The sequence below is a fragment of the Xanthomonas sp. A1809 genome, from assembly GCF_017746015.1.
In the GTDB taxonomy this organism is placed as follows: Bacteria; Pseudomonadota; Gammaproteobacteria; order Xanthomonadales; family Xanthomonadaceae; genus Xanthomonas; species Xanthomonas euvesicatoria.
In genome coordinates this window covers 57672-114754 of sequence record NZ_JAGHWZ010000015.1, presented here as the reverse complement: position 1 = coordinate 114754, position 57083 = coordinate 57672, and the positions used below count along the sequence as shown (strand labels likewise).

The following is a 57083-nucleotide window of genomic DNA, read 5'->3' as shown; positions in this document are numbered from 1 at the left end:
CGGCTTCGAAAAACTCGCCGCGCCCTTGTTCCTGCGTCAAGGGCCCTACGCGAACCCCTACGAGTTGATGAGCTTCTACGACAACCACGACATGGCGCGCCTGGATGCCACCGATAACGGGTTTATCGATGCGCACAACTGGTTGTTCACCGCCCGCGGCATTCCGGTGATCTATTACGGCTCGGAAATCGGCTTCATGCGTGGGCGTGCCGAACATGCCGGCAATCGCAACTACTTCGGCGTCGAGCGCATTCGCACTGCACCGCAGAGCCCGATCTTCGGCCCGCTGCAACGCATCGCCCAGGTGCGTCGCAACACCCCGGCATTGCAGCGTGGCGTGCAGGTCGATGTGCGGTTACACGGCGATCAAGCCGCGTTCCTGCGCGTCTATCAGCATGCAGGTACAACCCAGACCGCATTGGTGCTGCTCAACAAGGCCGATACCGCAGCCACCATTCAAGTGACGCGCTTCCTGCAGCCTGGCGCGTGGCGCGATGCGGTCAGTGGCGAGCAGTTGCAGGTGCAGCGTGGTTTCGCAACAGCGGTGCCGGCGCACGGCGTGCGCGTGTTGCTGTCGGATGCGCCGATCACCGACCCGGCCCTGCGCAAGCAGCTCGACCTGCAAATGGCCGAGCAGGCTGCACGCGACGCACGCAACAGGTAGGCGCGCACCTGGGCGCGATCAGGCATTGCCGCTGACGCCTGTCGCGCCCGGTTGCGCTCTTGCGCCGCACGCAGCGGGTCGCGAGATCTCGCGACCCAACGGGCGCGCTATCCCGAATCCCGAATCAGCGCCTGACCGTCCCATCCGACGCCCGACCCGTCAGCGCATCGCCGGTCTCTGCGCCAGACGGCGCCCATCCCAGTGGCGGCTGCAGCCCGCTGCTGCGCGAGGAATCGCGTAGCGCCAGACGCACCGGAATCGTGCGGCTCTGCGCGGCCTCGCCACGAATCAGGGCCACCAGACTTTCCACCAGCAATGTGCCGGCCTGCTTGGTGTCCTGCTGCACGGTCGACAGCGCGGGCGCGACCGACGCCGCCAACGCGATATCGTCGAAGCCGCTGACCGCCACGTCCTGCGGCACCCGCAGGCCGCGCTCGCGCAGGGCGCGCATGGCACCGATCGCAATCAGATCGCTGGCTGCGCACACCGCATCGAACGCATTGCCGCTGTCCAGCAGTGCCAGGCATGCGGTGTAGCCGGACAACTCGGTGGTGATCGCATCGAACTGCAGTGCCGGGTCGGCTACCAGGCCGTGCTGCGCCAGCGCAGCGGCATGGCCGCGGTAGCGCTCTTCGAATTCGGGGTAGTGGTTGGACGCGTGTCCGACGAACGCGATGCGCCGGCAGCCCTGCGCCAGCAGATGGTCGGTAATGTCCAGCCCGCCCTGGTAATTGTCGCTGCCGATCGAAATGCCGGGCTGGCCGGGCAGGGCCGCGCCCCAGCGCACGAAGTGGGTGCCTTGCTCGACCAGCAGCTGCAGCCGCTGGCGCGATTCCTGATAGTCGCCATAGCCCAGCAGGATGATGCCGTCGGCCTTGTTGCTGTCTTCGTAATCGGCCTGCCAATCCTTGGACAACTGCTGGAACGACACCAGCAGGTCGTAGCCCTGCAGCGCGCAGGCGCGGGTGATCGAGCCCAGCATCGAGTGGAAGAACGGGTTGATCAGCGAGTCGTCGGCAGTGGGGTCTTCGAAGAACAGCAGTGCCAGCGTGCCGGCATTGCGCAGCCTTAGCGAGGAGGCGTTCTTGTCGACCTTGTAGTTCAGCTCGCGGGCGATGCGCAGGATGCGCTTGCGGGTTTCCTCGTTGACCATCGGGCTGCCGCGCAGTGCGCGCGACACGGTCGGCTGCGACACGCCGGCCAGGTAGGCGATATCCAGCGAGGTGGCTTTACCCTTGATGGTCATGGTCGGCAACGGCAGGACAGGTGGCCGGCATCATGCCATGCGCCCGCCAGCGCCGCGCCGCCGTACGCAGCGGACGGCTGATTGGTTTACCATTCACGCCCAAGACCCCCTGCGAGAAGGTGGCCCGCGCCCGGCGCCGGCCCAGCGTGCGACATGAGCACTACCACCGCCCACCGCTGATCCTTGCCTGCGCCAGCGCGCAGAGCGCCTGCATGGCGCTGTCTTGCCTCTCGTCCCGCATTCCCCTCCGAGCCTGACCAGCGATGGCCAGATCTCCCATGGCAGCCGACCGCTGCAGCCAGACCAGACCTCATTCTTGCCCATGATCAACATCACGCTTCCCGACGGCAGCCGCCGCGAATTCGAATCCCCCGTCTCGGTCATGCAGGTCGCCCAGTCGATCGGCGCCGGCTTGGCCAAGGCCACCATCGCCGGCCAGGTCGACGGCCAGCTGGTCGATGCCAGCGACGTCATCGACCACGATGCCAGCCTGCGCATCATCACCGCCAAGGACGCCGAAGGCGTGGAGATCATCCGCCACTCCTGCGCCCACCTGGTCGGGCATGCGGTCAAGCAGCTGTACCCGGAGGTCAAGATGGTGATCGGCCCGGTCATCGCCGAAGGCTTCTATTACGACATCTACAGCGAACGCCCGTTCACGCCGGACGACATGGCCGCGATCGAGCAGCGCATGCAGGAATTGATCGCGCAGGACTACGACGTGATCAAGAAGGTCACCCCGCGCGCCGAGGTGATCGAGGTCTTCGCCCAGCGCGGCGAAGAGTACAAGCTGCGCCTGATCGAGGACATGTCCGAGGACATCACCGCGATGGGCCTGTACTACCACCAGGAATACGTGGACATGTGCCGCGGCCCGCACGTGCCCAACACGCGCTTCCTCAAGGCCTTCAAGCTGACCCGCATCTCCGGCGCCTACTGGCGCGGCGATGCCAAGAACGAGCAACTACAGCGCATCTACGGCACCGCCTGGGCCGACAAGAAACAGCTGGATGCCTACATCCTGCGCATGGAAGAAGCCGACAAGCGCGACCATCGCCGCATCGGCAAGGCGCAGGACCTGTTCCACCTGCAGGAAGAAGCACCCGGCCTGGTGTTCTGGCACCCCAAGGGCTGGTCGCTGTGGCAGGTGGTCGAGCAGTACATGCGCAAGGTCTACCGCGACAGCGGCTACGGCGAAGTGCGCTGCCCGCAGATCCTGGACGTGTCGCTGTGGCAGAAATCCGGCCACTGGGACAACTACCAGGACGCGATGTTCTTCACCGAGTCGGAGAAGCGCACCTACGCGGTCAAGCCGATGAACTGCCCCGGCCACGTGCAGGTGTTCAACCAGGGCCTGCACAGCTACCGCGACCTGCCGATCCGCTACGGCGAGTTCGGCGCCTGCCACCGCAACGAGCCTTCCGGCGCGCTGCACGGCATCCTGCGCGTGCGCGGCTTCACCCAGGACGACGGGCACGTGTTCTGCCTGGAATCGCAGATCGAATCCGAAGTCACCGCCTTCCACCAGCAGGCGCTGGCGGTCTATACCGCGTTCGGCTTCGACGACATCCAGATCAAGATCGCGCTGCGCCCGGAAAAGCGCCTGGGCGACGATGCCACCTGGGACAAGGCCGAAGCTGCGCTGCGCAGTGCGCTGGGCGTGTGCGGGGTGGAGTGGCAGGAGTTGCCGGGCGAGGGCGCCTTCTACGGCCCCAAGATCGAGTACCACCTCAAGGACGCCATCGGCCGCACCTGGCAGCTGGGCACCATGCAGGTCGACTTCATGATGCCGGGCCGCCTCGGCGCCGAGTACGTGGACGAGAACAGCCAGAAGAAGCATCCGGTCATGCTGCACCGGGCCATCGTCGGCTCGATGGAGCGTTTCATCGGCATTTTGATCGAACACCACGCCGGCGCCTTCCCGTCCTGGCTGGCCCCGGTGCAGGTCGTTGTCGCCAACATCACCGATGCTCAGGCTGAATATGTCGACTCGGTGCGGAAAACCCTTGCAAATCAAGGCTTCCGTGTCAGCGCAGATTTGCGTAACGAGAAGATCGGTTATAAGATTCGCGAGCATACGCTGCAACGCGTGCCATATCTGCTCGTGGTCGGCGACCGCGAGAAGGAAAATGGCGCTGTCGCCGTGCGGACCCGTTCAGGCGAGGACCTTGGGACCATGACGGTCTCGGCCTTCATCGAACGTCTGCAGGCAGAGCAGGCAGCGTGAGCCAACCCCGGCCGGTCTGGATGATCCGGATGCGCCGGTTCGATTCCTCTGGGAGATTGCAATATCAGTACCCCTGACAACAAACAGAACCGCAAGAACCAAGAAATCCGTGTGCCGCGCGTTCGCGTGATCGGCAGTGACGGAGAGATGGTCGGCGTGTTGTCGCGCGACGAAGCGCTCGCCAAGGCCGAAGAAGAAGGCCTGGATCTGGTCGAAATCCAGCCGCAGGCCGATCCGCCGGTCTGCAAGATCATGGATTTCGGCAAGTTCAAGTTCGAGCAGCAGAAAAAGGCCAACGAGGCCAAGAAGAAGACCAAGCAGGTCGAGATCAAGGAACTCAAGTTCCGCCCGGTCACCGACGAGGGCGACTACCAGATCAAGCTGCGCAACATGCGCCGTTTCCTGGAAGAGGGCGACAAGGTCAAGGTCAATATCCGCTTCCGTGGCCGTGAAATGAGCCATCAGGAGCTGGGCCGCGAGATGGCGGCGCGGATCGAGGCCGATCTGGGCGACGACATCGTCATCGAGTCGCGTCCGCGCCTGGAAGGGCGCCAGATGGTCATGATGATCGCGCCCAAGAAGAAGGTCTGAGGATCCGATTCGGCACTGCAACGGGCCCGACAGGTCTGTTGCAGTGCAAGCTCCACGATTTGCAACAATTCCCGGCAACGGGTAGACTGCGCGGCCCGGTTTTATCGGGGCGCCGTGCAAGCGGCACCAGGACCTGTCCGGATCGTGTTCGATCAAGGACTTACAAGCAGGCAAGGGCAAGGATGGAAAGCGTGGTCGCAAGACTGCCGCCCGTGTCAGTGACAAAACACCATCAAGGACATTGCAATGCCCAAGATCAAGACCAACCGGGCGGCGGCCAAGCGTTTCCGCAAGACCGCCTCCGGCAAGTACAAGTGCGGCCACGCAAACCGTAGCCACATCCTCACGAAGAAAGCGACCAAGCGGAAGCGCAACCTGCGGCAGACGAACCACGTCCGTGCCGAGGACGCAGGCCGTCTCGATCGTATGCTTCCCTATCTCTGAGGACTGAACCATGGCACGAGTAAAGCGTGGTGTGCAGGCGCGCCGCCGCCACAAGAAAATTCTGACCCTGGCGAAGGGCTACTACAACGCTCGCCGCAAGGTCTTCCGCGTTGCCAAGCAGGCGGTCATCAAGGCGCAGCAGTACGCCTACATTGGCCGTAAGCAGAAGAAGCGTAATTTCCGTTCGCTGTGGATCACCCGCATCAATGCGGCTGCCCGCATCAACGGTTTGAGCTACAGCCGTTTCATGAATGGCCTGCTCAAGGCTGGCATCACCCTGGACCGTAAGGTACTGGCCGATATCGCCGTGCACGACGCCGCCGGTTTTGCCGCGCTGGCCGAGAAGGCAAAGGGCGCGCTGGCGGCGTAAATGCAGGTCCCTCTGCAAGAGCCCGCACATCCATGTGCGGACTTTTGACAGAAGCGAGTCATCGTCAGTAGTCACACCTCGGTGCGGATGCTTTCGATGCGTGAAACGCAGAGATGCAGGGGGAAGGGCGCGAGTCCTTCCCCTTTTGCGTTTTAGCGAAGTCGCCAAGTGGGCGATGACAGGTCAATGCAGTGACAATGCGTTCCGGTGTATCCGGAAACACCGTTCGGCTAGCAGTTGAGGCGCAAGTGCAATGAGTGAGATTCAATCCCTGACCGAGCGCGCGCTGGCCGATGTTGCCGCGGCGCAGACGCCGGACCAACTGGAAGCCTTGCGTGTCGCATTGCTGGGCAAGAGCGGCAGCATCACTGCCCAGCTCAAGCAGCTCGGGACGTTGCCGGCAGAGCAACGCAAGGCGGCTGGCGAGGCGATCAACCTGTCGCGCGACGCGCTGACTGCAGCGCTGGCCGAGCGCAAGCACACGCTGGAAACCGCCGCGCTGGATGCCCGTCTTGCCGGTGAACGCATCGACGTCACCTTGCCGGGGCGTCGAAGCGAGCGCGGCGGTCTGCACCCGGTGACACGCACGCTGGAGCGCATCGTCGAAATCTTCGCGCGGCTCGGCTACGAGCTGTCGGACGGCCCGGAGATCGAGGACGACTGGCACAACTTCGAAGCCCTGAACTTTCCGCCGCATCATCCGGCGCGCGCGATGCACGACACGTTCTATTTCGGCGACGGACGCCTGCTGCGCACACATACCTCAGGCGTGCAGGTGCGTTACATGGACGCGCACAAACCGCCGCTGCGCATGATCGCGGCCGGCAAGGTGTACCGCTCCGATTCGGATCAGACCCACTCGCCGATGTTCCATCAGGTCGAAGGCCTGTTGGTGGACGAGCATTCCAATTTCGCCGACCTCAAGGGCACCTTGTCCGAGTTCGTGCGTGCGTTCTTCGAGCGCGATTTCGAAATGCGCTTCCGTCCCAGCTATTTCCCGTTCGTGGAGCCTGGCGCGGAAGTGGATATCGCCTGGCAGCAGCCCGACGGCAGCACGCGCTGGCTGGAAGTGCTGGGCTGCGGCATGGTGCACCCGAATGTGCTGCGCAGCGTCGGCATCGATCCTGAGCGCTACACCGGCTTCGCCTTCGGCCTGGGCGTGGAGCGCTTCGCGATGCTGCGCTATGGCGTCAACGACCTGCGCGCGTTCTTCGAGAACGATGTGCGTTTTCTTCGGCAGTTTGCTTGACGGCGGGGAGTCGGGAATTGGGAATCGGGAATCGCAAGAGCCATTGGCTCCATCGGTCCGGTTCCGAAGGCCCGGCAACCCTGCTCTTGCGATTCCCCATTCCCAATTCTCGATTCCCGGCCTCTCATGAAATTCTCTGAAAATTGGCTGCGCAGCCACGTTCCGATCCAGGCCACGCGCGATGAACTGGCCGCGACGCTGACGGCGATCGGTCTGGAAGTCGAAGAAGTCACGCCGCTGGGCGAGTCGCTTGGTCAGGTGGTGGTGGCGCGTATCGTCGAAGCGGTGCGTCATCCCGAAGCCGATCGTCTGCAGGTTTGCAGCGTCGATGCCGGGCAGGGCGAGTTGCTGCAGATCGTGTGTGGCGCGCCGAATGCGCGTGCGGGTCTGGTGGCGCCGTTGGCGCTGGTCGGTGCGAAGATCGGCGAGCTGACGATCACTGCGGCCAAGCTGCGCGGTGTGGCGTCCAACGGCATGTTGTGTTCGGCCAAGGAACTTGGTCTGGACAGCGATGCGTCGGGTCTGTTCGAGTTGCCCGACGATGCGCCGGTGGGGCAGGCGCTGGCCGAGTATCTGGGGCTGCCCGATGCCAGCATCGAGATCAAGCTCACGCCCAACCGTGCCGATTGCTTCAGCGTACGCGGCATCGCCTTCGACGTGGCCGCCGCGTGCGCCAGCGAAGTGGTGGCGTTCGACGCCGGCATGGTGGCGCCGGTGTCCACGCGCACGCTGGCAGTGGAACTGGACGCCGGTAAGGATGCGCCGCGCTATTGCGGTCGTGTGATCGAAGGAATCGACCCGTCCGCCAAGACGCCGGTGTGGCTGGCCGAGCGGCTGCGCCGCAGCGGCGTGCGTCCGGTGTCGTTGCTGGTGGACATCACCCAGTACGTGATGCTGGAGCTGGGCCAGCCGATGCACGCGTTCGACCTAGACACGCTGCAAGGCCCGATCGGCGTGCGCCATTCCCGCGTTGGCGAACAGTTGGTGCTGCTGGACGGTCGCCAGGTCACGTTGGACGAGAGTTTTCTGACCATCACCGATGCCGGGCGTCCGGTTGCATTGGCCGGCTTGATGGGCGGGCTGGACACACGCGTCACCGATACCACCCGCAATGTGTTCCTGGAGTCGGCGTACTTCGCCCCTGAGGCCATCATGGGCCGTGGCCGCAAACTCGGCCTGCATACCGATGCCGGGCACCGTTTCGAGCGTGGCGTGGATCCGGCACTGCCGCCGCAGGCGATTGAAGTGGCGACGCGCCTGGTGCTGGAACTGGCCGGCGGTACGCCTGGCCCGGTGGTGCATGCGCAGCTGCCGGAGCATCTGCCGCAGCCGGCGCGCATCCGCTTGCGCCGTGCGCGCATTGCACGCGTGCTCGGTATCCAGATCGACGATGCCGACGTCGTGCGCATGCTGCGGGCGCTCGGCATGCACGTCGAAGCGGTTGCCGAAGGCTGGGAGGTGATGGCCCCGAGCCGTCGCTTCGACATCGCCATCGAAGAAGATCTCATTGAAGAGCTGGCGCGTATCCACGGGTACGACCGGGTGCCGACCACGCTGCCTGGTGGCGCCAGTCGCATCGCGATGCCGAGCGAAACCCAGCTGGACGAGCTCAGCGTGCGGCGCCAGCTGGTGGCGCGCGAGCTGCAGGAAACCATCAATTACGCCTTCGTCGATGCGGCCTTGCTGGAGCGTTGGCAGCTTACCGAAGGCCTGGTGCCGCTGGCCAACCCGCTCAGTGCGGAGTTGGCGATCATGCGTCCGCGCCTGTTGCCGGGCCTGGTCGCCACGTTGGGCCGCAATGCTGCACGCCAGGCTGGGCGGGTGCGCTTGTTCGAGCTGGGCAAGGTGTTCGCAGCTGCGGCCGATGCCGGTGCGGCACCCGGAGAGTCGCAGCACGTTGCCGCGGCGGTGTGCGGCGATGCGCTGGCGTTGCAGTGGGGCGAGCCAGCGCGCAAGGTGGATTTCCACGATTTGAAGGGCGACTTGATCGCGCTGGCTGCGGCCAGCGGCGCGCAGCTGGAGTTCCAGCCGTCGACGCAGCCGTTCGGACACCCGGGCCGGTCGGCCGATATCTATCGCGACGGCGTCTGTATCGGCTGGATCGGGCAGGTACATCCGCGTCTGGCCAAGGCGCTGGACATCGACGTGGACGTGATCGCGTTCGAGTTGCAGCTGATGCCCTTGGTCCAGCGGACCCTGCCGCGCGCCGGCGAGCTGTCACGGTTCCCCTCGGTGCGCCGCGATCTGGCCTTCCTGGTGCCCGACGAGGTGAGCTGGGCGGCAGTGTCGGCCAGCGTGCGCACTACGGTCGGGCCATTGTTGCGTGAGGTGCAATTGTTCGACCGCTATGTCGGGCAGGGGGTCGAGCCAGGTTTCAAGAGTCTGGCTATGGGCTTGATTTTGCAGGATAACTCGCGCACTCTCACCGACCGGGACGTCGATGCGGTCGTCACCGACGTGGTGGCCGTGATCGAGCGCGAGCATCGCGCCCGGATCCGGAGTTGAGGCGGTAACCAGGGGATTGGCATGGCATTGACGAAAGCGGAGATGGCCGAACGTCTGTTCGACGAGGTCGGTCTGAACAAGCGTGAGGCAAAGGAATTTGTCGACGCGTTCTTCGATGTGCTGCGTGATGCGCTGGAGCAGGGCCGTCAGGTGAAGCTGTCGGGTTTCGGCAACTTCGATCTGCGGCGAAAGAACCAACGGCCCGGTCGCAATCCCAAGACCGGCGAAGAAATTCCGATCTCGGCACGGACGGTGGTGACGTTCCGCCCCGGCCAAAAACTCAAGGAACGGGTGGAGGCTTATGCTGGATCCGGGCAGTAATCGCGAGCTACCGCCGATCCCGGCCAAACGCTATTTCACCATTGGTGAGGTCAGCGAGCTATGCGACGTCAAGCCGCATGTGCTGCGCTATTGGGAAACCGAGTTCCCCAGCCTGGAGCCGGTCAAGCGGCGCGGGAACCGGCGCTACTACCAGCGCCATGACGTGCTGATGGTGCGTCAGATCCGCGGGTTGCTGTACGAACAGGGCTATACCATCGGCGGTGCGCGCTTGCGCCTGGAGGGCGATGGCGCCAAGAGCGAGTCGGCGCTGAGCAATCAGATCATCAAGCAGGTGCGGATGGAGCTGGAAGAAGTCCTGCAACTGCTGCGCCGCTAGGAAAACGTTTCACAAAGCCGCTATAATCGCAGGCCGCCCTCGCGGCGGAGCGCAGCATCTTCGGGGTATAGCGCAGCCTGGTAGCGCACTAGTCTGGGGGACTAGTGGTCGTCGGTTCGAATCCGGCTACCCCGACCAAATAACGAGCCCATGACGTCAGGTCATGGGCTTTTTTGTTGCGTCGCAACATTGCATTTTTGTGTCCGCGACGGCCTGGGCGAATACGCATATCGGCATATCGCGATGCAGCATGAACGGCGCACTAGCGCCGGCTTTTTGCGGTCCGGTTCGCTATGGACTTGGATCACGCAATGGTGCTAAGTGTCCGAAAACACTCCGAAACATTTTCTCCAGATTCAAACGTGGATCACGGTTCGTTAACGCGATATCGACGAACTTGAATCAATAGGCCAACGCTGTCAAAAAAATGGCGTGCGGTCTCTTGCGGTGCGATTTTTCTGTGCCATAGTGCAGTGCAACACGCCTTACCTGTCGTGATCCCGATGTCCCGGGATGAATCCTCTGTCGTACGTTCGTGCTGGCGTGTTTGGCCGGTTGAATGCTGCGCGAGCTCCTGTCCCACCCAACCGAGGCAGCCAGCCACACGCATGAAGAAACTGATCGGACGATTTTGCCAAGCGCTCAGCCTGGCGTTGATCTGCTCGATAACACTGGGCGCTTGCAGCACCGGTAAGGACATGGCGACCTCGTTGCCACTGCCTGACCCGCTCGCAATGTCCGCAGTGCAGCCCGAGTATCGGCTCTCGCCAGGCGACCTGCTGCTGGTCAAGGTGTTCCAGATCGACGATCTGGAACGGCAGGTCCGTATCGATCAGAACGGCCACATTTCGTTGCCGCTCATTGGCGACGTAAATGCGGCCGGCATGGGCGTCGGCGAGCTGGAAAAGATGGTGGCCGACCGGTACCGCAACGGCTACCTGCAAAATCCGCAGGTGTCGGTGTTCGTGCAGGAATCCAACGGCCGTCGCGTCACCGTGACCGGAGCGGTCGACGAGCCGGGCATTTATCCGGTGATCGGGGCCAACCTGACCTTGCAGCAAGCCATCGCGCAGGCCAAGGGCGTGAGCACGGTCGCCAGCCGCGGCAATGTCATCGTGTTCCGCATGGTCAATGGGCAAAAGATGCTCGCGCGGTTCGACCTGACCGAAATCGAGAAGGGAACCAACCCCGATCCTGAGATTTACGGCGGCGACATCGTGGTGGTGTACCGCTCGGATGCGCGCGTGTGGTTGCGCACCATGCTGGAACTGACTCCTCTTGTGATGGTGTGGCGCGCTTACCGATGAGCATGAATTCCGACAATCGTTCCTCTTCGTCGCAGCGTCACGGGCATCTCGAACTCGCCGATGTGGGGTTGCTCGACTACTGGCGCGCCCTGGTGTCGCAGCGTTGGTTGATTATCGCAATCGCACTGGGCGCATTGCTGCTGGCGCTGGCCATCACGCTGCTGATGCCGGAGAAGTACCGCGCGACCAGCACGCTGCAGATCGAACGCGATTCGCTGAACGTGGTGAACGTCGACAACCTGATGCCGGTGGAGTCGCCGCAGGATCGCGATTTCTACCAGACCCAGTATCAGCTGCTGCAGAGCCGTTCACTGGCACGTGCAGTGATCCGCGAAGCCAAGCTCGACAAGGAGCCGGCGTTCAAGGACCAGGTGGACGAGGCACTGGAGAAGGCCGCAGCCAAGAATCCCGAGGCAGGCAAATCGGTTGATTCGCGTCAGGCGATCATCGAGCGCAGCCTCACCGATACGTTGCTGGCCGGCCTGGTGGTCGAACCCATCCTCAATTCGCGCCTGGTCTACGTCAACTACGATTCGCCGGACCCCGTGCTGTCGGCCAAGATCGCCAACACGTACGCAAAGATGTTCATCATCAGTACGCAGGAACGCCGCATGAAGGCGTCCTCGTTCGCGACCAAGTTCCTTGCCGAGCGACTGGAGCAGTTGCGCAGCAAGGTCGAAGATTCGGAGAAGTCGCTGGTCGCATACTCCACCGATGAGCAGATTGTGTCGGTGGGCGACGACAAGCCCTCGTTGCCGGCGCAGAACCTGACCGATCTCAACGCCTTGCTGGCTTCTGCGCAGGACGCCCGTATCAAGGCCGAGGCCGCCTGGCGTCAGGCATCCAGTGGCGATGGCATGTCGTTGCCTCAGGTGCTCAGCAGTCCGTTGATCCAGAGCCTGCGGAGCGAGCAGGTGCGTCTCACCACCGAGTACCAGCAGAAGCTGTCGACCTTCAAGCCGGACTACCCGGAAATGCAGCGTCTGAAGGCGCAAATCGAAGAGTCGCGCCGGCAGATCAATGGCGAGGTCATCAACGTGCGCCAGTCGCTGAAGGCGACCTACGATGCGTCGGTGCATCAGGAGCAGTTGCTCAACGAGCGCATTGCCGGCTTGCGGAACAACGAGCTGGATCTGCAGAGCCGCAGCATTCGTTACAACATGCTCAAGCGCGACGTCGACACCAACCGTCAGCTCTACGATGCGCTGCTTCAGCGCTACAAGGAAATCGGTGTGGCAGGCAATGTCGGCGCCAACAACGTGACCATCGTCGATACCGCAGATGTGCCTACGTCGAAGACTTCGCCGAAACTGAAATTGAACCTCGCGTTGGGCCTGATCTTTGGCGTATTCCTAGGTTTGGCTGTGGCTCTGGTGCGGTACTTCCTGCGCGTCAATGGGCGGGAAACGCGGCCGAACTGACATCGTGATGTTGCAAAACGATGGTTAATTAAAGTGACAACTGATTCAGCGTGGAAAAGGTGGGATCCCGTATGTTTCGGGCTCCTTCGTTTGAAAGTTTGTCTCTGTTGAAACAAAGGGCTGTCGAGTGATCTGGGGTCGGTAGGTTCTACCGCGGTGATCGCTTGGCGGAGATGATTGAAAGCTCGCGTGCGATTCGTATGTTCCCCCGCATGCGTCGTATCGAGTTTGGAGGACATCCCCATGCTTTTGGCAGACTTGAGTAGCGCGACTTACACAACTTCCTCGCCGCGATTGTTGTCCAAATATTCGGCTGCGGCCGATCTGGTTTTGCGCGTCTTCGACCTGACCATGGTTGTGGTGTCCGGTCTGGTCGCTTATCGCATCGTGTTTGGTTCCTGGGTGCCAGCCGCGCCGTATCGGCTGGCGATCGCCACCACGCTGCTGTACTCGGTGATCTGCTTTGCGTTGTTCCCGTTGTACCGCAGCTGGCGCGGCCGTGGGCTGTTGAGCGAACTGATGGTGCTGGGCGGCGCGTTCGGCGGTGTGTTCGCGCTGTTTGCCGTGCATGCGCTGATCGTGCAGGTGGGCGAGCAGGTGTCGCGCGGTTGGATCGGCTTGTGGTTCGTCGGTGGCCTGGCCTCGCTGGTGGCGGCACGCACGGTGCTGCGCGGCTTCCTCAACCATTTGCGTACCCAGGGCGTGGACGTGCAACGCGTGGTGGTGGTGGGGCTGCGTCACCCGGTGATGAAAATCAACCACTACCTGAGCCGTAACTCGTGGGTCGGCATGAACCTGGTCGGTTATTTTCGCACTCCTTACGACATTGCCGTGACCGAACAGCGTCAGTCATTGCCGTGCCTGGGCGAGCCGGACGCGTTGATCGATTATCTGAAGGAAAACCAGGTCGAGCAGGTGTGGATCTCGCTGCCGCTGGGCGAACGCGACCACATCAAGCAGCTGTTGCAGCGCCTGGATCGTTACCCGATCAACGTCAAGCTGGTGCCTGACCTGTTCGATTTCGGTCTGCTCAATCAGTCTGGCGAACAGATCGGCAACGTGCCGGTGATCAATCTGCGCCAGGGCGGGGTGGACCGCGACAATTATTTCGTGGTGGCCAAGGCGTTGCAGGACAAGATCCTGGCCGTGATCGCGCTGCTTGGCCTGTGGCCGCTGATGGCCGCCATTGCCGTGGGCGTCAAGTTGAGCTCGCCCGGCCCGGTGTTCTTCCGCCAGCGCCGTCATGGCCTGGGTGGCCGCGAGTTCTACATGTTCAAGTTCCGCTCGATGCGTGTGCACGACGACCATGGCACGACGATCCAGCAGGCGACCAAGAATGACGCACGTATTACCCGTTTCGGTGCATTCCTGCGTCGTAGCAGCTTGGACGAATTGCCGCAGATCTTCAACGTGCTGGGTGGCAGCATGTCGATCGTCGGGCCGCGCCCGCACGCTGCGCAGCACAACACGCACTACGAAAAGCTGATCAACCACTACATGCAGCGTCACTACGTCAAGCCTGGCATCACCGGTTGGGCGCAGGTGAACGGCTTCCGTGGCGAAACCCCGGAACTGCGGACGATGAAGAAGCGTATCCAGTACGACCTCGATTACATCCGCCGTTGGTCGTTGTGGCTGGACATCCGCATCATCGTGCTGACCGCTGTGCGCGTGCTCGGACAGAAGACCGCGTACTGATGATGGTGGGGAGCGTGCGAGCAGGCGCGTTCGGCGCCGCGGGCGGCTGCATTGCAGCCGCTCCTTTCAAGCGGGCATCTGCATGCTGATTCGAATGAGCGAGGAAACTCGCGTGCGCTGGCATAACCTGCTGATCGAGCTCACGTTGCTAGTCGGCGTGGGCTATAACCTGGTGCTGGCGTTCATCAACGCGAACGTGTTCACCGTGCGACCGGTAATCACCTACGCGGTCGAATTCATGGTCTACGCGGCGTGCTTCCTGCTTGGCATGGGTTCGTTGAGCCGCAAACGCATTGCCCTGATCGTCAGCGGGCTCGGGTTGATCGTTACGCTGATGTTCGTGCGGTTTTTGGTGAACTGGCAGATCGACCCCAAGTTCTTCCGCGACGCGCTGGTGGTGTTCGCCTTCGTCGTGCTTGGCTCTGCCTACACGGGCTCGGTGCCCAAGCTGTTCATCCGCATGACCATCATCGTCTCACTGGTTGCCGCATTCGAGCTGGCGATGCCAGTCAAATACGGCGATCTGATTAATCCGAAGAGCTTCTTCGTCAACGCGCGCGGCATGAGCGCCGAAGGCTTTTGGAACGAAGACAGTAATCTGTTCGTCAGCGCAACACGGCCGGGCGAGCGTAACTTCCTGCCGGGTTCCAATCTGCCGCGCGCCTCTTCGATGTTCATCGAGCCGGTGACGATGGGTAATTACATCTGCTTCTTCACCGCGATCGTGCTGGTGTTCTGGCGTTGGATGCGGCCGGCGGCGCTGATCCTGTCGGTGGGGTTGATCGGTTTCATGATCGTGGCCTCAGACGGACGATTGGCGGCGGGTACCTGTGTCTTGATGGTGCTGCTGACGCCGCTATTGAAACGGTTGGATCAGCGGCTGGCCTTCCTGGTGTTCCTGCTGGTGATCATGAGCGCATGGCTGCTGGTCTGGGTCACGGGCATCACCGCATACCAGGACACCACGATGGGGCGCGTGTTCTTCACCGTTTATTCGATGAATAACCTGTCGTTCGAATCCTGGATGGGCCTGGATTTTGCGCAGGCGTATCGTTACTTCGATAGTGGCATTTCGTACTTCATCGCATCGCAATCGATCGTGGGCGTGCTGGCCTTCCTGCTGGCCTATTCGTTCCTGCTGCTGATGCCGAGCAAGGAAGGGCAGCTGTTCAAGAACCTGGCGATCTTTGCGTTCGCCTTGAGCCTGCTTGTCTCCAACGGTTACTTCTCGATCAAGACATCGGCATTGTGGTGGTTTGTCTGCGGTTGCATGTGGCACATGCTGCCGACCTGGTCTGCGTCCGACGCGCAAACCGCCTTGATCAAGGACGATCCAACGGCAGATGGCGCGCAGTTGCCATTGCCTGCGGGAGCAGCACGATGAGCGTGTCGGCAATGCCGGCATCGCCGTCGGCTTTGCCGGCCGCCGACGCGCAGGTTGCAACAGGCGGTCGCGTCCGCGACCCGCGCATCGACGCCACCAAGGCCATTGCGATCCTGTTGGTGGTGTTCTGTCATGCCAAGGGCGTCCCACATGGCATGACCTTGTTCGCCTATAGCTTCCATGTGCCGCTGTTTTTCCTGGTATCCGGCTGGTTGGCAGCGGGTTATGCGTCGACCACGACTGGGCTGGACAGGCGCTCAGTCGGCAGGCATGTACGCAGCTTGCTGCTGCCGTACGTCACCTTCTATCTGCTTGGTTATGCCTATTGGCTATTGACCCGCAATATCGGCGAAAAGGCTGCGCGCTGGGGAAGTCACCCGTGGTGGGAGCCGATCGTGGCGATGTTCACCGGCATCGGCCCGGACCTGTATGTGCAGCCTCCGCTGTGGTTCTTGCCCGTCATGTTGGTGACTGTGGTGAGTTACATGGTCTTGCGCCGCCTGCTGGCGCCGATCCTGATCGCGGGGCTGGCATTGATCGTGGCGTGGTTCTGGATGAACTGGTTCCCGACACAGCGCGTGCGGATTTTTTTCGGTTTGGATGTGCTACCGGTGTCGCTGTGCTTTTACGCATTGGGCGCCTTGCTGATCCACGTTTCGCCACGCCTGCCGACATCCTTGGCCGGCAGCGCCCTGGCGACGGTCGTGTTGGGATTGGCGGTGGCCTGGCTGGCTGTCGCCAATGGGCGAATCGACGTCAACATGCTCGAATTCGGAAGTAACCACGCGCTGTTCCTGGTTAGCGCGTTGCTTGGTTCGTTGATGGTGATCTGCGCGGCGCGGCTGGTACAGAGCTGGGCGTGGCTGCAGTGGATCGGCCGCAATACCTTGCTGATTCTTTGTACGCATATGTTGGTGTTCTTCGTGCTCTCCGGTGTTGCTGCCTTGGCTGGTGGATTCGGTGGGGCGCGTCCGGGGCTGGGTTGGGCGGTCTTTGTCACGCTGTTCGCATTGGCCGCCAGCGTGCCGCTGCGTTGGATCCTGATGCGCTTCGCTCCGTGGGCGCTGGGCGCGCGCCGGGTGGCGGCATGAGCGGCGCCTTGGCATGACAAGCACATCCTCTTCACCGCACGCTGCGCGTGCGCATCACTTGGCGGACGCCAGAACGGCACCTGCGCCGACGCGTGACTGGCAGATCGACGCCGCCAAAGCGTTGGCCATCGCGCTGGTGGTGCTGGGCCATGCCAGCGGCATGCCCCCAGCGTACAAGCTGTTCGCCTACAGCTTCCATGTGCCGCTGTTTTTCGTGTTGTCGGGTTGGGTTGGCGAGCGATTCGGGCATCGGGCATTGACGGGGGCATCCGTCGCGAAGCTGGCGCGCACGCTGCTGGTGCCGTATCTCGCTTTTTTCATGGTGGCCTATGCGCTGTGGTTGTTGACTGCTGCGATCGATGGGCATGCAGGTCATCCGCAGACGCGCCCGTGGTGGCACCCGCTGACGGGATTGCTGTGGGCCAACGGGTCACGCCTGTATGTGCTTCCGGCGCTGTGGTTTCTGCCAGCGCTCTTTGTCACGACGCTGGCCTACATTGCGTTGCGTGCGCGATTGAGTGCGGCCGCAGTGGCGGCGATCAGCCTGCCGATCGCGTTGGCGTGGGCGGGCTGGTTCCCTTCGCTGCAGCAGCGCTTGCCGCTCGCGCTGGATGTGCTGCCGGTGGCGCTGTTTTTCATTGCAGTCGGCGGTTGGCTATCGCGCTTTGCCGATGCGTTGCGATCATTGCGCGCGCAGGTGTGGGCGCTTGCCTTGTTGCCGTTGGCTGCACTGTGGTGGTGGCTGGCGGGATGGAACGGGCAGGTGGACGTGAACAACCTGCAGTTCGGGCAGTCGGCGGCCGTCTTCCTGCTGGCCAGTCTGCTCGGGACGGCGATGACGTTTTGCGTCGCTTATTTCATTCGGCGTCTGCGCTGGGTGCAATGGATCGGTAGCAATACCTTGCTGATTCTGTGCACGCATACCCTGGTTTTCTTGGTGGCCACCAGCGTGGTGGCGCGTACGGGCCTGATCGCACGTAGCGCAATCGGTACACCTGCCTGGGCGTTGGGGCTGAGCGCGTTCGCGATTGCTGTAAGCGTGCCGATGCGCGCGGTGCTGGTGCCGATCGCACCGTGGATGTTGGGGTTGAAACGCAAATGACGAGTTTTCAGAATCAGCCGTCGCAGCAACTGAGTGCGCGCCGCTGGCAAAGGAGAGTGGCGTAATGAAAGTGGTGCATGTCGTCCGCCAATTCCATCCTTCGATCGGGGGCATGGAAGAGGTCGTTCTCAATGTTGCCCGCCAACATCAGGCCACGAGCGCCGATACGGTCGAGATCGTGACGCTGGATCGTGTGTTTACTAATCCCGGTACGCCGCTTGCGGCGCAGGACACGCACCAAGGGCTGCCGATCCGGCGGATTGGCTATCGCGGCTCGTCGCGCTACCCGCTGGCGCCCTCGGTGCTCGGTGCGATTCGTTCGGCCGACGTTGTGCATCTGCATGGCATCGATTTTTTTTACGACTATCTGGCATTGACCAAGCCGCTGCACGGCAAGCCGATGGTGGTGTCCACGCACGGCGGTTTTTTCCATACCGCCTACGCATCGCGCATGAAGCAGCTGTGGTTCCAGACGCTCACGCGCACCTCGGCGCTGGCCTATGCACGGGTGATCGCCACCAGCGAAAACGATGGCGATCTGTTCGCCAGGGTGGTGGCACCGGCGCGGCTGCGGGTGATCGAAAACGGGGTGGATGTAGAGAAATATGCAGGGCAGGGAGCGACCGCGCCCGGCCGGACCATGCTGTATTTCGGCCGGTGGTCGGTCAACAAGGGGCTGATCGAAACCCTGGAGCTGTTGCAGGCAGCGCTCAAGCGCGACCCGCACTGGCGGCTGATCATTGCCGGCCGCGAGTACGATCTGAACGAAGCGGATCTGCGCAAGGCAATTGCCCAACGCGGGCTGCAGGAGAAGGTGCAGCTGAGCATGTCGCCCTCGCAGGAGCAATTGCGTGCATTGATGCAGCAGGCGCAGTTCTTCGTGTGCCTGTCGCGGCATGAAGGCTTTGGTATCGCGGCAGTGGAGGCAATGAGTGCGGGCTTGATTCCGATCCTCAGCGATATCCCGCCATTCGTGCGGCTCGCCAGCGAATCGGGGCAGGGCGTGATCGTCAGCCGCGACAGAATCGAAGCGGCGGCAGATCAGGTGCAGGCGCTTGCGTTGCAGTCCGACAGCGATTTCGACACCCGTCGCGCGGCGTCCATGGCCTATGTGAGCCGCTATGACTGGAAGCATGTGGTCGGGCGCTACGTCGACGAATACCACGATGCGTTGGGCATTCCGCGCGTGCAGGAGGCTGTGCGATGAGCGCGCTTGCTCCTGCGTCAATGACGCATGCGGCAACGCAGCCGCAGGTGACGGTGCTGTTTTCCACTGAAAAGCCCAATGCCAACACCAATCCGTACCTGACTCAGCTCTACGACGCGCTGCCTGCCGCAGTGCATCCGCGCTTCTTTTCGATGCGCGATGCATTGCTGTCGCGTTACGACGTGTTGCATCTGCATTGGCCCGAATACCTGCTGCGCCATCCGACCGCTGCCGGCACGTTGGCCAAGCAGGCCTGCGCTGCGTTGTTGTTGCTCAAGCTGCAGCTGACCGGCACGCCGGTGGTGCGCACCTTGCACAATCTTGCGCCGCATGAGGACCGCGGCTGGCGCGAACGTAGCCTGCTGCGCTGGATCGACCGGCTGACGCGGCGCTGGATTCGCATCAATGCGACCACGCCGCCACGTCCGCCGTTCACCGATACGATTCTGCACGGCCATTATCGCGACTGGTTCGCGACCATGGAGCAGGGCAACACGGTGCCCGGACGGCTGCTGCACTTCGGTCTGATCCGCCCGTACAAAGGCGTGGAAACCTTGATCGAGGTCATGCGCGAGGTCGACGATGCGCGTCTCAACCTGCGTATCGTCGGCAACCCGGCCACGCCGCAGATGCGCAGCTTGGTGGAGGACGCCTGCGCGCAGGATCCGCGGATCAGCGCATTGCTGGCCTACGTGGAAGAGCCGGTGCTGGCGCGCGAAGTCAGCGCGGCCGAACTGGTGGTGTTGCCGTATCGGCAGATGCATAACTCCGGCACCTTGCTGCTGGCGTTGTCGCTGGCGCGCCCGGTGCTGGCGCCGTGGAGCGAATCCAACGCGGCCATCGCCGAGGAAGTCGGCCCCGGTTGGGTGTTCCTGTATGAAGGCGAGTTCGATGCCGCGCTGCTGACCGGCATGCTGGACAAGGTGCGTGCTGCGCCACGCGGCCCGGCACCGGATCTGTCGCAGCGCGACTGGCCGCGGATCGGGCAGTTGCATTACCGCACCTATCTGGAAGCGTTGGGCAAGGATGGAGACGCCGCGCTGTGACCGCAGAGACACCTACGATGACATCTTCCACACCGCCGCCACCGCCACAGCGCAGCCTGGGGTCGCGCGCTGCCGGCGGCGCAGCGGTGACCATGCTGGGGCAGTCGGCCAAGATGGTGGTGCAGTTCGGCGGCATCATCCTGTTGGCGCGCTTGCTGACGCCCTACGACTACGGTCTGATGGCGATGGTGACCGCCATCGTCGGCGCCGCCGAGATCCTGCGCGATTTCGGTCTGTCGGCCGCGGCTGTGCAAGCCAAGCAAGTGAGCCGCGAGCAGCGCGACAACCTGTTCTGGATCAACAGCGGCATTGGCCTGCTGCTGTCGCTGGTGGTGTTCGCCTCGGCGCATCTGATTGCGAACTTCTACAAGGAGCCGGCCCTGGTGACGATTTCCCAGGCGCTGGCGATCACCTTCCTGATCAACGGCATGACCACGCAGTACCGCGCGCATCTGAGCCGCGGGCTGCGCTTCGGGCAGGTGGCGCTGAGCGATGTGGGCTCGCAGGTGCTCGGTCTGGGCGCTGCGGTTGCTGCTGCGCTGCTGGGCTGGGGCTACTGGGCGCTGGTGGTACAGCAGGTGGTGCAGGCCGGCGTCAATTTCATCATCGCCGCCAGCTGCGCGCGCTGGTTGCCGGGTGGCTACCAGCGTTCTGCACCGATGCGCGATTTCATGAGTTTCGGCTGGAACCTGATGGCGGCGCAGTTGCTGGGGTATGCCAGTCGCAACGTGGGCCAGGTCATCATCGGTTGGCGGACCGGACCGGACGCGCTGGGCTTGTACAACCGCGCATTCCAGTTGTTGATGATGCCGTTGAACCAGATCAATGCGCCTGCCACCAGCGTGGCGCTGCCGGTGTTGTCGCAGCTGCAGGACGACCGCGAGCGCTTCAGTGCCTTCCTGCTGCGCGGGCAGACCGTGATGGTGCACCTGATCTTTGCGCTGTTTGCGTTCGCCTGCGCGCTGGCGATGCCGCTGATTGTGCTGGTACTGGGCGAGCAGTGGCGTGAGGCGGTGCCGCTTTTCCAGGTGCTGACACTGGGCGGTATCTTCCAGACGGCCGCTTATGCAACGTATTGGGTGTTCCTTGCGCGGGGACTGATGCGCGCGCAGCTGGTGTATTCGCTGGTCAGTCGCGTCCTGCTGATTGCCTGCATCTTCGTCGGCTCGCGCTGGGGCGCAATGGGTGTGGCGATCGGCTATTCGTTCGGGCTGTTGTTGACGTGGCCGCTGTCGCTGCTGTGGATCGGCAAGATTTCAGACGCGCCGGTCGGAGCCCTGTTCACCAATGCACTGCGCGCCATGGTCGCCTACGGCGTGGCAGGTGGCTGTGCGTATTACGCCTCCATGACGGTTGGCGGCCCGCTGTGGGAGCAACTGGCTGTCGGCGCAGTGACGATGCTTGGCGTTTGCCTGCTTGCCTTGGCGATCTGGCCGGCATTCCGTCGCGATGTGATTGCCATCATCAACATCCGCAAGCTGCTGACGCAGGCCAAGGCACGTCGATGAGTCGACATTGTCTTCGCCTGCAGTCGGTCATGCTTTCTCTCACTCATTCATAGGACACGGCCCATGAGCGACACACCCGCCGCCGCTTCCGGCATCCGCCGGCCTTGCTATCTGGTCTTGTCCGCCCACGATTACCGAACGCCGCGGCGCGCCAATATCCACTTCATCACCGATCAACTGGCGTTGCGCGGGACCACGCGGTTCTTCTCGCTGCGTTACAGCCGGTTGTCGCGCATGAAGGGCGATATGCGGCTGCCGCTCGACGAAACCGCGAACAAGGTCGTCTCGCACAAGGGCGTCGACTGCTACCTGTGGCGCACGACGGTGCATCCGTTCAATACGCGTCGTCCATGGTTGCGGTCGGTCGAGGATGCGATGTTCCGTTGGTATGCTGCGCATCCGCCGCGCCAGTTGCTCGACTGGATGCGCGAGGCGGATGTGATCGTGTTCGAAAGCGGCATTGCGGTCGCTTTCATCGAGCTGGCCAAGCGCGTCAATCCTGCAGCCAAGCTGGTCTATCGCGCGTCGGACGGATTGAGCACGATCAATGTTGCGTCGTATATCGAACGCGAGTTCGACCGCGTGGCGCCCAAGCTCGATGTGATTGCACTGGTATCGCCGGCAATGGCAGAGGAGATCGCCAGCCGCGACAATGTCTATCACGTTGGCCATGGCGTGGATCACAACCTGGATCAACTCGGCGACCCGTCGCCGTACGGGGAGGGCATCCACGCAGTGGCGGTCGGTTCGATGTTGTTCGATCCGGAATTCTTCGTCGTTGCCAGCAAGGCGTTCCCGCAGGTGACGTTTCATGTGATCGGTTCGGGCATGGGCCGGCATCCGGGCTACGGCGATAACGTGGTGGTCTATGGCGAGATGAAACACGCCGAGACCATTGGCTATATCAAGCACGCGCGGTTCGGGATTGCGCCGTATGCTTCCGAGCAAGTGCCGGTCTACCTGGCCGACAGTTCGATGAAGTTGCTGCAATACGACTTTTTCGGCTTGCCTGCGGTGTGCCCGAACGCCGTGGTGGGGCCGTATCAGTCGCGTTTCGGCTACACTCCGGGGAACGCCGATTCTGTCGTTGCAGCAATCGGCCGCGCCCTGGAAGCACCGCGCGTGCGTTATCGCCAGTGCCTGAATTGGTCCGACACCACCGATCGCGTGCTGGATCCCAGTGCGTATCCGGAAACCCGTTTGTATCCACAGCAAAGCGCAGCGGTGCATGCCTCGTCGGAGGCTGCGCTCTCGCATTGATGCGCGCACATTTTTTCTTTAGGAGACTCACACGTTATGGCCAACGCCTTGCTGCAGAAATGGATAGAACATGCAGAACGTCGTGCGCTGTTCTGGTGGCAGCCCAAGAACGCTGGCGTGAATATGGGAGATCACCTGTCCAAGGTGATCGTCTCCTGCGTGCTGTCCCTGCAGGACAAGACGCTGATCGAAAAGCAGGATCTGAGCAAGAAGCTGATCGCGATCGGTTCGGTACTGCACTTCGCCAAAGACGGCGATACCGTCTGGGGTAGTGGCATCAACGGCAAGATTCCTGCCGAGCGCAACACCTTCAGTACGCTCGATGTCCGTGCAGTGCGTGGGCCGAAGACGCGCAAGTTTCTGCTTGATCGCGGCATCGCAGTGCCGGAAGTGTATGGCGATCCCGGGCTGCTGACGCCGATGTTCTTCCCGGCCGATGCGCTCGGTGCGATCAACAAGCGCCCGTTCGCCATCGTTCCGCACTTCAACGAGCCGGTTGAAAAGTACAGCGCGTACAAGGATCACTTGGTCTTTCCCAACGTCAAGCCCGCAACCTTCATGAGCGCGTTGCTTGGCGCCGAGTTGGTGATCAGCAGCTCGCTGCACGGCCTGATCCTTGCCGAAGCCTATGGAATCCCGGCGGTGTATCTGGATTGGGGCAATGGCGAAGATCGCTTCAAGTACGACGACTACTACAACGGCACCGGGCGTATGCAATGGCATTCCGGCAACAGCGTGGAGGAGTGTCTGCAACTGGGCGGCAACGGCGATTTCGATCTGGAAAAGCTGCAGGCCGGGCTGTTGGCTGCCTTCCCTTACGACCTTTGGTGATTCGATGATGCAGGGCCAGCGCGTGGATGTGGAAACAACGGGGATTGCCAGCGGAACCACGCCGCCGGGTGTGGTGATTCCGTTGGGCGGCTTTCCGGTCCTGTCCACCACGCAGGAAGCCTTTGCGTTGGATCTATTCCACGCGCTGGCCGCCCGTCAGCCGCGACGGGTGTTCTTTGCCAATACCAATTTCATCGTGCAATGCCAGGCGCTGCGGACGCGCATGCGCGAGCCCAGCGTGCGCATCGTCAACGACGGGATCGGCATGGATCTGGCTGCGCGGCTGATCCACGGCCGCCGCTTTGCCGGCAACCTCAATGGCACCGACCTGATTCCGTATCTGTGCCGTGAGAGTGCGCAACCGCTGAAATTCTTTCTGCTGGGCGGCCGTCCGGGTGTGGGCAAGACCGCTGCGGCGACGCTGACCGGGACCTTGGGGCAGCAGGTGGTCGGCATGTGCGATGGTTATGGCGAATTTGCGGCGGCGGGCGAGGGCCTGGCCGAGCGCATCAATCGCTCCGGTGCCGATGTGCTGCTGGTGGCGTTCGGCAATCCGCTGCAGGAGCGCTGGATCCTGGACCACAGCCATGTGCTGAGCGTGCCGCTGGTGTTCGGGGTGGGCGCATTGCTCGATTTCTTGTCCGGTACCGCAAAGCGTGCGCCCGAGTGGGTGCGAGGCCTGCACATGGAGTGGATGTATCGGCTGCTCAACGAGCCACGCCGTTTGCTCAAGCGCTATAGCTGGGATCTGTTGGTGTTCTTCCGCACCTGCTTGCGCGCGGGAAAGCAGCTGCCCTGATGCAGCGCAGGCGTGTCTGGCCTAGCATGCCTGCATGCATCCAACCGCCGCCGCCCTGATCCGCTCGCTGGACCTCGCCCCGCATCCGGAAGGCGGGCACTACCGCCGCATCCATGCCTCTGCGCGTCAGGTGACCGACAACGGCCAGACCCGCCCGGCAATGACCGCCATCCGTTTTTTGCTGAGTGCCGGCGAATGCAGTGCGTGGCACCGCGTGGATGCGGAAGAAACCTGGCATTGGCAGCTGGGCGATGCCTTGGAACTGCTGATCTATGACACCTGTACCGAACAAGTGCAGCGTGTGATCGTGGATGCCGCCGAACGCGGCGAGCCGATGCATGTGGTGCCGGCAGGCTGCTGGCAAGCGGCGCGCTCGCTCGGCGATTTCACCCTGGTGGGCTGCACGGTATCGCCGGGATTCGTCTGGGAAGGCTTTGCGTTGCTCGACAAGGCCTCGCCGCTGGCCGCACGCCTGGCGACGCTGCTGCCACGCTGATCATCGACCGCGCTTGCGCGTCCGAACGCTTCCCTAACGCGGCTGCTGCCGGCTTGGCGTACTGTCCGCCTCAAACAGGGGGCAAGACACCATGCAACGCAAGGTCGCGGGATGGGGAATGGGTTTGATGCTGGTGTCGCTGCTGGCGACCGCCGGGGAAGCCGTGCCGCCCAAGGTGGCGACGCCGGCACCAGCAGTGGTGGATCTGGAGGCCATGGTCGTGCGCGGCGTGCAGCCCGGGCCGGGCTTGTGGAAGGTCAGTAAGGGCGATCATGTGTTGTGGATCCTGGGTACCTTGTCGCCCTTGCCGAAGCGGCTGCAGTGGCAGTCGACCGAAGTGGAAACCATCATCGGCCAGTCCCAGCAGGTGCTGGCAGCGCCAACCGTGCAGGTGGATGCGGACATGGGATTCTTCGGCAAGCTGACCTTGCTGCCGTCGGCCATGAAAGCGATGAAGAACGAAGACGGGCGCGAGCTGCGCGACATCTTGCCGGCCGACCTGTATGCGCGCTGGAGCGTGTCCAAGGCGCGCTATCTCGGCAGCGACCGCGGCGTTGAGCGCAAACGCCCGATGCTGGCTGCCGGCGAGTTGTATCAGGCGGCGATCAAGCGCTCCGGCCTGGCCCGTTCGCCGGTGGTTTGGCCAGTGGTGGAACGCGCTGCCAAGCGTGCCGGCATCAAACCCACACCGACCGCGCTGGACTACAAGATCAAGGACCCGCGCCAGGCGCTCAAGGAATTCCGTGCCGGCGGAATGGACGATACCGCATGTTTCCGCAGCATTCTGGTGGCCGTGGAGCGCGACCTGCCGACGATGGTGGAGCGCGCCAATGCCTGGTCGGTGGGCGATGTCGAGGCCTTGCGTCGGCTGCCGCGCGAAGACCCGCAGGCCGCCTGCATGGACGCAATGGCCAGCTCCGGTGCTGCAAGGAAACGCGGCATCGACGATCTGGAACGGCGCATGCGCGAGCATTGGCTGGGTATCGCCACCGCTGCGCTGCAACGCAATCGCAGCACGTTCGCGGTGTTGCCGATCAGCCGGTTGACCGCGCCGGATGGCTATCTGGCACGCCTGCAAGCGCTGGGCTATGAGGTGGAAGCGCCTTGAGGCGATGTCGCCGCGTGCGCCTGGCGCGTCATGCCGAGCACGAGCACAGCAGTTGGCAGAGACGCAATGGATGCGGCAGGCGGCTGTTGCGCGGCGTGCCTCGCGGTGCATGCGCTTAAAGGTGTATCGGCATGCACGGCGGTGGGCCTACCGATGCGGCCACGGTATGCTGCGCGCCTTCATGTTTTGAGAGCTCCGCGTTGAACGCATTGCCGCTGCGCATCCTGGGCACCGGGCGCCATGTTCCGGCGACGGAAGTGACATCGCGCCAGTTGGACGAGCGCTGGCAGTTGCCGGCCGGAACCACGTTCGCGCGTCTGGGCGTGGAGACGCGCCATTACGTGGGCGAGGGCGAGACCGCATCGTCGATGGGGGCAGCCGCTGCACAGCAGGCCTTGGCCAGCGCCGGGCTCGATGCCAGCCGGATCGATTGCCTGATCTCCGCCTGCAGCGTCATGGAGCAGCCGATTCCCTGCCAGGCGGTGCTGATCCAGCGCGCGCTCGGCCTCGGCGATTCGGGCATCCCCGCATTCGACGTCAATGCAACCTGCCTCAGTTTTCTGGTGGCCCTGGACATGGCGGCCAACGCACTGGCGCTGGGTCGCTACGAGCGCGTGCTGATCGTCTCCAGCGAAGTCGCATCGGCCGGGCTGGATGCGGCGACGCCGGCCACGGCCGGCTTGTTCGGCGATGGCGCAGCCGCAGTGGTCGTTGGACGCAGCGACGCAGGGCAGGGCTCGGCGCTGCTCTCCAGCCGGCTGTCCAGCTATGGCAATGGCGCCGAGCTGTGCCGCATTCGCGGCGGTGGCACGCGTTACCCGCATGGCGAAGACAGCGCGCCCGATGCCTCGCGCGTGTTCTGCATGGATGGACGCGGCGCCTACCGTTTCGCCGCACGGCATCTGCCGGCGTTTTGGGAACAGCTGCTGCACGAGGCCGGCACCGCCACCGCAGCCTTGCGTTGCCTGGTACCGCACCAGGCTTCCGGCGGCGGCCTGGATCATGTGGTGCAGACCTTGGGACTGCGCCCCGAACAGGTGGTGCGCATCCTGCAACACACGGGTAACCAGGTCGCCGCGTCGTTGCCGCATGCGCTGCATCACGCACGCGTCGACCTGGGCCTGCAGCGTGGCGATCTGGTCGCGCTGCTCGGCACCGGGGCAGGGCTTGCCATCGGCGGCATGGTGTTGCGTTACTGATGCCGGTCCGCGTGTCGCTCGAGCTGCTGCGCGTGGGCCACTGCCGCCATTGCGAACGCATGGTGCGTGCAGATGGTCACTGGCATGCGGTGGAATTCCCCGCACTGAGCGTGCTGATCCGGCATCCGCAGCGTGGCGCGCTGTTGTACGACACCGGCTATGCCGCGCATTTTTTTCGTGCCACCGATCCCTGGCCGGAGCGCCTGTACCGCTGGACCACGCCAGTCAGCTTGCCCGCCGACCAAACCCTGGGCGCGCAGTTGAACAAACGTGGCGTATCGCTGGATGACATCGCCTGGTGCCTGATTTCGCACTTCCACGCCGACCATGTCGGCGGCCTGCGCGATCTGCCCAATGCGCGCTTTTTCTGCCTGCGCGCGGATTACCAGCAGCTGCGCAGCTGTTCGCGCATGGGTGGGTTGCGCCGCGCCTTGCTGCCGCAGCTGCTGCCGGACGACTTCGACCAGCGGCTGCAGTTTGCCGACCAGGCACCGCAGCGCGCGTTGACTGGAGCCTGGCAGGAGCTCGGCCCGGCCTACGATCTGTTCGAGGACGGCAGCGTGCTCGCGGTATCGCTACCCGGGCACGTGCCCGGCCAGATGGGACTGTGGGTACGCGACCAGCACGACCGCGAGGTGTTGCTGTGTGCGGACGCGGTATGGTCCTCGGCCACCTGGGCCACGCTGCAATGGCCGGCCTGGCCCACGCGTCTGCTGATGCACGACTGGCACGCATTCCAGCACACCGTGCATCGCTTGCACGCCTTGTCGCACGCCCATCCGGAACTGGTCATCCTGCCTTCGCATTGCCAGCCGAGTCTTGACCGATATCAACCGGAGTGGCGATGAGCCTGCGCATTCTCGTGACCGGCGCGTCCGGTTTTGTCGGTGGTGCATTCCTGCGGCGCTTTCAGGGGCAGCCGGGCGTCGAGATTCACGGTATCGGCCGCCGCGCCAGCGACCTGCCCAACTACCATCGCATCGATCTGAGCCAGGCCTTCTCGCTGGACTGGCAACCGGATGTGGTGATTCATGCAGCTGCGTTGGCCTCGCCGTGGGGCACGCGTGCGCAGTTTCAGCGGCACAATGTCCAGGCCACCGCCAACCTCATCGACTTCTGCAAGCGCAACGGCTGCCCGCGCCTGCTGTATGTCTCCTCCAGTTCGGTGTTCTATCGCGAAGCGCATCAATACGGCCTGGATGAAGACAGCCCGATCGGCCCGGCGTTCGTCAATACATACGCACAAACCAAGTATCTTGGCGAGACGTTGCTGGATGACTATCCCGGGGAAAAGAGCGTGTTGCGCCCGCGTGCGGTATTCGGGCCCGGCGACACGGTGCTGTTTCCGCGCGTGATCGCCGCCGCGCGCAAGGGTGCATTGCCACGTTTCGTCGGTCAGACCCAGCCGGTGATCGGCGACCTGATCTATATCGATACGCTGTGCGATTACCTGTACCGCGCGGCCACCGCGCCGCAGTTGCAGGCTGCTTACAATCTCACCAACGCACACCCGGTGGACCTGCAGCAGTTGTTGTTGGAGGTGCTGGCGCGCCTGCAGCTGCCGTTGCCACGGCGCGAGGTGCGCATCGGCACCGCATTGCGCATGGCCAGCGTGGTGGAAGCGGTGTATCGCGGGCTGCGGCTGCGGGGCGAGCCGCCGATCACGCGCTTCGGCGTTGGCGTGTTCGCATATTCCAAGACCTTCGATCCGCGCCGCACGCTTGCCGATCTGGGCCCGCCCAGCGTCGGCCTGGACGAGGGCGTGGACGCCTTCGTGCGCTGGCAGGCAGCGCAGTGGACCTGATCGTTCCCATCCTGGCCGCGCTGTATCTGGCCGTGCTGCTGGTCAAGACGGCGGCCGTGCTGTGGGTCATGCGTGGCGAACGCGCGAGGCCGGCGCGCCGTGCCGTTGCCACGCCGGCCGAGGTGGCGATCCTGCAGCCTATTCTTGGTGGCGATGCGCATTTGCAGGAGGTGCTTGTTGCCAACGCGCAGGCATTGCCGCAGGCGCAGTTCGTCTGGTTGCTGGATGCCGACGATGGCCCGGGAAACGCCGCTGCCGCTGCTGTCGTTGCGCAATATCCGCAGCTGCGGATCGCGCGCATTCTCGTGCCCGCGGCGCCACCAGGCATCAACCCCAAGGCCTGGAAACTCGATTACGCGCTGCCGCACATCGATGCGGCTGTCAGCCTGGTTCTCGACGACGATGCGCACCTCGGCGGCCATGCGCTGTCGCAACTGTTGTCGGACCTCACGCATGCCGATGTGGTCACCGCACTGCCGTATTACCGCGACAGCGCCACGCTGGCCGGGCGCCTGTTGGCGCAGTTCGTCAACAACAATGCCGCGCTCACGTACTTGGGCTGGCTGCCATTCGCAGCGCCGCTGACCATCAATGGCATGTGCTATGCCGCGCGTACCGAACAGCTGCGCAGCTGGGGTGGCTTTACTGCATTGCTGGAGCAGCTGACCGACGATCTGGCCTTCGCCACCCTGGTGCGCGACCGCGGCGGGCGGCTCTGGCAATCCACTGCGCCGGTGGCGATGCGTACCGCCATGCCCGACCTGCGTGGCTATATGCGCCAGATGCATCGCTGGATGCTGTTCGCATCGATCCTGCTAGGCCGTCAACGCCTGCACGTACGCAGTGCCATCGGCGTGTTGCAGGGGCTGCCGCCGTTGCTGCTGGTGGCCATGCTGGTCTGCGCTTGCATGCAGCACACCTGGCCGGCTGCACTCTGCGTGCTGATCGTCTTGCTGGTGCGCGCGCTGCTGCTGTGCGCTGTGCAATGGCGCGTCACCGGCGCCGTTCGCCACCGCCTGCTGGTGTCGCTATGCGCCGAATGCCTGCAGCCGCTGCATCTGCTGCACGCAGCGCTGGTGCGCACGATCCGCTGGCGCACGCGGCGTTACCGCGTGCTACCGAATGGGTGCTTTCGTGCGGAGTGAGTCGGGGCCGCTGCAGATCGCCTTCCTCACCGGGCAAAGCGATCCGGCAAGCTGCGCCTTGAGTGCGGAGCAGGGCGCATTTCTGCAACAGCTGCAGGGCGCAGGCCGGCAGCTGCTGGATTGCAATTACCCGTACCACCGCAACGGCGCGCCGCACCGGCGTACGCCGTTGTGGCGTGCCTGCCTCTCCAATGCACGGCAGTATCTTGCGGCCCGACATGCCCGCCTTGCCGAAGCCGATCGCAAGCGTGTCCATGCGCTGCTGGATCAGGCGCCGATGACGCTGCTTCTTGCCGGCAGCTGCGGACTGCAGCTGTTGACCGCATTGCAGTTGCCGGATGCGCTGCGTGCACGCCTGGCGGTTTTTGCGTACGGCCCAGTGTGTCATGCGCCCTCAGTGTTCGGCCAGCTGCGCGTGGTACAGGGCCGCAGCGACTGGATCTCTCGAACACTGTTCGATGGGCAGGTCGATGCCAGACCTGCGTGCGGACACATGGCGTACCTGCGCAACGCCGAGGTGCTTGCCGAGTGCCAGCGCTTTGTCGCGCAGATCGAACGAATGCGACAGGGCGCAGCGCATGCGCATTGATCTGATCGCACCGCCCTACAGCGGCCATCTGCATCCCATCCTGGCGATCGCGCAACAGCTCACCGCGCAGCACGATGTCTGCGTCATCAGCACGCCTGCTGCGCGGGCGCGCATCGAGGCATGTGGGCTCGCCGCTGCCAGCGTGCTGGATGCGCATGCCGATCGCTTGCTGCTTTCCATCGCCAACCCGCCGCATGCAGTGGGCCACAACCCCGTGCGCCTGCGTCGGCAGTTGCACAGCGCACTCGGGCTTATGGCGCAGCTCGGCGAAGCGCTGCAGCAGCGCTGGCACGCGCGGCGGCCGGATCTGGTGATCGTCGACTTCACCCTGCCCAGCGCAGGACTGGCCGCACAGACGATGGGCATTGCCTGGTGGACCAGCATGCCGTCTCCATGCGTGATCGAAACCACGGATGGGCCGCCCGCATACTTTGGCGGGTTGCTGCCTGCGACCACACCCTTGCAGCGTGTCTGGCATGCAGCGGCACGCCGGCTCACACGTGGCTTCAAACGGACCCTGCACCTTTGCTATCGGCGCCAGATGCGCGCGTGCGGGTTGCCGGCAATCTATCGCCGCGATCGCAGCGAGGCGGTGTATTCGCCGCAGTGCATCCTGGCCCTGGGAGTTCCGTCGTTCGAGCTGGCGCAACGCTGGCCGACGGCAGTGCGCTTTGTCGGGCCGCAGTTGTGCACGCCGCCTTCGTCGGTGCCGGCGCCCACCTTCGTCGACGGTCGCCGGCATGTGCTGGTGACGCTGGGCACGCATCTGCAATGGGTCAAGCAGCGCATGGATGGCGTGTTGCGTGCGCTGGCGCCGCAGTTCCCGGAGGTGGTCTTCCATTTCAGCGACGGCGACACCGGCGCTTCGCCGCAGCCGGGGCAGGGCAACTATCAGCGGCTGCCCTATGTGGATTACGCCCAGCACCTGCACCGCTACGCCTTGGTGATCCATCACGGCGGCGCCGGCATTCTCTACGCCTGCCTCGCCGCGGGATTGCCGGCCATCGTCTACCCGCTGGATTACGACCAGTTCGATCACGCCGCGCGCCTGCAGGTGGCAGGTGCTGCCTGGTGGTTGCGCGATCTGGATGGCTTGCCGGCGTTGCTGCGTCAGGCGCTCGGCGCCGGCGAGGTGCCACATGGCGTGCGTCGCCTGCAGGCGGCGCTACAACTGATCCAATCGCAGGCGCGCATCGCGCAGCTGGTGGAGGGTTTCGCGCGTACTGGCGCGTTGCCGCCAGTGTAATGCGGCACGCGCCACAACGAATCTGTCGGCGCGCTCAGCCTGCCGCAGCGTTCAACGCAGGCGTCTTGCTGGTCATCAGTTGCGGCCAGCGCTTGAGCACGGCGGCGCGAATGCCGGCCTGGTCGATGCCGGCCTCGGCCAGCAGGTCTTCGCGGCTGGCGTGATGCTGGAAGCTGTCCGGCAGGCCCAGGTGCAGCATCGGCATGGTAACGGCTTCGGCGTTGAGCAGTTCCGACACGCCAGCACCTGCGCCGCCTGCAACCACGTTGTCTTCGATGGTGACGAAGCCGTCGTGGGTTTTTGCGAGCTCCAGCAGCATCGCCTTGTCCAGCGGCTTGACGAAGCGCATGTTCACGACCGTCAGCCCCAGTTCGCGGCCGACCGCCTCTGCCGCATCCACCGTCGCGCCGAAGCCGAGCAGGGCAATGCGGGTGCCGCTGTGGCGCAGCTGCGCCTTGCCGATCGGTAGGGTGGCCAGCGAGGCATCGAGCGCAACACCCGGGCCGGTGCCGCGCGGGTAGCGCACCGCTGCCGGGCCCTGGTACTGCACGCCGGTGCTCAGCATCTGACGGCATTCGGCCTCATCGGCCGGCGCCATCACCACCATGTGCGGCACGCAGCGCAGGAAGCTCAGATCCAGATTGCCGGCATGGGTGGCGCCATCCGGGCCGACCACGCCGCCGCGATCGATCGCAAACAGCACATCCAGTTGCTGCACCGCCACGTCGTGCACCAGTTGGTCGTAGCCGCGCTGCAGGAAGGTGGAATAGATCGCGACCACCGGCTTGGCGCCCTGGGTCGCCATGCCAGCGGCCAGCGTTACCGCGTGCTGCTCGGCAATGGCCACATCGAAATAGCGCTGCGGATATTCCTTGCTGAAGCGCACCAGGCCCGAGCCCTCGCGCATCGCCGGTGTGATCACCAACAGCTTGGGTTCGGCGGCGGCCATGTCGCAGACCCAGTCGCTGAAGACGTCGGTATAGGTCGGCTTCTTGGCGCCGGCCTTTGCCACCAGGCCCTTGCTCGGATCGAACGGGCCAACGGCGTGATAACCGATCTGATCGCCTTCGGCCAGCTCGTAGCCCTTGCCCTTGGTGGTGATGACGTGCAGCAGTTGCGGGCCCTTGAGCGTCTGCAGGGTCTTCAGTGCGCCGACCAGGCTGGGCAGGTCGTGGCCATCGATCGGGCCGGTGTAATGGAAGCCCATCTCCTCGAACAGCGTGGACGGCACGAACATGCCTTTCCAGTGTTCTTCCCAACGCCGCACGAAACGCGCGGTAGGGTTGTTCTTCTTGTCGCCGAGGATCTTCTTGCCGCCTTCGCGGATCGCATTGAGCGTGCGGCTGCCGCTGGCGCGCCCCAGCATCTTGGTCAACCCGCCCACTGCTTCGGAGATCGACATGCGGTTGTCGTTGAGGATCACCAGCAGATTCGGTTCCGGGTCCATGCCGCCAGCGTGGTTCAGCGCTTCGTAGACCATGCCAGCGGTCATTGCGCCGTCGCCGATCACCGCCACCACCTTGCGGTCGTCGCCGTTGCGCTGCGCAGCGATGGCCATGCCGAGCGCGGCCGAGATCGAGGTCGACGAATGGCCCACACCGAAGGTGTCGTAGATGCTTTCTTCGCGCTTGGGAAACGGCGCCACGCCGTCCTTCTGCTTGACCGTGTGGATCTGGTCGCGCCGGCCGGTGAGGATCTTGTGCGGGTAGGTCTGATGCCCGACGTCCCACACCAGCTGATCCACCGGGGTCTGATACAGGTAGTGCAGGGCGACGGTGAGCTCGATCACGCCCAGGCCGGCCGCGAAGTGCCCGCCGCTCTTGCCCACCGATTCGATCAGATAGGAGCGCAGTTCTTCGGCGATCGCGGTCAGCTCGGCTTCGTCGAAGCGGCGCAGATCGTCGGGAGTCTGGATGCGGGACAGGCGCGGATAGCGGGTGGTGTCGATCATCATCGTGTCAATCTTCTGAAGCCGTATTGTCCTCCCCATGCGAAGGCCCGGCAAGCAAACCGGTTCAGCTGTCAGCGGGAAGTGATGGGCACACGCACCGTCACGCCTGGCGCGCGCGATGCTTACCGACACCTGCGGCAATCTGCCGCACCGTTCGATGGACCGATTGCGCCGAGTCTTCTAGACCACTTGGCCCCTTGCCTGCGTGGGATGGGACGCTCGGCCGTGTCCGGGTGCCTCATGCGTTGGATCGCCGTGGCCGGGTTCGATGTCACGTCGGACCCCGTGCGCCAGCGAAGCCGCCAGCGCCGCGGCGCGAGTGGGGCAACCGCACGCGCATCCGGGCCCAAGCGCCCGTGGTTGTCTTGGCACTCGGCCGAAGGGTGGCGCGGCCACTCACCAGCCAGCAGGCGCAACGCGTGGCCAGCCGGCTTACAGCGACAGCTTGGAGCGTTTGGGCAGCTGCGCGCGCAAAAAGGCCATCTGATCGGACAGGATGTTGCGGTTGGACAGGATCAGGTGCTCGATCCAGCTCGGCCGATAGGGCACCGCCAGCAGCGGCATATGCGCCTGTTGCGGCGTGCGGTTGGCCTTGCGCGAATTGCACTGGAAGCAGGCGGTCACCACGTTTTCCCAACTGTCGCGACCGCCTTTGGACACCGGCATGACGTGGTCGCGGGTCAGGTGCGGGCGACTGAAATGCTGGCCGCAATACATGCACAGCTGCGAATCGCGCGCGAATAACGCGGTGTTGCTGAGGGTCGGGGTCGGGTCCAGCGCGCGCGACCGGGCATGCCCGCGCGCGGCGATGATGGGGTGCAGTTCCAGCGTGCTGCGCTCGCCGGTCAGCCGCGAGATGCCGCCGTGGATCTGCATGCATGGCTCGCCCAGCGTCCACGACACCGCATCGCGGGCGTACAGGCAGGCAGCGTCTTGCCAGTTGATCCAGTCCAGCACGCGGCCATGCGCATCGAGCGACAGCAGGCGAAGCGTGGGGAGTTGGTGGATTGCGGCGACAGCGCTGCCCGTGTCCGGGGCAGCGCTGCCTCCGGGGACGATCACATCACGAACGTGCGTGTCTGTCTCCATCGGGAAAACAGCTTATACCCGATCGTTGACAGTTTGTGTATCGCAGCGAATGGCGTTGGCGCGTGTCTTCAAAGCACTGGCTCGGCAAGTCCCGTTGCCCGCCATTGCGTGCCGCCGCGCTGCGGAATCGCTCGTCGAACGCAGTGATGGCGTTGATGAGCCGTAGGAGCGCCCCCGGGCGCGAGGCTTTGTCGAGCGATACCGCTCTGTCGCGGCCAGGTCCGCTCCTACGACAGCGGCAGAATTCCGCGGCGTGAGCCGTAGGAGCGCACCTGGCCGCGAGGCGCTCAGCCTTCGCCGAACAGCTCCGCTTCCAGGGTCATCAGCGGTGCGGCGCCGCTGCGGATGGCGGCGGCATGGGTCAGGGTGCGCGGCAGGATGCGGGCAAAGTAGAACCGCGCCGTCTCCCGCTTGGCGCGCTTGAAGTCCTCGCTGTGCGCGGAGGCATCGGCAGCGGCCACGCTGCGCGCCCACCAGTACGCCAGCACCACGTAGCCCGAATAAAACAGGTAGTCGTGGCTGGCCGCGCCCAGTTCGTCCGGGTTGCGCGCGGCGCGGTCGAGCACATCGCGGGTCAGCATCGCCCATTCGCTGCACTTATCGCGCAGCGGCTTGATGAACTCGGCCAGCGCAGCGTTGCCGTCCTGGGCGTTAGCGAAGGTTTCCACATCGGCCAGGAAGAGCTTTAGCCCGGCGGCCTGGCTGGCGGCGGTCTTGCGGCCGATCAGGTCCAGCGCCTGGATGCCGGTGGTGCCTTCGTAGATGGTGGTGATGCGCGCGTCGCGGGCCAGCTGCTCCATGCCGTATTCGCGGATGTAGCCGTGGCCGCCGAAGCACTGCAGCGCGTGGTAGGTGTTCTCGATCGACCATTCGGTCTGGCAGGCCTTGGAGATCGGGGTGAGGAAGCTCACCAGGGTCTCGGCGTCGGCGCGTTCGCGTTCGCTCTCGCCGCGATGGGCAACGTCGACCAGGCTGGCCGCATGCAACGCGAGCAGGCGGCTGCCTTCGGTCAGCGACTTGATGGTCAGCAACATGCGGCGCACGTCCGGGTGCACGATGATCGGGTCGGCCGGCTTGTCCGGGAATTTGGCGCCGCTGAGCGCCCGCGATTGCAACCGCTCGCGGCTGTAGCGCAGGGCGTTCTGGTAGGCGCGCTCGGACAACCCGATGCCTTGCAGGCCCACGCTCAGGCGTGCGGTATTCATCATCGTAAACATCGCCTGCAGTCCCTTGTGGGGCTGGCCGACCAGGTAGCCTTGCGCGCCCTCGAAGTTCATCACGCAGGTGACAGAGCCCTTGATGCCCATCTTGTGCTCGATGGAGCCGCAATGCAGCGCATTCCGCTCGCCCACGCTGCCGTCGCGGCCCACCTTGAACTTGGGGGTGACGAACAGCGAGATGCCCTTGGCGCCGGCCGGTGCGTCCGGCAGCTTGGCCAGTACCAGGTGCACGATGTTGTCGGTGAGGTCGTGCTCGCCGGCTGTGATGAAGATCTTGGTGCCGGTGATGGCGTAGCTGCCATCGGGATTGGGTTCGGCGCGGGTCTTGAGCAGGCCCAGGTCGGTGCCGCAATGCGGTTCGGTCAGGCACATGGTGCCGGTCCAGCGGCCGTCGATCAGGGGTTTGAGGAAGACGTCCTGCTGCCAGGTCTCGCCGTGCTGGCGCAGGGCTTCCATCGCGCCATGCGACAGCAGCGGAAAGTTGCCCCAGGCCAGGTTGGCGGCGTTGATCATTTCGCTCAGCGGCACGCCCAGCGTGTGCGGCATGCCCTGGCCGCCGAATTGCGGTTCGGCGGTGAGCCCGTTCCAGCCGCCTTCCACGAATTGATCGTAGGCGGCGCGGAAGCCGGGCGGGGTGGTCACCGCGTGCGTGCTCTTGTCGAACGCGCAACCGATCTCGTCGCCCACGCTGTTGAGCGGCGCCAGCACCTGCGAGGTGAAGCGGCCGGCCTCTTCGAGGACGGCGTCGATGATGTCGGTGCTGGCCTCGGTGTAGCCGAGCCGGGCGAACAGGGCATGCGCGCCGAGCACGTCGTGCAGGGCAAAGCGGAAATCGGCCAGCGGGGCGGTATAGCTGCTCATGCGGGATCCTTGGAAGCGGGTACGGGAGGCGTGCGCATTAGCGCAGCACGCCGTTGAGGCCGGGAGCCGGGCTGAGCGTATTGCGCGATTCCACACTGAACTCGCGTTGTTTCTTGTCCTGTGGGGTCGCCCAGACCGTGCCCTTGAGCGTGTACGGGAACGAGCGGCCGCCGGCCAGCACGTCGGCCGCGGTGATGCGGCCCAGCGAGGTGGGTTGCACGGTGACGGTGACCACGTCTGCGGTTTCCGGGCCGATCGACATGCCCACGGCCTGGTCGAGCTTGCCGGCCAGTTGATCGCCGGCAGAGATTTCCAGTGCCACGCGTTCGAACTGCATCGGGATGCTGCTGTAGTTCTGCAGGCGCAGGTCCACCGACCAGGAGCCGTCGGCACGCACGGTCAGTTGCTGGATGCTGGCGGCCGGCTCGGACACCCGGCGGACTGCGCCGCCGCAGGCGCTCAGCAGTAGCCCGCAGGCCAGCGACACAAGAAGAAGGCGATAGGCACGACGCATGGACTCGGGTCCTTGGCGGAATGAGGCGGCGCCAAGAATACTACGCAGTACGGTCGCCGCTCCCGAGTGCGCGAAGCGCGGGTGCCGGATCATTACGCCAGGTGATACGCAGCCTCACAATATCGGCGCGGCCACAATCAACGGCGACAGGTCGTAGCCCATCTCGGTCGCCTGCGCCTTGAGCCGTTCCAGTTGCGCGCGCTGCATCTGTGGCGAGCGCGACAGGATCCACAGGTACTTGCGATCCGGCTCGCCGACCACCGCCCATTGGTAATCCGGGTCGAGCGCGATCACCCAATAGTCGGCCCACACCAGCGGCAACCAACCCAGCCACTCGGGAGCAAAGCGCACCTGCAACTGCCCGGGCTGGCCGGCGACCGGGCGCGCCACGCCGTCGGCCTGGGTCAGGCTGCCATCGGCGGTGCGGCAGCCATTGCGCACGCCGATCAAGCCATCGTCGCGCAAGGTGTAGCTGGCGGTAATGTCGCTGCGGCACTTTTTCTGGAACGACACCGGCAGGTGCGCAATCTCATGCCACTGGCCGGCATAGCGCGAGATGTCCAGCTGCGGTACCGCGCGCACCGGTTGTTGCGCAAACGCTGTCAGCGGCAGCAGGGCGACGAACGACAACAGCAGGCGGGGCAGGCGCATGACAATCTCCGGTGAACGCGCGCAGGCTAGGCCATGTCGCCGGCCGCGCGGCGTGAAGCGGTGCAAGAAACGCGGCCCCCACCGCGGCCGGCAACAAAGTTGCTCGCAACGCTTGCCCAAACTGCGCCTGCTCGCTATAGTGCGCGTCCTCGCAACGCAGGCATCGTGTTGCAGGTTAAGTGGCCGAGTAGCTCAGTTGGTAGAGCAGGGGATTGAAAATCCCCGTGTCGGCGGTTCGATTCCGTCCTCGGCCACCATGTCCAAGCCTTCGTTCGCAAGGCTTCCCGGTTCTCACCGGATCTGTTGTTCCCCGTCACTGCCTCGATTTTGCGCGCGCTGCACAGTCTTCGTGCTGCATGCGCGCGTGCTTGCGCTGACGTGATCCAGCGTGGATGCAGACTCGCGCGTTGGTCCGGCCACCCGTTCATCCGCGTAGGTCCTATGCGCACGCAATGCAATCGATTTCGACGCGGTCTTCAAATGCGCATGGCGATACTGCGCGCATGACGCACAAGACACTTCGACGCACCCTGATCCACGGTTACTGCGGTGAATTCCGCGTGGAGACCCTGGAAAGCCAGGCGCCTGGCGCGACGCTGTGGCTTTCCACCGCGTTCGTTTACCACCGCGACCGTGCCGCGCCCGTAGCCACGATCGAGGGCGCAGGGCAGGGCGAATACCGGGGCGACGCACGCGAGCAGGCGCTGCGCGTCGGTTCTTGTCTGGCGGAGTTTCTGGACCCCAAGGAATACCGCAGCTGCGAGATGCAGAGTGGCTGAATCGCGGGCTCTCGCATGCGCTTGGAGAGCGTAGGCGGCGGGACCGTTGTTGGTGGGGAAACAGGACAGGCCGGCGTCACGCCGCGCGATGCCTCGCATGAACTCAGCACCTGCTGCGCGTGCCCAAGTGAACACGCCACGCATGTCGTGCCTACAGCAACACCACGTTGTGCAAATGCGTTTGAAGGCCCTTGCGCAAAATCCGGTAGCAATCGCGATCGAAGTCGCCGGGTGCGGTCTTCAGTTTGCGGGCCGCAGCCAGCGAGGTGGCGCTGCCCAGATAGTGCCAGTTGCGCAGCACGTGAAATTGACGCAACTGCTTGCCCTCTTCCTTCAACGCCACCGCGCCAGGAAACGGCCAGACGGCCTGTTCCAGATGCTCAAGGGCGGCGCGTAGACGCATCTCGTGGTCGCCCAGCGATTCGGCGCCATGGCAGGCACCGGCACAGCGCTTCAACATGGCGCGGAAACACGGGCGACCATCGGTGGCGCGTTCCAGGCCGAGCAGCCCGTAGCAAAGGCGGTCGCGATCGGCCAGCCGCCGCAGCGCTTCCTGGGCGGCGCGTGGGCTGGAATAGAGCCCATACAGCCACGGTATGACCGCCGGGTCGCGCTCGGCCGAATGCACGATGGACACGTCGCCGCAATACAGCCGGATCGAAAACTGACGCGGGACGCGCCGCAGCTTCTGGTTGTACAGCGGGCGCATCGATTTGATGAGCTGCGATTCCAGCAGCTGCGCACCGAGATCGCCGGCCATTTCGAACACGCTGATGCGACGGGTCTGGCGCAATAGCGAGGCTTCGCGTGGCGTGCGGAAGTGATCCATCACCCGCACCCGCAAGTTGACGCTCTTGCCGATATACAACGGCAGTTCGCTGTCCTGGCCGTGGAAGAGATACACCCCGGCAGTCGTCGGCAAGGTTTCGAGCGTGCTGCGCAAATGCTCGGGGTAGGCGTATTCGACCGCACCGAGCCCGCGGCGAACGCGTTCACTGCGTGCCACGGCGGACCTTGGTCTGCTGCTGCGTCAGTGGATCGAAGCCTGCGCAACCATCCAGGGGGCCTGGCGCTGCTGCATGCACGGTGGGGTGCGAGTGTGTGCGGAACATCGTGGTCATCGGGCGGCAGCGTGCCGATGTGCTGTCGCATCAGCTGAGACGCCGCCCGATTCTTGAAAAGAACGCGCTTCCGGAAAGAGCTGCGGCCCTTGCGGAAGCGCCTTGGTACCTGCCGTGTTGCGCAGCTCAGCGGTTGTTGCCGCCACCGCTCGCCTGGCCGCCCTTCTTGCCGGCCTCGCGTGCTTCTTCCGAGGTGAACTCGTGGGCGTTGCCGCTTTCGTGGGCCGCCTTGCCGCCCTTGGAAGCGATTTCGCGCTGCTTGTCTTCGTCCATCGAAGCAAAGCCGCGGTTGCTGGTGCCACCCTTGTTGTCGTTCTGATTTGCCATTGCAGATTCTCACTCGTCGGTTGGGGAATGCACCACTGGACGCCGTGGTGCAGGGCCAGCATCGCGGTGGAGGCATCAATCGGACGTGGGGATTTCGACAGCCGGGCGTGAGCCAGCAAGCGGGCTTGAGGAGCGATCTTCACAGGCGAAAAACGCGGTGTGGCGACGCAATGCGGCAGACGCTCGACAGGATTGCGGCTCCATCGCGCGCGTGCGCCGAATGGCATGCGGCGACCGTGCGACGACACGCCCCTAGGTGTTGCGCGCCGATGCCGGCGCGCGGGGCAGGAGCGGCCGGCTATGCTGGCAGCCCCGACGCAGACCAGGACACCGCGATGACGACACGATGCCGATGGTGGGCAACCGTGCTGGCAACGACCGCGACGCTGGCCATGTCAGCCGGCGCCGCCACGCTGCCCGCCGGTGCTGCCAGACTGTTACCTGCCGGGCAGTCGGTGATGAGTGTCGCTAGCGCCGATCTCACCGGCGATGGCCGGCAGGATTACGTGGTTGCGTTGCGTGCATCCGCAGAACAAACGCTGCGCGGCCCTGGCCATGCAGCACCGCCGCGTACCCTGCTGGTGCTGGTTGCAAACGCCGGCGGTGGGTTTGTGGAAGCCGCGCGCAACACGCGGGTGATCTTCAACGCCGACGAAGGCGGGCAGTGCGATCCATTTCTGGACAGCGACCAGGGCCTGGTCGCGAAGGGCGCGTATTTCACCGTGCAAAACGCGGTGGCGTGCGGACAACACTGGACCGACTACATCACCTTTCGTTACGACCGCCGCCGCGGCGTCTTCGTGTTCCACAAGCGCGTGATCGAAGCATGGGAAATGAACACCCAGGACACGCCCGATGCCCAAGCGCTGCGCCTGAGCGAGCACAAGGAAATTGCCGCCGACCCGCGTAAGCCGGTGCTGCTCTCTGCCTACAGGCCTGCGCCGTGATGGCGCTATCGCAGCGCATCCGGTTCGATGGCGGGCGCGGCCGTACGGGAAATGCTCATGGATGTGACGAATCGCCTCACCGGACCCAACTAGACTGTGGCCACGGGAATGGCCCCGCGGAGAACATCACTTGAACGATCCCGGTCACGGAGAGCTGCGGGCGCCTCAGATCAGCGACACACGCGGCCTGCCTGTCGAGAAGCACCGCTCGGACATCTTCTTTGCCGCAGTGGAAACCACGCGCATGCCGATGACGGTGACCGACCCCCATCTTCCGGATAACCCCATCGTGTTCGCCAACCGCGCGTTCCTGGAGATGACCGGCTATGCCGCCGATGAGGTCATCGGCAACAACTGCCGTTTCCTGCAGGGGCCCGAGACCGATCCGGCCAGCATCAGCGATGTGCGCGCATCGATCGAAAGCCGCAGCGAATTTGCCACCGAGGTGCTGAACTACCGCAAGGACGGCTCCTCGTTCTGGAATGCGCTTTTCATCTCGCCGGTGTTCGACGACAAGGGCAACCTGGTCTATTTCTTCGGCTCGCAATTGGATGTGAGCCGGCGACGCGATGCCGAAGATGCGCTGCGCCAGGCGCAGAAGATGGAAGCGCTGGGCCAGCTGACCGGCGGCATCGCGCACGATTTCAACAATCTGCTGCAGGTGATGTCTGGACATCTGGAAGTGATCCAGATGATGGCCAGCGCCGGCGCGGGGAATGCCGAGCGGATTGCCTTCAGTGCCGAACACGCGGCGGCCGCCGCTGCCAAGGCGGCCACCTTGACCCAGCAATTGCTGGCGTTTTCGCGCAAGCAGAAACTGCGCGGGCGGGTCGTGAACCTCAACGGGCTGGTGGCCGGCATGACCAACATGGCCGAGCGCGCGCTGGGGGGCGGCGTCACCCTGCGCCAGACGCTGGAAGAAGGGCTGTGGAACTGCCAGATCGACACCACCCAGGCAGAGGTGGCGCTGTTGAATGTGTTGATCAATGCGCGCGACGCGATGGCGCAGGCAGAACGCAAGGAAGTCACGGTGCAGACCCAGAACGTGGAGATCTCAGGCCACGACCTGGCGATGTATCACCAGCTGTCCCCGGGCCGCTACGTCAGCATCGCCGTGACCGACACCGGCTCGGGCATGCCGCCGGAGGTGGTCAGCCGGGTGATGGAACCGTTCTTCACCACCAAGGAGGAAGGGCAGGGCACCGGCCTTGGCCTGTCGATGGTGTACGGCTTCGTCAAGCAGTCTGGCGGCACCGTGCGCATCTATAGCGAGGTGGGCGAAGGCACCACGGTGCGGCTGTATTTCCCCGCCTCCAGCGAATTCGAAAACGATTTGCAGGCCGCCAAGAGCCGCGCCATCGACAAGGGGGGCAACGAAACCATCCTGGTGGTGGAAGACAAGCAGGACGTGGCGGTGGTGGCGCGGATGTTTCTGGAAAACGCCGGTTACCGCGTCCTGTCTGCATCCAGCGGACGCGAGGCGGTGGAGGTCCTGGAGAAGACCCCGCAGGTGGATGCGCTGTTCACCGACCTGATCATGCCTGGCGGTATGAACGGGGTGATGCTCGCCCGTGAGGCGCGCCGCATGTTGCCGAAGATCAAGATCCTGCTCACCACCGGCTACGCCGATGCGAGCATCCAGCGCACCGATGTGGGCGGCGCCGAATTCGATGTGGTCGACAAACCCTACACGCAGAAGGAACTGCTCAAGCGCATCCGCATGTTGCTGGATGGGCCGACCGGGGTTGGTTGAGGCCGGCAGACCGCCAGTGCGATGCCGCTGCGGCATCGCACTGCAGCCGCGATTGCAGTTTCAAGATGGCGTCAGTTCGCCAGCGCAGCGCAGCGCCCGCAGCCGCAGGCGTGGGGAGCAGCCTGGCAGCCGTGAGGCCGCGGAGCTAGGCGCCTGTCGCCTCCGCCAGATCACCCGCGTCCTGCACGGGGCGTTGGCCAAATCACCAGGCTTGTCTTGCGGCGAGAACATCCAGGCCACATCGGTGAATAGCACGTCGGTGAGTGGCTGGCCGTTCCGGCACGCGCTGCACCACAGGCAGGTTCCCGCGATCACTCCCGAAAACGCACTGGTCCCGTAAAGGCAGTCACTACTGCTGCCGATCCCACCTCCGCGCGCTCAGTCACCCACCGGCGCCACATAACCTTCGGGTTTGTCGGCATTGCGCTCGAACAGGAACTTCTGCAGTTCGGCTTCGAGAAAGGCGCGGTGTTTTGGGTCGCGCGGCGATAGCCGATTTTCGTTGATCAGCATGGTCTGATGCGCCAGCCACGCTTGCCAGGCGGTCTTGCCGATCTGCGCGAAAATGCGCTGGCCGAGCTCGCCCGGATACGGCACGAAATCCAGGCCTTCGGCGTCGCTTTGCTGGTAGTGGCAGAACACGGTGCGGGACATGCGGATTCCTTTGGGACACGCGTTTACAGCGCGTCGAGCAACTTGCGGATCGGCGCCGGCAGGCCCAGCGATGCAAGATCGGCAGGCGCTACCCAGCGTAGATCGTCATTGTCGCCCACCGCCGGACGTAGCGCGACCTTGCGCAGGCGCAAGGGCTGCAAATGCAGCCGGTAATGGCTGAAGGTGTGCACGATCAGCGGCATCTCGTCGGCGCGCTCGTAGTTGCCGTCGATATGCGCTGCGAACCAGGCGCGCATGCCGCTGTGGGTATCGGCCTGCGGCAGCGTCCACAGCGCGGCCCAGATGCCGGTTGGCGGGCGTCGCTGCAGCAGGATGTGGCCCTCGGCATTCTGCAGCAGCAGCGCAGTGGCCTCGCGTTCGGGCAACTGCTTGCCGGGCTTGGGAGTGGGCAATGCCTCGACCAGGCCATCGCGGCGTGCGATGCAATCGGTCTGCAGCGGGCACAGCACACAGGCGGGCTTGGCGCGCGTGCACAGCGTGGCGCCGAAATCCATCTGCGCCTGGGTGTAGTCGGCCAGGCGGCCAGCCGGGACATGCGCAACATGGCTGGTGGCCAGTTGCCATAACTGTTTTTCAATCGCCGGCAGGCCGGGATACCCGGCAATGCCGTGGAAGCGGGCGAGCACGCGTTTGACGTTGCCGTCCATGATCGCGAAGCGATCGTTCCAGGCCTGGCTCAGGATCGCGCCTGCCGTGCTGCGGCCGATGCCCGGCAGCGCAAGCAGTGCATCGAAGTCGCGCGGCAATTGCCCACCGTGCAGCGCGACGCATTGCTTGGCGGCGGCATGCAGATTGCGCGCGCGGGCGTAGTAGCCCAGTCCGGCCCACTGCGCCATCACGGTGTCGTTGTCGGCCGCCGCCAGATCGGCCAGCGCGGGGAAGCGCGCCATGAACTTGTGGAAATACGGAATGACCACCGCCACCTGGGTCTGCTGCAGCATGATTTCCGACAGCCACACCCGGTAGGGCGTGCGTGGGTGCTGCCAGGGCAGATCATGGCGGCCATGGCCGTCGAACCAGTGCAACAGGCGGTCGACAAAGGCATCGGCGGAGGGAGTGGCGTGGTCGGCTGGCATGAGCTTTGCTGGCGATGGAGGCGAGGCGAGAGTGGCGGGACGGGGGAGTGGATCTGCTGCGCGTGTCGTGCGTGGCGTCCCTTCGCTGCAGCGCAACCGCCATTCCGCCCAGGCACCGTTCGCAGAAAGATCCTTCATCGCCAGCCCGATGCGGTGGTGTCGGCGCATGGGAGCAGGCCGCTGACGCATCCGCGCGACCTTGCCTTCAGCGTCCTGCGCGCAAGGGCTGGGCAACCTCCAGGACGCATCTTGCCTGCAACCAATCGCATGGCACCCGCCGCACCGTGCAACCTGCCTGTAGCGCCTGCGCGCACAGCGGTTGCAGGTGCGGGCAGGCATCTTCCAATCAGCCGCCCAAAGCGTCGGGCAACAGCGCGTCGACGAAGGCGACCGGGTCGAAGACGCGCAGATCTTCCGGACGCTCGCCGATACCGGCAAAGCGGATCGGAATATTGAACTCGCGCGCCAGCGCGAACACCACGCCGCCCTTGGCGGTGCCGTCGAGCTTGGTCACGACCAGGCCGGTGACGCCCACGGCAGCGTGGAACTGGCGCAGCTGCGAGATGGCGTTCTGGCCGGTGGTGCCGTCGATGACCATCAGGACTTCGTGCGGCGCGGCGGCATCGATCTTGCCGAGCACGCGGCGGATCTTGCCGAGCTCGTTCATCAGCCCGGTCTGGGTGTGCAGGCGGCCGGCGGTGTCGGCGATCAACACATCGGTGCCGCGCGCCTTGGCGGCCTGCAGCGCGTCGAACGCCACCGACGCGGCATCGGCATTTTGCCCCTGCGCAATCACGGCCACCCCATTGCGATCGCCCCAGGCCTGCAATTGCGCCACCGCCGCAGCACGGAAGGTGTCGCCGGCGGCCAGCATCAGGCTGTTGCCTTCGTCCTTGAAGCGCTTGGCCAGCTTGCCGATGGTGGTGGTCTTGCCGACGCCGTTGACACCGACGGTGAGCACCACGAACGGTTTGAGCGAGCGGTCGATCACCAGCGGCTTGGAGACCGGCTGCAGCAGCGCGATGAGATCGGCACGCAAGGCCTTGAACAGAGCCTGGGCGTCGACGAATTCGCGCGATTTCATCCGCTTGCGCAGGCCGTCGATCAACGCAGTGGTGGCGCCGATGCCGACGTCGGCGGTGATCAGTGCGGTTTCGATTTCATCCAGCAGGTCGTCATCGAGCTTGGGATTGCGCGAGAACAGGCCGCCGAAGCTGCGTGCGAAGGTGCTGTTGCGCAGCCGCTCGCGCCAGCCGGGTTTTCCCGCCGGCGCGGCGGGGAGGGCGTCGCGCTGGCCGACGATGCTGTCGTCCTGCGTGCTCGCCAGCGGTGCACTGACGATGGCCGGTGCGGTGACCGTCGGCGCGGTACTGGTCGGGGGCGCGCTGGCGGGAGCTGAAGCAGCCGGTGCAGGCGTCGAGACCGGCGCAGCGGCCACCGGCGGTGCGACCACGGCAGGGGCGACGGGTTGCGAAGGTGTGGCCGGCTGGGCAGGCACGACGGGAGGCGGCGTTGGAACGGTCTGCGGCTGCGCCACGACCGGCGGCACCACCACGACCGGCGCGCCGGGCGCGCTGGCGGGCATTGGGTCTGGCAGCGCCTGCAATGCGGTCGGCGCGGGCGCCGCAGGAGTTGCAGGCGCGCTGGGGACGGCGGCAATACTCTGCGCCTGGCCAGTGCGTGCAGCGATTTCCTGCGCCAGCTGGTCGGCTGGCGCGGCGGTGGTCTGCGGCGGTGCTGGCGCCGCAGGCTCGCTGCCTGCCGGAGCAGGAGTGACAGGCGCAATAGCCGGCGTTGCGGCCGTCTGTCTGCCTGGCTCGGCCGTGGGCAGCGCGTCGACCGGCGATGCCGGGGTGGCGGCAGACGGCGCGGTGGGGAATGCGGCTGCCAGTTCTTCCAGGCTGTAGCGCGAGGTACGCGAGCTGTCGGGCGTGGTTGGCTTGTTACGGCGAAAAAAGCTGGCCATTGGCAACGCAGTAGGGGAAACCCGAAATTCTATCATCCGGGCCTGCTGACACCTTGACGCTGCCTTTAGCGCGGCGCCGCGTCCGGGCGCATCGCATGCAGCGCAGTCCCGCAGGTCTGGCGACTGCCCCGGCTGCGCCAGCGCATGGCAAATCCTGCCGAATTCGGCATTTGTGCCAGCGATGTGTCAACGCGAAGTTGTGTCCTTATAACTGACCCTTGAGCGCGCGGTAATCGCGCGGTGTCATGCCGACGGTGGCCTTGAACTGACGCGCGAACGCGCTCTGGTCGGCGAACCCGCAGCGTTGCCCGATGCTGGCGATGCTGTCGTCGCCGTACAGCAGCCGCATCGCCGATTCGATGCGCAACTTGGTCAGCAATTGCTGCGGGGTGACCTGGAACACGCGGCGGAAGTGGCGTTCCAGCTGCGCCACCGACAACCCGGCCAGGTCGGCCAGGCTTTGCACGCGCAGGTTGTCGCCGAAGTTGGCCTGCATGTGTTCCATCACCTGGCTCAAGCGTTCGTACGCGGAATGTCGGCTGTCGGGCTGGCCCAGATCGCGCGAGATGCCGACCACGCCGATCACCTCATTGGCCTCGCACAGCGGGCGTTTGAAGGTCAGGCACCAGCCCGGCAGGCGGTTGGGGTACAGATGCACTTCGAGCTGGTTGTCGATGAGCTCGCCGCACAGCACGCGGCGGTCCTGCATCATGTAGCTGCCGCCCAGCGGCAACGGGAACACTTCCAGCGGCGAGCGGCCGATGATCTCGCTGCGCAGCTTGCGTCCCAACCGGCGCACCAGGGTCAGGTTGCAATGGGTGTAGCGGCCCTCGCTGTCCTTGATGAAGAACACCACATCCGGCAGTGCATCGAACAGCGTCTGCATTTCCAGGGCGGGCAGGTTGAGGTCCATCAGGGTCATGGTAGCGGTCACGATTAGACGGTTGCACGACGGTGCAGCCCAGCAATGATCCTAGCGCAAACGCGCGGTTGTGATTCGGGTTGATGATTGTGCGGATTTCCGCATTTTCACTTGGCATTGAACGCTAGTCGCCCGCAGGTCGGCAGTGGGAGCATGGGGTATGCACACCATCGACGTCATCGACTCCCACACGGCTGGCGAGCCTACCCGCGTGGTCCTTTCCGGTTTTCCAGATCTGGGCGATGGCGACCTGGCGCAGTGCCGCGAACGCTTTCGCAGCGAGTTCGACCACTGGCGCAGCGCCATCGCCTGCGAGCCGCGTGGGTCGGACACCATGGTAGGCGCCTTGTTGCTGCCGCCGCGCGACCCGAGCGCCTGCACCGGGGTGATCTTCTTCAATAACGTCGGCTACCTGGGCATGTGCGGGCACGGCACGATTGGCGTGGTGCGCACGCTGGCCGAACTGGGGCGCATCGCGCCGGGCCAGCACCGGATCGAGACACCGGTCGGCACGGTGGGCGTGGAGCTGGCCGACGACGGCACGGTGTCGGTAGACAATGTCGAGAGCTATCGTTTTGCCAGCGGGGTCGAGGTGGAGGTGCCGGGGCATGGCCGGGTGCGCGGCGACGTGGCCTGGGGCGGCAACTGGTTTTTCATCACCGAGCATGCGCCGTGCGCGCTGGACCTGGCGCACCAGCGCGAGCTGACCGCGTATACCGAGGCGGTTCGGCTGGCCCTGGAAGCGGCCGGGATCACTGGCGAGGCAGGTGGCGAGATCGACCATATCGAAGTCAACGGCGCTGCGCCCGACGGTAGCGGCGTGGCGCGCAATTTCGTGCTGTGCCCGGGCTTGGCCTACGACCGCTCGCCATGCGGCACCGGCACCAGCGCCAAGCTGGCCTGCCTGGCGGCGGACGGCAAGTTGGCCGAAGGCGAGCGCTGGGTGCAGCAAGGCATTCTGGGCAGCGCCTTCGAAGGCAATTATCGGTTGAGCGGGCGTGGCATCGCACCGCGCATCAGTGGGCGGGCGTACATCACCGCGCGCGCGCAACTGGTGATCGACCCGGCGGACCCGTTCGCCTGGGGCATCGTGGCCTGATGGAACCCCAGCGGCCCGCACCGGTGCTTGCGTCGGTCACGCCGTCTGGCGCAGCACTGTCTGCTGCGATGGCAGGAACTGCTGCTGCAACGCCTGCGTCGGCAGCGGCGCCTGGATTGGGTGCGGTTGCCGAATCCGGGTCCGCCGCGTCTGCCGCGTACACGCGACGCAGTTACGACCTGATCGTGATCGGCGCCGGCATTGTGGGCGCCGCTTGCGCGGAAGCGGCGGCGGGCGAGGGCCTTCGCGTGGCGATCGTCGAGCCGGGACCGATCGGCGGCGGCGCCACGGCCGCGGCGATGGGGCATTTGGTGGCGATGGACGACGACCCCGCCGAGCTGGCGTTGTCGGCGTATTCGCTGCGGCTGTGGGAACGCTTCGCCACGCTCAGCGACGCCGAATTCAGCCGCTGCGGCACGCTGTGGGTGGCCCGCGACGCGCGCGAACTGGCGGCGGTGCCAGCCAAGATCGCGCGCCTGGCAACGGCAGGCCTGCATGCCGAAGCGATCGATGCCGCGCAGCTGTATGCGCTGGAGCCAGAGCTGGTGCCCGGGCTGGCTGGCGGCATGCGCGTGCCCGATGAAGCTGTGGTGTATCCGCCGCGGGTCGCGCGGCATTTGGTGGGCGTGGCCTGCACGTCCGGCGCACGCTTGTTTGCCGGCCGCCGCGTGGTGCAGCTGCAGGCGCATGCGGTGCGTCTGGACGATGGGCAGACGCTCACCGGGCCGGTGCTGGTGGCCAGCGGTGTGGCCTTGCCGCAGTTGCTGCCCGAGCTGGCACTGCGCCCGCGCAAGGGCCATTTGGTGATCACCGACCGGCACCCGGGGCTGATCCGGCATCAGCTGCTGGAACTGGGCTATGCGGATTCGGCGCACGGGGCCGACGACACCAGCGTGGCCTTCAATGTGCAGCCGCGGCCCACCGGGCAGATTCTGATCGGCTCCTCGCGCCAGTTCGGCGAGCACGACCGCGCCTTGTCGATGCCGGTGCTGCAGCAGATGTTGCAGCGCGCCTTTGCGTACCTGCCGGTCCTGCGCGAGCTGCAGGCGATCCGCGTGTGGACCGGCCTGCGTCCGGCCACGCCGGACGGGCGCCCGTATCTGGGGGTGGTGCCCGGCCGACGCGATGTGTGGGTGGCCGCCGGTCACGAGGGGTTGGGGGTCACCACGGCGCTGGGGAGCGCACGGGTGATCGTGGACAGCCTGCTCGGGCGCACCCCGGCCATCGACCCGGCGCCCTACGCACCGGCGCGTGCCGTGCAAGGAGCGCCCGCATGAGCGCGACGGTGCGTCTGCAGGTGGACGGGCGCATGGTCGAGGTGCCGGCCGGTGCCAGCGTGGCGGCGGCCGTGGCGCAGGCGACGTTGCAGTTTCGCCAATCGAGCAGTGGGCAAGCGCGCGCGCCCCTGTGCGGCATGGGCGTGTGTTTCGAATGCCGCGTGCGCATCGATGGCGTGGGACAGCAACGCGCCTGCCTGGTGGACGCATGCGATGGCATGCAGGTGCGCACCGATGGCTGAGCGCGTGCTGCATTTCGATGTGTTGGTGATCGGCGCCGGCCCGGCCGGGCTGGCGGCGGCGCAGGCGGCGGCCAGCCAAGGCGTGCGCGTGGGCGTGGTCGACATGCAGCCACGTACCGGCGGTCAGGTGTGGCGCAGCGATGTGCAACACGGCGCGCCGGCCGATGCGCGCGCATTGCGGCAGCAGGTGGCGGGCAATGCATCGATCACCGTGCTGACGCGCACGCAGATTGTGCTGGCGCAGCCGGGCTGGCTGCTGGCCGATGGCCCCGACGGCACGCTGCAACTGCATTACGCCGCCCTGGTGCTGGCCACCGGTGCGCGCGAATTGCTGTTGCCATTTCCAGGCTGGACCTTGCCCGGCGTCACCGGTGCCGGCGCCGCGCAGGCGCTGGCCAAGCAGGGCTGGCCGCTGGCGGGCAAGCGCGTGCTGGTGGCCGGCAGTGGCCCGTTGTTGCTGGCCAGTGCGGCCACGTTGCAACGGCATGGCGCGCAGGTGCTCGGCATTCACGAACAGACCTCGCCGGCCGCCTTGCGCCAGTTCGCACTGCAGTTGTGGCGCTGGCCGGGCAAGGCCGCGCAGGCGGTGGCCTTGCGCCTGCAGCTGCGTGCAGTGGAATATCGCGCCGGCAGCATCGTGGTTGCCGCGCATGGCGACACACAGCTGCGCGAAGTGGAGCTCGCCGGGCCCGGCGGCCGCACGCGTCTGGCCTGCGATCAACTGGCGGTGGGCTATGGCCTGGTGCCCAACACCGAGCTTGCGCAATTGCTGGGTTGTCAGCTGCATGCCTGCGGCGCGCACCAGCAGGTGCAGGTGGATGCGCTGTTGCGTACCAGCGTTAACCAGATCTTTGCCGCCGGCGAAGTCTGCGGCATCGGCGGGCGCGATTGCGCATTGATCGAAGGAGCGATGGCCGGACACATGGCGGCCGATGCACCGGAGGCGGCGCTGCGTCTGCAGCCACGGCGTCACGCCGCGCGTGCGTTTGCCGATCTGCTGCAGCAGCACTTCGCGCTTGACCCGCGTATCCGCACGCTGGCGCAGGCGGACACCTTGATCTGCCGCTGCGAAGACGTACCGCTGGCCGCCCTGGACAGCTTCGACGATGCGCGCGACGCCAAGCTCGCCTCGCGCTGCGGCATGGGCGCCTGCCAGGGCCGTATCTGCGGCGCTGCGCTGGCCGAACTGGGGCGCTGCCCGCCCGATCTTTCTACCGACGCCGGCCGCCGGCCGCCGTTGTTCCCGGTCCGCCTCGCGGCGCTGGCCGACTCGTTCACTTCCGACTCGCAAGGGAAACATCCATGAGCAATGCTGCGTTCTGGCACGGCGTGCTGCCGGCCATCACCACCCCGTTCACCGCCAACGGCGACATCGACCACGACTTCCTCGGCAAGCACGCAAATCAACTGGTGGATGCCGGTTGCACCGCCATCGTGCCGCTGGGCTCGTTGGGGGAGGCCGCGACCTTGAGCGTGGAAGACAAGCTGGCGATCCTGCGCACACTGGTCACCGCCCTGAACGGCCGCGTGCCGGTGGTGCCGGGCATCGCCAGCCTGGCCACCGGCGAAGCGGTCGCGCTGGCCAAGGCGGCCAAGGACACCGGCTGCGGCGGCTTGATGGTGCTGCCGCCGTACGTGTATTCCACCGACTGGCGCGAGATGGGCGCGCATGTGCGCGCGGTGATCGGTGCAACCGATCTGCCGGTGATCCTGTACAACAACCCAGTGGCCTACAAGACCGATTTCGGCCCGGCGCAGATCGCCGAGCTGGCCGCCGAATTCCCGAACCTGCAGGCCGTGAAGGAATCCTCCGGCGACGTGCGCCGCTTCGCTGCGCTGCAGGAATTGCTGGGCGATCGCCTGGCGCTGCTGGTGGGCATGGACGATGCCATCGTCGAAGGCCTGAGCATGGGCGCCAAGGGCTGGATCGCCGGCCTGGTCAATGCGTATCCGAAGGAATCGGTGCGCCTGTTCGAACTCGCCCGCGATGGCGGTTACCCGGCGGCCAGGGAGCTTTACCACTGGTTCCTGCCGCTGCTGCGCCTGGATACGGTGCCCACCTTCGTGCAGCTGATCAAACTGGTGCAGGCCAAGGTCGGCATGGGCAGCGAGCAGGTGCGTGCGCCGCGCCTGGTGGTGGCCGGCGCCGAGCGCGATGCCGCCTTGAAGGTGATCGACCATGCCATCGCCACCGCGCCTACATTGTCTTGATGGCGCACTGATGCTGCCCTGGTCCGTCGTGCCTGCGGGTGAGCGCCAGGTGCCAGTTGTGCCGATTCGTAGCACGCGCCCTGCCTGCGCGCGCCGCGATGCGTTGGCCGATGCGGATGTGGCATCCAGTGCTGCATCCTCATCGTCTTTTTGGTCTGCCGCCAGCGCACCGAGCGCAGGTCCTGCCTCCCTGTCACCGAAGGTGCCGCAATGAACGAGACGAACCACTCCATTCCCGCGGCCGCAGCCGAGATCCTGCTGGCAGGGCAATGGCAAGCCAGCCGCGCCGCCACCGGCAGTTTCCGCGCTGCCGACCCGGCCACCGGCGAGCCGATCGGGCCGTACTTTCCGGTCAGTGGTGCGGACGATGTGGAAGCGGCCGTGGTTGCGGCGCAGTCAGTGGCGGCGGCGTTGGCGGCCGCACCGGTCGAGCGGATCGCGGCCTTTCTGGAAGGCTATGCCGACGCGCTGGATGCCGATGCCGAGACCCTGGTCGCGCTGGCGCATGCCGAGACGGCGTTACCGGCGCCCACACGCTTGCGCGGTAACGAACTGCCGCGCACCAGCGGCCAACTGCGGCAGGCCGCACAGGCCGTGCGCAGCTACAGCTGGACCCAGCCCATCATCGACAGCGCGGCAGACCTGCGTTCGCACCTGGCGCCACTGGGCAAACCGGTGCTGGTGTTCGGCCCGAACAACTTTCCGTTCGCGTTCAATGCAATTGCCGGCAGCGATTTCGCCTCGGCGATTGCCGCGCGCAACCCGGTCATTGCCAAGGCGCATCCGTTGCATCCGGCCACCAGCCAGCGCATGGCGCAGCTCGCGCATCAGGCCTTGGTTGGGGCCGGTCTGCCTGCGGCGGCGGTGCAACTGCTGTATCACTTCGACACTGCCGTCGGCCTGCGCTTGGCGGGCGATGCGCGGCTGGGCGCGATCGGTTTCACTGGCAGCCGTGCCGGTGGGCTGGCACTGAAGGTGGCCGCAGACGCGGCGGGCGTGCCGTTTTATGCCGAGCTTTCCAGCGTCAACCCGGTCTTCCTGTTGCCGGGCGCGCTGGCCGAACGCGGCGACGCGCTTGCGCAGGAATTCTTCGCCTCCTGCACGCTGGGTAGCGGGCAGTTCTGCACCAACCCCGGTGTGGTGGTGGTGCCGCATGGCGCGGCTGGCGAGGCGTTCGTTGCGGCCACCAAGGCGCATTTCGAAGCGGCCATGCCGATGGTGCTGTTCTCCGCCGCCGGTGTAGAAGGCGTGCAACGCGGTGTGGCGAGCCTGCGTGCCGCCGGCGCCAGCATGCTGGCCGGCGGACACACCGGCGAGGATGGCTACCGTTATGCGCCGACCTTGTTGAGCGTGGATGCGCAAGCCTTTCTGGCCAACCCGCACGCCCTGCAGGCCGAAGCCTTCGGCCCGGTGAGCCTGCTGGTGCGCGCAGCCGATGTGGCGCAGATGGCACAGGTGGCTGCCGCGTTCGAAGGCAACCTGACCGGCACGTTGTACCGCGCGGCCGACGGCAGCGACGATGCGGCGTGGCAGACCATTGCCCCGGTATTGCGCGCGCGGGTGGGGCGGTTGATCAACAGCAAGATGCCGACCGGCGTGGCCGTGAGCGCGGCGCAGAACCACGGCGGCCCGTTCCCGAGCACCGGGCATCCGGGCTTCACGGCGGTGGGCATGCCCGGCGCCATCCGCCGTTTTGCCGCCTTGCACAGCTACGACGCGGTGCCCGATGCACTGCTGCCTGCCGAACTGCGCCAGCGCAATCCGGGCGGCGTGGCACGTCTGGTCGATGGGCAATGGAGCACGGCCGATCTTGGAGCCGGCGCATGAGCAGCCAGATCGGCGGGCTGTCGCTTGCGCAAGCGCGTGCGCAACTGACGCCGTGGACACAACGCGCCGCGCCGATCGCCACGGACGAATACGAGCGCCGCATCGAGCGTGCGCGCACCCTCATGCGCGCGCATGGCGTGGATGCGCTGTTGATCGGTGCCGGCACGTCGCTGCGCTATTTCACCGGCGTGCCGTGGGGGGCGAGCGAGCGTCTGGTGGCCCTGCTGCTGACGCTGGATGGCGAGCCGGTGCTGATCTGCCCGATGTTCGAGGAAGGCTCGCTGGATGCGGTGCTGAAGATCCCGGTGACCAAATACCTGTGGGAAGAGCACGACGACCCGTACGCACTGGTGGTACAGGCCATGGACGAGCGCCATGCGCATGCCCTGGCGCTGGACCCGGGCATTGCGTTCGCCGTGCATACCGGTCTGCGTGCGCATCTGGGCAAGGCCATTCGTGATGCCGGCGCGATCATCGATGGCTGCCGCATGTGCAAGTCGCCGGCCGAGCTGGCATTGATGCAGCAGGCTTGCGATATGACCTTGCTGGTGCAGCGGCTGGCGGCCGGTATCGCACACGAGGGCATCGGGACCGATGAACTGGTGCGCTTCATCGACCAGGCGCATCGCGCGCTGGGCGCCGACAACGGATCGACCTTCTGTATCGTGCAGTACGGCCACGCCACTGCGTTTCCGCACGGCATCCCGGGTGTGCAGCACCTGCGCGAAGGCGAACTGGTGTTGATCGACACCGGCTGCACCGTGCAGGGCTACCACTCCGACATCACCCGCACCTGGATCTATGGCGCGGCCAACGACGCGCAGCAGCGCATCTGGGACCTGGAGCAGGCCGCGCAGGCGGCGGCATTCGCAGCGATCCGCCCGGGCGTGGCATGCGAGGCGGTGGATCAGGCCGCGCGCAAGGTGCTGGAGGCAGCCGGGCTCGGCCCCGACTATCGATTGCCCGGGTTGCCGCATCGCACCGGTCACGGCTGCGGCCTGGCGATTCATGAGGCGCCTTACCTGGTGCGCGGCAATGCGCTGCCGTTGCAGCCGGGCATGTGTGCCAGCAACGAGCCGATGATCGTGGTGCCGGAACAGTTCGGCGTGCGCCTGGAAGACCATTTCCACGTGACCGACGATGGCGCGCAGTGGTTCACGCCGCCGTCGGTGGCGATCGATCAACCGTTTGCGTGAGCCGTTACAGGTTCACGCACGCGTAGGAGCGCACCCGGGCGCGACGGGCAGTCCCGATGAAGCCGTCGCGCTCAGGCGCGCTCCTGCAGCCGCCATTGCATCTTGGAGTGAATGCATGAAACACCTGCGTCCCGTTGCCATCGGTCTACTCGCCGCGGCCTTGGTCACCGCCTGCAAGCCGGCGCCGCCCGCAGCGGAGCGGGCGGCTACACCTGCCTCCGCCTCGACCGGCGAGCAGGCTGCCAAGGCCTTCGATGCGCTGCTGGACAAGCAGTGGCAGTACCAACTGCAGCACAACCCCGAGTTCGCCAGCATCATCGGCGACAAGCGCTACAACGACCGCTGGAGCGATTACTCGCTGGAGGCCGTGCAGGCAGAGCGCAGCGCAACGGCCGACCTGCTCAAGCAGTTCGAAGCGGTGGATGCCAAGACGCTGGACGAGCAACGCCAGCTCAGCCTGCAGATGATGCTGGGCCAGTTGCGCGACAAGCTGGAAGGGATCGACCTGAAGACCTATGCAATGCCGCTGGAACCGATCGGCGGCATACAGTTGGCGTTGGCCGGCTACGGCGATGCCTTCCCGTTCGAAAATGCCAAGGATTACCAGGACTACATCAAGCGGCTGCAGGCGATTCCGACGGTGATCGACCAGGTGATCGCGGTGTCGCGGCAGGGGGCGAAGGAGGGCCTCACCCAGCCGCGTTATCTGCTGGAGCGCCTACCCGAGCAGATCGACAAGATTGCGGCCTTGACCGGGGAGCAGAGCCCGTTCGCCTCGCCATTGAAAAAGCTCGACGCCGCCGTACCGGCCGATCAACGCGATGTGCTGCGCCAACAGCTGCTCGCCGCGATCGACCAACAGGTGCGCCCGGCTTACGCAAAGCTGGCCGCGTTCGTCCGCGACGAATATGCCGCGCAGGGGCGCGCGCAGGAAGGTGTCTGGTCGCTGCCCGATGGCGAGCGCCGCTATCGTTACGCCATCCACACCCAGACCACCACCGACATGGCGCCGGAGGAAATCCACCAGATTGGTCTGAAGGAGGTGGCGCGCATCGAAGGCGAGATGACGCAGATCGCCAAGGCGCAGGGTTTTGCGGATCTGGCCAGCTTCCGCAAGGCCGTGGAGACCGACAAGCGACACTTCGCCACCTCGGGCGACCAGATCCTGCAGCAATACCGCCAGT

General features: G+C 65.0%; 53 protein-coding genes and 2 tRNA genes (2 of these 55 cut by a window edge). 42 read left to right on the top strand and 13 right to left on the bottom strand.

Annotated features, from left to right (window positions below; genetic code table 11):
• On the top strand, nt 1-664 hold the 3' portion of the coding sequence (locus J7396_RS18640; protein ID WP_033478868.1) for an alpha-amylase family glycosyl hydrolase. It extends 962 nt beyond the left edge of the window; only the last 664 of its 1626 coding nucleotides appear in the window; the start codon falls outside the window, past its left edge; it ends in the stop codon at nt 662-664.
• Between the two features lie 124 nt (nt 665-788).
• On the opposite strand, the gene J7396_RS18635 is transcribed toward J7396_RS18640, so the two are convergent.
• The gene (locus tag J7396_RS18635) at nt 789-1910 is read right to left on the bottom strand and encodes a LacI family DNA-binding transcriptional regulator (protein ID WP_008574584.1); all 1122 of its coding nucleotides are present in this window, start codon (nt 1908-1910) and stop codon (nt 789-791) included.
• Nucleotides 1911-2232: 322 nt separating this feature from the next.
• Here J7396_RS18635 and thrS point away from each other — a divergent pair, with 322 nt between their 5' ends.
• The 9 genes from thrS to J7396_RS18590 all read left to right on the top strand — a co-directional run bounded on the left by thrS (nt 2233) and on the right by J7396_RS18590 (nt 10092).
• On the top strand, nt 2233-4137 hold the full coding sequence (gene thrS / locus J7396_RS18630) for a threonine--tRNA ligase (protein WP_008574582.1): 1905 nt from the start codon (nt 2233-2235) through the stop codon (nt 4135-4137).
• Nucleotides 4138-4200: 63 nt separating this feature from the next.
• Nucleotides 4201-4728: a translation initiation factor IF-3 gene (infC, locus tag J7396_RS18625; protein ID WP_074053091.1), complete on the top strand. Its 528-nt coding sequence runs from the start codon at nt 4201-4203 to the stop codon at nt 4726-4728.
• Between the two features lie 246 nt (nt 4729-4974).
• Nucleotides 4975-5172: a 50S ribosomal protein L35 gene (gene rpmI / locus J7396_RS18620; protein ID WP_002811096.1), complete on the top strand. Its 198-nt coding sequence runs from the start codon at nt 4975-4977 to the stop codon at nt 5170-5172.
• A 10-nt stretch (nt 5173-5182) separates the two neighbouring features.
• Nucleotides 5183-5542 carry a 50S ribosomal protein L20 gene (rplT, locus tag J7396_RS18615; protein WP_003484828.1) on the top strand — a complete coding sequence of 120 codons (360 nt, stop codon included), beginning with the start codon at nt 5183-5185 and terminating at the stop codon, nt 5540-5542.
• A 253-nt stretch (nt 5543-5795) separates the two neighbouring features.
• Complete coding sequence (pheS, locus tag J7396_RS18610; protein WP_008574581.1) at nt 5796-6791, top strand: phenylalanine--tRNA ligase subunit alpha; 996 nt, start codon at nt 5796-5798, stop codon at nt 6789-6791.
• Nucleotides 6792-6917: 126 nt separating this feature from the next.
• On the top strand, nt 6918-9296 hold the full coding sequence (pheT, locus tag J7396_RS18605; RefSeq protein ID WP_209261883.1) for a phenylalanine--tRNA ligase subunit beta: 2379 nt from the start codon (nt 6918-6920) through the stop codon (nt 9294-9296).
• 21 nt (nt 9297-9317) lie between these two features.
• Nucleotides 9318-9617, top strand: a complete 300-nt coding sequence (locus J7396_RS18600) for an integration host factor subunit alpha (RefSeq protein WP_002811076.1) — start codon at nt 9318-9320, stop codon at nt 9615-9617.
• Nucleotides 9598-9954, top strand: a complete 357-nt coding sequence (locus J7396_RS18595) for a MerR family transcriptional regulator (RefSeq protein WP_005995911.1) — start codon at nt 9598-9600, stop codon at nt 9952-9954. The genes J7396_RS18600 and J7396_RS18595 overlap by 20 nt, the downstream gene beginning before the upstream one ends.
• Nucleotides 9955-10015: 61 nt before the next feature.
• Nucleotides 10016-10092 (top strand) — tRNA-Pro (locus tag J7396_RS18590).
• Between the two features lie 229 nt (nt 10093-10321).
• Here the strand turns inward: J7396_RS18590 and J7396_RS18585 are convergent.
• Nucleotides 10322-10654: a hypothetical protein gene (locus J7396_RS18585; protein ID WP_165794859.1), complete on the bottom strand. Its 333-nt coding sequence runs from the start codon at nt 10652-10654 to the stop codon at nt 10322-10324.
• On the opposite strand from J7396_RS18585, the gene J7396_RS18580 reads away from it, so the two are divergent.
• The 20 genes from J7396_RS18580 (at nt 10563) to J7396_RS18485 (ending at nt 32195) form a co-directional block, all read left to right on the top strand.
• The gene (locus tag J7396_RS18580) at nt 10563-11261 is read left to right on the top strand and encodes a polysaccharide biosynthesis/export family protein (protein WP_005914015.1); all 699 of its coding nucleotides are present in this window, start codon (nt 10563-10565) and stop codon (nt 11259-11261) included. The genes J7396_RS18585 and J7396_RS18580 overlap by 92 nt on opposite strands.
• Complete coding sequence (locus J7396_RS18575; RefSeq protein WP_126952708.1) at nt 11243-12682, top strand: GumC family protein; 1440 nt, start codon at nt 11243-11245, stop codon at nt 12680-12682. The genes J7396_RS18580 and J7396_RS18575 overlap by 19 nt, the downstream gene beginning before the upstream one ends.
• A gap of 243 nt (nt 12683-12925) precedes the next feature.
• On the top strand, nt 12926-14380 hold the full coding sequence (locus J7396_RS18570) for an undecaprenyl-phosphate glucose phosphotransferase (protein WP_005920304.1): 1455 nt from the start codon (nt 12926-12928) through the stop codon (nt 14378-14380).
• 94 nt (nt 14381-14474) lie between these two features.
• Nucleotides 14475-15764: a hypothetical protein gene (locus J7396_RS18565; RefSeq protein WP_050541577.1), complete on the top strand. Its 1290-nt coding sequence runs from the start codon at nt 14475-14477 to the stop codon at nt 15762-15764.
• Nucleotides 15761-16855: an acyltransferase family protein gene (locus J7396_RS18560; RefSeq protein ID WP_209261882.1), complete on the top strand. Its 1095-nt coding sequence runs from the start codon at nt 15761-15763 to the stop codon at nt 16853-16855. Before J7396_RS18565 ends, J7396_RS18560 begins: the two co-directional genes overlap by 4 nt.
• Nucleotides 16856-16868: 13 nt before the next feature.
• On the top strand, nt 16869-17957 hold the full coding sequence (locus J7396_RS18555) for an acyltransferase family protein (protein WP_209261881.1): 1089 nt from the start codon (nt 16869-16871) through the stop codon (nt 17955-17957).
• A gap of 64 nt (nt 17958-18021) precedes the next feature.
• Complete coding sequence (locus J7396_RS18550; protein WP_209261880.1) at nt 18022-19164, top strand: glycosyltransferase family 4 protein; 1143 nt, start codon at nt 18022-18024, stop codon at nt 19162-19164.
• Nucleotides 19161-20210 (top strand): glycosyltransferase, encoded by a 1050-nt coding sequence (locus J7396_RS18545; protein ID WP_184420039.1) that lies wholly within the window; start codon nt 19161-19163, stop codon nt 20208-20210. Before J7396_RS18550 ends, J7396_RS18545 begins: the two co-directional genes overlap by 4 nt.
• Before the next feature lie 17 nt (nt 20211-20227).
• Nucleotides 20228-21718: a lipopolysaccharide biosynthesis protein gene (locus tag J7396_RS18540; protein WP_033478864.1), complete on the top strand. Its 1491-nt coding sequence runs from the start codon at nt 20228-20230 to the stop codon at nt 21716-21718.
• Nucleotides 21719-21781: 63 nt separating this feature from the next.
• A complete protein-coding gene (locus J7396_RS18535) occupies nt 21782-22978 on the top strand; it encodes a glycosyltransferase (RefSeq protein ID WP_011347895.1) in 1197 nt (398 codons plus the stop codon).
• A 36-nt stretch (nt 22979-23014) separates the two neighbouring features.
• Complete coding sequence (locus J7396_RS18530) at nt 23015-23809, top strand: polysaccharide pyruvyl transferase family protein (protein WP_008574556.1); 795 nt, start codon at nt 23015-23017, stop codon at nt 23807-23809.
• A gap of 4 nt (nt 23810-23813) precedes the next feature.
• Nucleotides 23814-24608, top strand: coding sequence for a WecB/TagA/CpsF family glycosyltransferase (locus tag J7396_RS18525; RefSeq protein ID WP_014090471.1), 795 nt, complete (start codon nt 23814-23816; stop codon nt 24606-24608).
• Nucleotides 24609-24642: 34 nt separating this feature from the next.
• On the top strand, nt 24643-25104 hold the full coding sequence (locus J7396_RS18520) for a cupin domain-containing protein (protein WP_008574552.1): 462 nt from the start codon (nt 24643-24645) through the stop codon (nt 25102-25104).
• A gap of 91 nt (nt 25105-25195) precedes the next feature.
• Nucleotides 25196-26212 (top strand): TraB/GumN family protein, encoded by a 1017-nt coding sequence (locus tag J7396_RS18515; RefSeq protein ID WP_057682173.1) that lies wholly within the window; start codon nt 25196-25198, stop codon nt 26210-26212.
• 200 nt (nt 26213-26412) lie between these two features.
• Nucleotides 26413-27411 (top strand): 3-oxoacyl-[acyl-carrier-protein] synthase III C-terminal domain-containing protein, encoded by a 999-nt coding sequence (locus J7396_RS18510; RefSeq protein WP_209261879.1) that lies wholly within the window; start codon nt 26413-26415, stop codon nt 27409-27411.
• Complete coding sequence (locus tag J7396_RS18505; protein WP_209261878.1) at nt 27411-28259, top strand: MBL fold metallo-hydrolase; 849 nt, start codon at nt 27411-27413, stop codon at nt 28257-28259. The genes J7396_RS18510 and J7396_RS18505 overlap by 1 nt, the downstream gene beginning before the upstream one ends.
• Nucleotides 28256-29215, top strand: a complete 960-nt coding sequence (locus J7396_RS18500) for an NAD(P)-dependent oxidoreductase (RefSeq protein WP_008574543.1) — start codon at nt 28256-28258, stop codon at nt 29213-29215. The genes J7396_RS18505 and J7396_RS18500 overlap by 4 nt, the downstream gene beginning before the upstream one ends.
• Nucleotides 29206-30360 carry a glycosyltransferase gene (locus J7396_RS18495; RefSeq protein WP_031423213.1) on the top strand — a complete coding sequence of 385 codons (1155 nt, stop codon included), beginning with the start codon at nt 29206-29208 and terminating at the stop codon, nt 30358-30360. The genes J7396_RS18500 and J7396_RS18495 overlap by 10 nt, the downstream gene beginning before the upstream one ends.
• Nucleotides 30338-30949, top strand: a complete 612-nt coding sequence (locus J7396_RS18490; RefSeq protein ID WP_209261877.1) for a hypothetical protein — start codon at nt 30338-30340, stop codon at nt 30947-30949. Before J7396_RS18495 ends, J7396_RS18490 begins: the two co-directional genes overlap by 23 nt.
• On the top strand, nt 30939-32195 hold the full coding sequence (locus tag J7396_RS18485) for a glycosyltransferase (protein ID WP_209261876.1): 1257 nt from the start codon (nt 30939-30941) through the stop codon (nt 32193-32195). The genes J7396_RS18490 and J7396_RS18485 overlap by 11 nt, the downstream gene beginning before the upstream one ends.
• Before the next feature lie 34 nt (nt 32196-32229).
• On the opposite strand, the gene dxs is transcribed toward J7396_RS18485, so the two are convergent.
• The 5 genes from dxs to J7396_RS18460 all read right to left on the bottom strand — a co-directional run bounded on the left by dxs (nt 32230) and on the right by J7396_RS18460 (nt 38481).
• Nucleotides 32230-34146: a 1-deoxy-D-xylulose-5-phosphate synthase gene (dxs, locus tag J7396_RS18480; RefSeq protein ID WP_041470106.1), complete on the bottom strand. Its 1917-nt coding sequence runs from the start codon at nt 34144-34146 to the stop codon at nt 32230-32232.
• Nucleotides 34147-34578: 432 nt separating this feature from the next.
• Complete coding sequence (locus tag J7396_RS18475) at nt 34579-35235, bottom strand: HNH endonuclease (RefSeq protein WP_011347885.1); 657 nt, start codon at nt 35233-35235, stop codon at nt 34579-34581.
• A 287-nt stretch (nt 35236-35522) separates the two neighbouring features.
• Nucleotides 35523-37316 (bottom strand): acyl-CoA dehydrogenase C-terminal domain-containing protein, encoded by a 1794-nt coding sequence (locus J7396_RS18470; RefSeq protein WP_071117746.1) that lies wholly within the window; start codon nt 37314-37316, stop codon nt 35523-35525.
• A 37-nt stretch (nt 37317-37353) separates the two neighbouring features.
• Nucleotides 37354-37830: an LEA type 2 family protein gene (locus J7396_RS18465; protein ID WP_011347883.1), complete on the bottom strand. Its 477-nt coding sequence runs from the start codon at nt 37828-37830 to the stop codon at nt 37354-37356.
• A 114-nt stretch (nt 37831-37944) separates the two neighbouring features.
• Nucleotides 37945-38481, bottom strand: a complete 537-nt coding sequence (locus J7396_RS18460) for a lipocalin family protein (protein WP_071117745.1) — start codon at nt 38479-38481, stop codon at nt 37945-37947.
• A 181-nt stretch (nt 38482-38662) separates the two neighbouring features.
• On the opposite strand from J7396_RS18460, the gene J7396_RS18455 reads away from it, so the two are divergent.
• Both J7396_RS18455 and J7396_RS18450 read left to right on the top strand, forming a co-directional pair.
• A tRNA-Phe gene (locus J7396_RS18455) sits at nt 38663-38738 on the top strand.
• Nucleotides 38739-38984: 246 nt separating this feature from the next.
• Nucleotides 38985-39260, top strand: coding sequence for a hypothetical protein (locus tag J7396_RS18450; protein WP_071117744.1), 276 nt, complete (start codon nt 38985-38987; stop codon nt 39258-39260).
• Nucleotides 39261-39411: 151 nt separating this feature from the next.
• Here J7396_RS18450 and cho read toward each other — a convergent pair whose 3' ends face one another.
• Both cho and J7396_RS18440 read right to left on the bottom strand, forming a co-directional pair.
• Nucleotides 39412-40266 (bottom strand): excinuclease Cho, encoded by an 855-nt coding sequence (gene cho / locus J7396_RS18445; RefSeq protein WP_083347936.1) that lies wholly within the window; start codon nt 40264-40266, stop codon nt 39412-39414.
• Nucleotides 40267-40507: 241 nt separating this feature from the next.
• On the bottom strand, nt 40508-40708 hold the full coding sequence (locus J7396_RS18440; RefSeq protein ID WP_005914053.1) for a KGG domain-containing protein: 201 nt from the start codon (nt 40706-40708) through the stop codon (nt 40508-40510).
• 335 nt (nt 40709-41043) lie between these two features.
• On the opposite strand from J7396_RS18440, the gene J7396_RS18435 reads away from it, so the two are divergent.
• Both J7396_RS18435 and J7396_RS18430 read left to right on the top strand, forming a co-directional pair.
• Nucleotides 41044-41655 carry a VCBS repeat-containing protein gene (locus J7396_RS18435; RefSeq protein WP_136732703.1) on the top strand — a complete coding sequence of 204 codons (612 nt, stop codon included), beginning with the start codon at nt 41044-41046 and terminating at the stop codon, nt 41653-41655.
• Nucleotides 41656-41785: 130 nt separating this feature from the next.
• On the top strand, nt 41786-43408 hold the full coding sequence (locus J7396_RS18430; protein WP_209261875.1) for a hybrid sensor histidine kinase/response regulator: 1623 nt from the start codon (nt 41786-41788) through the stop codon (nt 43406-43408).
• A 378-nt stretch (nt 43409-43786) separates the two neighbouring features.
• Here the strand turns inward: J7396_RS18430 and J7396_RS18425 are convergent, their stop codons facing one another.
• From J7396_RS18425 to J7396_RS18410, 4 genes are all read right to left on the bottom strand, one after another.
• On the bottom strand, nt 43787-44062 hold the full coding sequence (locus J7396_RS18425; protein ID WP_008571381.1) for an oxidative damage protection protein: 276 nt from the start codon (nt 44060-44062) through the stop codon (nt 43787-43789).
• Nucleotides 44063-44085: 23 nt separating this feature from the next.
• Nucleotides 44086-45159: an A/G-specific adenine glycosylase gene (mutY, locus tag J7396_RS18420; protein WP_209261874.1), complete on the bottom strand. Its 1074-nt coding sequence runs from the start codon at nt 45157-45159 to the stop codon at nt 44086-44088.
• 346 nt (nt 45160-45505) lie between these two features.
• Nucleotides 45506-47125, bottom strand: a complete 1620-nt coding sequence (gene ftsY, locus J7396_RS18415; protein WP_209261873.1) for a signal recognition particle-docking protein FtsY — start codon at nt 47123-47125, stop codon at nt 45506-45508.
• A gap of 205 nt (nt 47126-47330) precedes the next feature.
• Nucleotides 47331-48047 (bottom strand): AraC family transcriptional regulator, encoded by a 717-nt coding sequence (locus J7396_RS18410; RefSeq protein ID WP_007965956.1) that lies wholly within the window; start codon nt 48045-48047, stop codon nt 47331-47333.
• A 160-nt stretch (nt 48048-48207) separates the two neighbouring features.
• On the opposite strand from J7396_RS18410, the gene J7396_RS18405 reads away from it, so the two are divergent.
• The 8 genes from J7396_RS18405 to J7396_RS18370 form a co-directional block, all read left to right on the top strand.
• The gene (locus tag J7396_RS18405; RefSeq protein ID WP_209261872.1) at nt 48208-49146 is read left to right on the top strand and encodes a proline racemase family protein; all 939 of its coding nucleotides are present in this window, start codon (nt 48208-48210) and stop codon (nt 49144-49146) included.
• 116 nt (nt 49147-49262) lie between these two features.
• Nucleotides 49263-50423: an FAD-dependent oxidoreductase gene (locus tag J7396_RS18400; RefSeq protein ID WP_209261889.1), complete on the top strand. Its 1161-nt coding sequence runs from the start codon at nt 49263-49265 to the stop codon at nt 50421-50423.
• Complete coding sequence (locus J7396_RS18395) at nt 50420-50665, top strand: 2Fe-2S iron-sulfur cluster-binding protein (protein WP_008571374.1); 246 nt, start codon at nt 50420-50422, stop codon at nt 50663-50665. The genes J7396_RS18400 and J7396_RS18395 overlap by 4 nt, the downstream gene beginning before the upstream one ends.
• Complete coding sequence (locus J7396_RS18390) at nt 50658-51971, top strand: FAD/NAD(P)-binding oxidoreductase (protein WP_209261871.1); 1314 nt, start codon at nt 50658-50660, stop codon at nt 51969-51971. The genes J7396_RS18395 and J7396_RS18390 overlap by 8 nt, the downstream gene beginning before the upstream one ends.
• Nucleotides 51968-52876: a dihydrodipicolinate synthase family protein gene (locus J7396_RS18385; RefSeq protein ID WP_209261870.1), complete on the top strand. Its 909-nt coding sequence runs from the start codon at nt 51968-51970 to the stop codon at nt 52874-52876. Before J7396_RS18390 ends, J7396_RS18385 begins: the two co-directional genes overlap by 4 nt.
• Before the next feature lie 210 nt (nt 52877-53086).
• Complete coding sequence (locus tag J7396_RS18380) at nt 53087-54703, top strand: aldehyde dehydrogenase (NADP(+)) (protein WP_209261869.1); 1617 nt, start codon at nt 53087-53089, stop codon at nt 54701-54703.
• Nucleotides 54700-55899: a Xaa-Pro peptidase family protein gene (locus J7396_RS18375; RefSeq protein ID WP_014090452.1), complete on the top strand. Its 1200-nt coding sequence runs from the start codon at nt 54700-54702 to the stop codon at nt 55897-55899. The genes J7396_RS18380 and J7396_RS18375 overlap by 4 nt, the downstream gene beginning before the upstream one ends.
• A gap of 115 nt (nt 55900-56014) precedes the next feature.
• Nucleotides 56015-57083 carry the 5' portion of a DUF885 family protein gene (locus J7396_RS18370; protein WP_033478832.1) on the top strand. It continues 749 nt past the right edge of the window, so 1069 of the gene's 1818 nt are visible here — the first part of the coding sequence; it begins with the start codon at nt 56015-56017; its stop codon lies beyond the right edge, outside the window.

Bases quoted from the DNA above. Each gene is read 5' to 3' on its own strand.
- J7396_RS18635 (WP_008574584.1), bottom strand. From the start codon at position 1,910: ATGACCATCAAGGGTAAAGCCACCTCGCTGGATATCGCCTACCTGGCC.
- thrS (WP_008574582.1), top strand. From the start codon at position 2,233: ATGATCAACATCACGCTTCCCGACGGCAGCCGCCGCGAATTCGAATCC.
- rpmI (WP_002811096.1), top strand. From the start codon at position 4,975: ATGCCCAAGATCAAGACCAACCGGGCGGCGGCCAAGCGTTTCCGCAAG.
- rplT (WP_003484828.1), top strand. From the start codon at position 5,183: ATGGCACGAGTAAAGCGTGGTGTGCAGGCGCGCCGCCGCCACAAGAAA.
- pheS (WP_008574581.1), top strand. From the start codon at position 5,796: ATGAGTGAGATTCAATCCCTGACCGAGCGCGCGCTGGCCGATGTTGCC.
- pheT (WP_209261883.1), top strand. From the start codon at position 6,918: ATGAAATTCTCTGAAAATTGGCTGCGCAGCCACGTTCCGATCCAGGCC.
- J7396_RS18600 (WP_002811076.1), top strand. From the start codon at position 9,318: ATGGCATTGACGAAAGCGGAGATGGCCGAACGTCTGTTCGACGAGGTC.
- J7396_RS18595 (WP_005995911.1), top strand. From the start codon at position 9,598: ATGCTGGATCCGGGCAGTAATCGCGAGCTACCGCCGATCCCGGCCAAA.
- J7396_RS18580 (WP_005914015.1), top strand. From the start codon at position 10,563: ATGAAGAAACTGATCGGACGATTTTGCCAAGCGCTCAGCCTGGCGTTG.
- J7396_RS18585 (WP_165794859.1), bottom strand. From the start codon at position 10,654: ATGTCCTTACCGGTGCTGCAAGCGCCCAGTGTTATCGAGCAGATCAAC.
- J7396_RS18570 (WP_005920304.1), top strand. From the start codon at position 12,926: ATGCTTTTGGCAGACTTGAGTAGCGCGACTTACACAACTTCCTCGCCG.
- J7396_RS18565 (WP_050541577.1), top strand. From the start codon at position 14,475: ATGAGCGAGGAAACTCGCGTGCGCTGGCATAACCTGCTGATCGAGCTC.
- J7396_RS18560 (WP_209261882.1), top strand. From the start codon at position 15,761: ATGAGCGTGTCGGCAATGCCGGCATCGCCGTCGGCTTTGCCGGCCGCC.
- J7396_RS18555 (WP_209261881.1), top strand. From the start codon at position 16,869: ATGACAAGCACATCCTCTTCACCGCACGCTGCGCGTGCGCATCACTTG.
- J7396_RS18550 (WP_209261880.1), top strand. From the start codon at position 18,022: ATGAAAGTGGTGCATGTCGTCCGCCAATTCCATCCTTCGATCGGGGGC.
- J7396_RS18545 (WP_184420039.1), top strand. From the start codon at position 19,161: ATGAGCGCGCTTGCTCCTGCGTCAATGACGCATGCGGCAACGCAGCCG.
- J7396_RS18540 (WP_033478864.1), top strand. From the start codon at position 20,228: ATGACATCTTCCACACCGCCGCCACCGCCACAGCGCAGCCTGGGGTCG.
- J7396_RS18535 (WP_011347895.1), top strand. From the start codon at position 21,782: ATGAGCGACACACCCGCCGCCGCTTCCGGCATCCGCCGGCCTTGCTAT.
- J7396_RS18530 (WP_008574556.1), top strand. From the start codon at position 23,015: ATGGCCAACGCCTTGCTGCAGAAATGGATAGAACATGCAGAACGTCGT.
- J7396_RS18525 (WP_014090471.1), top strand. From the start codon at position 23,814: ATGATGCAGGGCCAGCGCGTGGATGTGGAAACAACGGGGATTGCCAGC.
- J7396_RS18520 (WP_008574552.1), top strand. From the start codon at position 24,643: ATGCATCCAACCGCCGCCGCCCTGATCCGCTCGCTGGACCTCGCCCCG.
- J7396_RS18515 (WP_057682173.1), top strand. From the start codon at position 25,196: ATGCAACGCAAGGTCGCGGGATGGGGAATGGGTTTGATGCTGGTGTCG.
- J7396_RS18505 (WP_209261878.1), top strand. From the start codon at position 27,411: ATGCCGGTCCGCGTGTCGCTCGAGCTGCTGCGCGTGGGCCACTGCCGC.
- J7396_RS18500 (WP_008574543.1), top strand. From the start codon at position 28,256: ATGAGCCTGCGCATTCTCGTGACCGGCGCGTCCGGTTTTGTCGGTGGT.
- J7396_RS18490 (WP_209261877.1), top strand. From the start codon at position 30,338: ATGGGTGCTTTCGTGCGGAGTGAGTCGGGGCCGCTGCAGATCGCCTTC.
- J7396_RS18485 (WP_209261876.1), top strand. From the start codon at position 30,939: ATGCGCATTGATCTGATCGCACCGCCCTACAGCGGCCATCTGCATCCC.
- dxs (WP_041470106.1), bottom strand. From the start codon at position 34,146: ATGATCGACACCACCCGCTATCCGCGCCTGTCCCGCATCCAGACTCCC.
- J7396_RS18475 (WP_011347885.1), bottom strand. From the start codon at position 35,235: ATGGAGACAGACACGCACGTTCGTGATGTGATCGTCCCCGGAGGCAGC.
- J7396_RS18470 (WP_071117746.1), bottom strand. From the start codon at position 37,316: ATGAGCAGCTATACCGCCCCGCTGGCCGATTTCCGCTTTGCCCTGCAC.
- J7396_RS18465 (WP_011347883.1), bottom strand. From the start codon at position 37,830: ATGCGTCGTGCCTATCGCCTTCTTCTTGTGTCGCTGGCCTGCGGGCTA.
- J7396_RS18460 (WP_071117745.1), bottom strand. From the start codon at position 38,481: ATGCGCCTGCCCCGCCTGCTGTTGTCGTTCGTCGCCCTGCTGCCGCTG.
- J7396_RS18450 (WP_071117744.1), top strand. From the start codon at position 38,985: ATGACGCACAAGACACTTCGACGCACCCTGATCCACGGTTACTGCGGT.
- J7396_RS18440 (WP_005914053.1), bottom strand. From the start codon at position 40,708: ATGGCAAATCAGAACGACAACAAGGGTGGCACCAGCAACCGCGGCTTT.
- J7396_RS18435 (WP_136732703.1), top strand. From the start codon at position 41,044: ATGACGACACGATGCCGATGGTGGGCAACCGTGCTGGCAACGACCGCG.
- J7396_RS18425 (WP_008571381.1), bottom strand. From the start codon at position 44,062: ATGTCCCGCACCGTGTTCTGCCACTACCAGCAAAGCGACGCCGAAGGC.
- mutY (WP_209261874.1), bottom strand. From the start codon at position 45,159: ATGCCAGCCGACCACGCCACTCCCTCCGCCGATGCCTTTGTCGACCGC.
- ftsY (WP_209261873.1), bottom strand. From the start codon at position 47,125: ATGGCCAGCTTTTTTCGCCGTAACAAGCCAACCACGCCCGACAGCTCG.
- J7396_RS18410 (WP_007965956.1), bottom strand. From the start codon at position 48,047: ATGACCCTGATGGACCTCAACCTGCCCGCCCTGGAAATGCAGACGCTG.
- J7396_RS18405 (WP_209261872.1), top strand. From the start codon at position 48,208: ATGCACACCATCGACGTCATCGACTCCCACACGGCTGGCGAGCCTACC.
- J7396_RS18395 (WP_008571374.1), top strand. From the start codon at position 50,420: ATGAGCGCGACGGTGCGTCTGCAGGTGGACGGGCGCATGGTCGAGGTG.
- J7396_RS18390 (WP_209261871.1), top strand. From the start codon at position 50,658: ATGGCTGAGCGCGTGCTGCATTTCGATGTGTTGGTGATCGGCGCCGGC.
- J7396_RS18385 (WP_209261870.1), top strand. From the start codon at position 51,968: ATGAGCAATGCTGCGTTCTGGCACGGCGTGCTGCCGGCCATCACCACC.
- J7396_RS18380 (WP_209261869.1), top strand. From the start codon at position 53,087: ATGAACGAGACGAACCACTCCATTCCCGCGGCCGCAGCCGAGATCCTG.
- J7396_RS18375 (WP_014090452.1), top strand. From the start codon at position 54,700: ATGAGCAGCCAGATCGGCGGGCTGTCGCTTGCGCAAGCGCGTGCGCAA.